Raw genomic sequence first — 57,671 nt, 5'->3', positions numbered from 1 at the left:
CGCCGATGCCCTGGCGGACCCCGGCTCGCTGCTGCACGCGCTGCGCGACCTGCTGGCGGTGCGCCGTCGGCACCCGGTGCTCGGCCGGGGCTCCTTCCTCATGCGCCTCTCCTCCCATGCCGCGGTCCTGGCCCACACGCGCCAGGACACGACCCCCGACGGCGGTACCGCCCTGCTGTGCCTGGCGAATGTCGGCGACGAGGAGTGCCGGGCCGTCATCGATCTGCCGGAGATGGCCGGGGCCCGCATCGACGTCGTGCTGGCCGGCCCCGAGGGGGCCCATGAGGACGTCGTGGTGGGCGAGGACGGGCGCCTTGGCATCACCCTGCCGCCGCGCGGCTACCGCTGGCTGAGCCTGTCGCTGCCCGTGAGGGAGTCCTGAGCCATGTCTCGACAACTCCTCTGGCCCGCCGACGACGAGCTGCTGAGCGCGGTCCTTCCGTGGGCCTGCGAGCGGCGCTGGTTCCCCCTCAAGGGGGCCGTCCCACAGGCTGAGCGCTGCGCCGTCGTCGCCGACGTCGCCCTGGCCCCCGGGGTGCGTGACCTCGTCCTGGCACTGCCCACGGACGACGTCACGGACACGGCCCGGGTGCTGCTGCACGTGCCGCTCGTGCTGGGTGAGGTCTCCGACCTCGAGCGCCTGACCGGCCCGAAGGAGGCGGCGGGAGCTGCGGGCCTGCTGCTTGAGGACGGCACGGCCCTCGTCGACGGACCGCACCACCCCACCTTCTGGCGGGCCTGGGCCACCGCCGTCCTCGAGGCCGGCACCACGCTGAGCCCCACGGCGGTGCGGGCGGTCATCCAGCGGGCCGAGCGCCTGCGCGTGAGCACGGGCGAGCAGTCGAACACGAGCGTCATCCTGCCCGCCCCCACAGACTCCTCCTCCGCCTCAGTCGGCCAGGGGGACGCGGCGACGCCCGACCTCATCGTCAAGCTCCTGCGTGTGCTCGAGCCGGGCCGCAACCCCGACGTCGAGGTCCCCGTGGCCCTGGCCCGCAGCGGCTGGGACCGGGTGCCCACGCCGGTGGCCTGGTCCTCACTGGATGTCCTCGTGCCCGGCTCCTCCGCCCCCGTAAGCGCGGACGCCGCCGTGGCCACCACCTTCGTACCCGGCGCCGAGGACGGCTTCACCCTGTTCTGTGCCCTGGCCGGCGACGACGACGGCGAGGGTGCACCCACGCGCCTGCGTGCGCTCGCCCTGGCCGACACGCTCGGTGAGACGACCGCCCAGATGCACGAGCACCTGGCCCAGGCCCTGGGCACGAGCGCCGCCGTCCCCGCCGCCGCCCTCGCCCGGGGCCTGCGTGCACGCGCCACCTGGGCCATGCGGGAGGTCCCCGCGCTGGCCAGGGAGGTTCCCGCCCTCGCCCAGCGGGTGGAGGAGGTGCTCGGCGCTCTGACCGCCCTGCCGGCCCTGCCCATCGCCTCACGGGTCCACGGCGACTACCACCTGGGCCAGACACTCCACGGCGCCGATGGGCACTGGTACGTGCTCGACTTCGAGGGTGAGCCGCTGCGGCCGCTGGCCGAACGCTGCGTGCACGACCAGCCGCTGCGCGACGTGGCCGGGATGCTGCGCTCCTTCGACTACGCGGCGGCCGTCGGCGGCGCCACGGATGACACGTGGTCCGCCCAGGTACGCCGGGCCTTCCTCGACGGCTATCATCGCGTCCTACCGTCCACGGGCCGTGATGCCGGGCGCGACGCCGTCGTCATCGCTGCTCTTGAGCTCGACAAGGCCTTCTACGAGGCTGTCTACGAGGCCCGCCACCGACCGGACTGGCTGCCCGTCCCATTGGCCGGGATCCATCGAGTCCTCGGCACAAAGTCCCCCTCAGTCCCCAACACCCATGGAAGAGTGGAACGCATGAGCGACGTCACTGCCCCCGACCCCACGCCCGCCGCGACTGGCCGTGAGCCCGCCGCTAGCACCCCCGTCGGCCCTGTGCCGGTCGAGCCCTGGGTGTTGGCCGACGTCGCCTACGCGCGTTACCACAACCCTCATGAGGTCCTCGGTGCTCACCCGGGTGAGCACGGGATCACGATCCGTACGGTGCGCCACCTGGCCGACGCCGTCGCCGTCGTCACGGCCGAAGGCACCTTCCCGGCCGAGCACGAACAGGACGGCGTGTGGGTGGCCCTGCTGCCCGGCGACGTCATCCCGGACTACCGCCTCGACGTCACCTACGGCAACGAGACGACCCGGGTCGACGACCCCTACCGCTTCATGCCCACCCTGGGTGAGATGGACACCTACCTCATCTCCGAGGGCCGCCACGAGGCCCTGTGGGAGGTCCTGGGTGCGCACGTCAAGACCTATGACGGCGCCATGGGCGAAGTGACCGGCACAGCCTTCGCCGTGTGGGCGCCCAACGCGCGCGCCGTGCGCGTCGTCGGCGACTTCAACTACTGGGACGGCACCGCCACCGCCATGCGCTCCCTGGGCGCCTCGGGCGTGTGGGAGTTGTTCGTGCCCGGTGTGGGCGTCGGCGCCCGTTACAAGTTCGAGATCTGCTTCGCGGACGGCTCCTGGCACCAGAAGGCCGACCCCATGGCGCGCGCCACCGAGGTGCCGCCCGCCACCGCCTCCGTCGTCACCGACCAGTTCCACGAGTGGGGCGACCAGGAGTGGATGGAGCGCCGCGCCACCACGGACCCGCACTCGGGCCCGATGAGCGTCTACGAGCTGCACGTGGGCTCCTGGCGCCAGGGCCTGGGCTACCGCGGCCTGGCCGACGAGCTCGTCCCCTACCTCAAGGAGACCGGCTTCACGCACGTGGAGTTCCTGCCGGTGGCCGAGCACCCCTTCGGAGGCTCCTGGGGCTACCAGCTGACCGGCTACTACGCCCCCACCGCGCGCTTCGGCACCCCGGACGACTTCCGCTACCTCGTTGACCGCCTCCACCAGGCCGGCATCGGCGTCATCCTCGACTGGGTGCCCGCCCACTTCCCCAAGGACGAGTGGGCGCTGGCCCGCTTCGACGGCACCGCCCTGTACGAGGACCCGGACCCGCAGCGCGGCGAGCACCCCGACTGGGGCACGTACATCTTCAACTACGGGCGCAACGAGGTGCGCAACTTCCTCGTCGCCAACGCCCTGTACTGGCTCGAGGAGTTCCACGCCGACGGCCTGCGCGTGGACGCGGTGGCCTCCATGCTCTACCTCGATTACTCGCGCGACGAGAACCAGTGGCACCCCAACCAGTTCGGCGGGCGTGAGAACCTCGAGGCCATCAGCTTCCTGCAGGAGGCCACGGCGACCGCTTACCGCAAGAACCCCGGCATCGTCATGGTGGCGGAGGAGTCGACGGCGTGGCCGGGCGTGACCACCCCCACCGAGTACGGCGGCCTCGGCTTCGGGCTCAAGTGGAACATGGGCTGGATGAACGACACCCTGCGCTACATGCAGGAGGAGCCGATCAACCGGCGCTACCACCACGGCGAACTCACCTTCTCGCTCGTCTACGCCTTCTCCGAGCAGTTCACCCTGCCGCTGAGCCACGACGAGGTCGTGCACGGCAAGGGCTCCCTGCTGTCCAGGATGCCGGGCGACCCCTGGCAGGAGCTGGCGAACCTGCGGGCCCTGTACGCCTACCAGTGGTCCCACCCGGGCAAGCAGCTGCTGTTCATGGGCCAGGAGTTCGGCCAGGGCTCGGAGTGGAACGCCGACACCTCCCTGGACTGGTGGATCCTGGACGACCCGGGCCACCAGGGCCTGCTGCGCCTGGTCAGCGACCTCAACGCTGTCTACACCTCCTCGCCCGCACTGTGGGCGGACGACTTCTCCCACCGCGGCTTCGAGTGGATCGAGGCGGGCGACGGCGACCACAACGTCCTGTCCTACCTGCGCAAGGGCGTCGGCCCTGACGGGCGCAACGACCTGGTCGTCATCATCGTCAACTTCGCCGGAACCCCGCACGAGGGCTACCGGGTGGGCCTGCCCTTCGCGGGCGGCTGGGACGAGGTCATCAACACCGACGCCCCCGAGTACGGCGGCTCCGGTGTGGGCAACCTCGGCCACGTCGAGGCCGAGGAACTGCCGTGGAACGGCCGTCCTGCCTCGGTGCGCCTGCGCGTGCCCCCGCTGGGCGCCGTGTTCCTGCGGCCGAGCAGGGACTGAGAGCGGCCGACGACGGCGGAGTGGACGTCAGGTGTGTCATGGAGAGTCCTTCATGTCACACCCGACGTCCCTCCGAACCTCATCGGAGGAATTCGGCGCCGGCGTCCACGTCCAGCAGCCGTACCGTGCGCACCGTGCGCTGACCCAGGCGTAGCGGCGTGACGCTGCTCCCGGGGCCAACCTGCACTCGCCACCCCGACGTATTCGGTACCCTGTCCGAGGACGCGTCGAGGTGGACGGGGGACGCCATCCACGCGTCACCACCCTTGCCCCGCGCGCGCTGCACGCCGCGCCCCACCAGGCAGCGGCGAACCGGTTGTCTGATAAGGGAAGAACAATGACGCAGAACCTGGCTAGCACTGTGCCCTCGCAGGTACGTGCGGTCTCCGGCCGTCCCGCCGAGGCCTCCACCCGCATGGAGGTCTGGCAGGGCCTGTCCGCCGCCGTCGTCGACGCCATCGCCAACGACTGGCACGCCACGGACGAGCGCTACCGCGCAGGCCGCATGGAGCACTACTTCTCCGCCGAGTTCCTCATGGGCCGCGCCCTGCTCAACAACCTCACCAACCTCGGCCTGGTCGATGAGGCGCAGAAGGCCGTGGGTGCCTTCGGGCACAACCTCTCCGATGTCCTCGAGCAGGAGCCCGACGCCGCTCTGGGTAACGGAGGCCTCGGACGCCTGGCCGCCTGCTTCCTCGACTCCTGCGCCACCCTCGACCTGCCGGTCAACGGCTACGGCATTCTCTACCGCTACGGCCTGTTCAAGCAGCTCTTCGACGACGGCTTCCAGACCGAGCACCCCGACGCCTGGATGGAGGAGGGCTACCCCTTCGTCATCCGCCGCGAAGAGGCCCAGCGCATCGTCCGCTACCAGGACCTGACCGTGCGCGCCGTCCCCCACGACATGCCCATCACCGGCTACGGCACGCGCAACGTCAACACGCTGCGCCTGTGGAAGGCCGAGCCGATGGAGGAGTTCGACTACGAGGCCTTCAACTCCCAGCGCTTCACCGACGCCATCGTCGAGCGCGAGCGCACCGCTGACATCTCCCGGGTCCTCTACCCCAACGACACGACCTACGAGGGCAAGGTCCTGCGCGTGCGCCAGCAGTACTTCTTCTGCTCGGCCTCCCTGCAGGAGATCATCGACACCTACATCGCCCACCACGGCGAGGACCTGCGCGGCTTCTCCACCTACAACGCCATCCAGCTCAACGACACCCACCCGGTCCTGGCCATCCCCGAGCTCATGCGCCTGCTCATGGACGAGCACGACCTGGGCTGGGAGGAGGCCTGGGCCGAGGTCGTCACGACCTTCGCCTACACCAACCACACGGTGCTCGCCGAGGCCCTGGAGACCTGGGAGGTCTCCATCTTCGAGCGGCTCTTCCCGCGCGTGCTCGAGATCGTCTACGAGATCGACCGCCGATTCCGTCAGGACATGCGCGAGCGCGGCCTCGACGAGGACACCATCGCCTACATGGCGCCCGTCCAGGACGGCGTTGTGCGCATGGCCTGGATCGCCTGTTACGCCGCCTACTCCATCAACGGTGTCGCCGCCATCCACACCGAGATCATCAAGCGCGACACCCTCAAGGAGTGGTACGCCCTCTGGCCCGAGCGCTTCAACAACAAGACCAACGGTGTGACCCCGCGCCGCTGGCTGCGCCAGTGCAACCCGCGCCTGTCCGCCGTCCTGGACGACGTCGTCGGCAACGACTCCTGGGTGCGCGACCTGTCCGTCCTGTCCCGCTTCACCGACGGCGTCGGCGACGAGGTCCTGGACCGCCTGGCTGAGGTCAAGCGTGCCAACAAGGCGGACTTCGCCGCCTGGGTCCTGGAGCGCGAGGGCGTCGAGATCGACCCCGAGGCCGTCTTCGACGTCCAGATCAAGCGTCTGCACGAGTACAAGCGCCAGCTGCTCAACGCCCTGTACATCCTGGACCTGTACTTCCGCATGAAGGAGGACCCGTCCCTGGAGGTGCCCAAGCGCGTCTTCGTCTTCGGTGCGAAGGCCGCCCCGGGCTACGTGCGCGCCAAGGCGATCATCAAGCTCATCAACACCATCGCCGAGCTGGTCAACAACGACCCGGTCGTCTCGCGCACCCTCAAGGTCGTCTTCATCCACAACTACAACGTCTCGCCCGCCGAGCACATCATCCCGGCCGCTGACGTCTCCGAGCAGATCTCGATGGCCGGCAAGGAGGCCTCGGGCACCTCGAACATGAAGTTCATGATGAACGGCGCCCTGACCCTGGGCACCCTCGACGGCGCCAACGTCGAGATCCTGGACCAGGTCGGTGAGGACAACGCCTACATCTTCGGCGCCACCGAGGACGAGCTGCCCGTGCTGCGAGAGACCTACGACCCGCGCCAGGCCTACGAGAATGTCCCCGGTCTCAAGCGCGTGCTCGACGCCCTCATCGACGGCACCCTCGACGACCGCGGCACGGGAGGCTTCGCCGACATCCGCCGCTCCCTGCTCGAGGCGAGCTACGAGAGCGCCGACGTCTACTACGTCCTGGGTGACTTCGCCGCCTACCGCGAGGCCAAGGACCGCATGGCCGCCGACTACGCCGACCAGCGCGCCTGGCAGCGCAAGGTGTGGGTCAACATCACCGGCTCCGGTCGCTTCTCCTCCGACCGCACGATCAGCGACTACGCCCACGAGGTGTGGAAGATCGAGCCCGAGTCCGTGTGACCCGCAGCCGCGCAAGCGGACAGCGGGGGCCCTGCCCGGCACGTGCCGGGCAGGGCCCCCGCCTCATTGGTCTGCCGGGTCAGAACAGGAGTGTCGCCAGCCGGCGGCGGGCGCGGACGACCTCGGGAGCCCCGGCGCCGATGACGTCGAAGAGCTCAAGCAGGCGCAGGCGCGCCTTCTCACGCTCCTCGCCCGTGTGGCTGCGCACAGCCTCCAGGGCACGTCCCAGGGCGCCATCGATGTCCCCCAGGGCCAGGGCGGCATCGGCGCCCACGAGCGCGGCCTCGACGTCCTCAGGCGCGGCGTCGGCGGCGGCCAGCAGCGCCCGCGGGTCCTGGCCGTCCATGCGGGCGAGCACACGGACCTGGCTGCGCGCCACCTGGAGCGCCGTGTCGCCCGGGTTCTGGGCCACGGCGTGGTCGTAGACCTCGATGGCGGCTGCGTAGTCGCCGCGCTCGATCGCCTCGCGGGCGGCGCGCTCGACCTCCGTCTCCTCGGGCTCGGCGGGGTCCTGGTCGCCGTCGACGGCGACGCGCCCGCGCACACCGTTGGCGGCGGCGAGCTCGAGGAGCTGGTCGAGGATCTGGCGCAGCTGCTCAGCCGAGGCCGCCCCCTGGAACATGGGCACCGGCTGGCCCGCGAGCAGTGCCAGGACCGTGGGCACGGCGGTGACCTGCAGGGCCCGGGCGACCTCCGGGGCGGTGTCGGCGTCGAGGCGGGCGAGCTCGAAGCGCCCACCCATGTCGACGGCGAGGTCGGCGAGCTGGGCGGCGACGTCGGCCGACACCTGGGAGCGGGGCGTGTAGGCGACGACGACGACCGGCACCTCGGTGGAGGCCTGGGCGACGTCACGCAGGTTCTCGGCGGTGAGGTCAACGATGAGCGGTGCCGGGTAGAGCGTGGCCGCACCGTCCGTCCCCTGCGCCTCGGGCCTGGTGGTGGCGGGCTTCTGACGCTGTGCGAGGGCGGACAGGTCGACGGCTCCGAACATGCTCATCTGTGGTGGGTCCTTCCCGGGCGCGGTGGCCCGATGTGGTCTGGTTGTGCCTCGCGTCCAGGCGGGTCTAGGCGGGGGCCTGGGAGTCGTCGCGCTCGACTGAGGTGAGCACGAGGTCCGTGCCCAGGACGGTGCTGTGACCGCCGGTGGCGGCCGAGGGGATGGCAAAGGAGACCATGGCGTCGTAGTGGGCGACGACGACGCCGACGATCTCCGTGTTGTCACCGAGCATGCGCCCGACGTTGCCCCCGAGCCTGAGGGTGGAGCCAGCGACCGTCTTGCGGTACTCGGCGGTGAGGGTCAGGGCGGCGGTGAAGATGGCGCCACCGTCGGCGGTACGCAGCCCGCGCAGGCCGTCCTCGTGGGCGGCGGCGGTGACGGTGACGGTGCCCATGCCGGACAGGTCGGTGGCCCGCTCGGAGGCGATGCGCTGGCGCAGGGCGTCGTCGGCGAAGACGGCGGCGTTGTCCCCGTCGGGGTTGTTGAGGGCATCGAGGTAGGCCTCGACGACGGCGCTGGGCTGGTCCAGGAGCGCGGAGGCCGGCTCCCCCGCCTCAGGGTTGCCATCCGCGGTGACCTCGAGCGCGCCGACGGAGGCGCTGGGGGTCGCGGGAACCTCGACGTCGCCGAGCCTGGTCCAGGACCACAGCGTGTAGTCCTCACGGGCCGCGTCCTGGGTGAGGGTGAGGTAGTAGGTGGGCTCGCCGACGGCGGGCTGGGTGATGACGACGGCGGTGCGCGGGAAGTCACTGGTGAGTCCGACGACGCCGGCCTGCACCTCGGTGGTGAAGCGGTGGATGTGGGTGTCGTCCCCGGCGAGGGTGGCCAGGGCGTATTCCTTGGCGCGCACGCGCTCGGCGGGGCCCGTGAGGTAGCCGGCCAGGAGGGTCGCGTCCTTGGCCTCGTCCGCGGACCCCAGGCCCTTCTCGATGCGCTCGAGGACGGTGACCAGGCGCGAGGCGTCCAGGACGGGGTGCGCGGGCGCCGCGGTGGGCGGGGTGACGGCCGGCAGGCCCCGCGAGCAGGCGGTCAGGGCTGCTGCTGCCGCGGCGGCAACGGCACCGGTGATGAAGGTACGGCGGGTGCTCGTCATCGGTTGTCCTCCTCGTCGTGGCGGTCCGTGGGCTCCTCGGTGGGCTCGCCGGTGTCCTCGGCGGAGTCCGCCTCGGTGACGGCGAAGGCGGTGTCCTCCTCGAGCTCTCGGGCGCTGCGGTGGGCCGCGGTGGCCTGCGCGTCCAGTCCCGGCAGCACGGCCGAGCCCCGGGGGGCGCCGGCGTCCTGGGCGGCGCTGTCCGCCGGGGGCGCGGGCGCAGCGGCGATGCCATTGAGGGAGACGGCCCCGGTCCGCGGGTCGATCCACTCCTCACCGGCGGCCTCGGCACGCTCCTTGTCGCGCATCTCGCGGCGGGTCAGCGGGCGGTCGGGGTCACCGATGCGCGGCATGGTGATGGTCTGCACGGAGTCGGCGGAGGCGAGGCGGGCAGCGCGCTCGGCGGCACGGCGGCGGCGCTCCGCGTCGGCACGACGCACCTGCAGGTCGAACAGGAGGCCCCCGACGCCCGCGAGAATGAGCAGCCCGCCCAGGATGAGCCCCGGCACGAAGAAGGGCGTGGACACCGGGCGCAGCCAGGACAGGGTGAGCGTCGGGGCGGGGGCGGAGCCGTCGGTGGCGACCAGGACAACGAGGTCAGGGTCCGTGGCGTCCAGGTCGAGGCTGGCGCTGCCCCTGCCGGTGACGGCGCTCTGCCACAGGATCGAACCGGCGGGGTTGGCACCTGAGGCCGTCAGGGGCGTGCAGCCCGTGGCGGACGCCGTCGACTCCGCAGTTGCCGTCGACTCCGCAGTTGCCCCCGCGGACGCCGTCGACTCTGCAGTTACCTCCGCGGACGCCGTCGACTCCGGACTCGGCGAGGCGGTGGCGGCCTCAGTGGCGGTGCCCTCGGCCGGGCAGCGCTCGGTCACGCTCCGGGAGGCCAGGACGGTCGCGTCCGTCAGACCGGTGACGGAGACGTAGGGATCGTCGGCGAGCCAAGCACGCGCGTCAGCGGAGTAGGCAACGGCGATGAGCACGTTGTGCCCCTCGGACGTTGCCGTCACCGTCACGTCAGAGCCGAGGAGCCTGAGCACACCGGGCTCGACGAGCGCGTAGGGCTGGTCCGGCTCCTGGGCGAGGGACGCCGTCGCAGTGGCGCTGGGCCGCCAGATGGTGGCAGAGCAGACGGCGAGCACGATGACGACGAGGCCGAGGACGGCGACGACCGCGCTCACGATGCGTCGGTTCACGACGTGGACTCCTTGCTGTCGATGACAGGACGGGCCGACCGCACGACCGGCTCAGGCAAGCCCGGCACGCGGATCTGGACCCCCAGAATCCCACGGTCGCGGCGCTGGCGCAGTGCTCCAGGGCAATCTCACAGCAGCCTGCGCCCTCAGCGGACGGGCGGGCAGACGGCCCATATGGACCCCTGACGGGACTATGGCCCCGGGGACCCAAGGCCTGGGCGAGCACCACCGCCGTCGATATGATGACGCAGCCGCCTGCTCCCTCGTCGTGACGCCGACCCGTCGCTACGCTGGGCACTGACGGCCCAGCGCCGTCCCGACGCTGCACCACTGAGCACCACCGAGCTTCACTGAACATTACTGAGCATTTACTGACTGGAGGCACCACTATGTCCGAGGGGACCGAGGAGTTCGCGATCAGCATGCGCGGCTACGACCGCGCGCAGGTCGACCAGCGCATCGAGTCCCTCACCCGCAGCCTGGCCGAGGCGCGCCGTGAGGTCGGCAGCCTCGACCAGCGCGCACTGACGCTTGCGGGCGAGCTCGCCGAAGCGCAGCGACGTCTGCGGGAGGCGGACAAGCCCACCTACTCGGGGCTCGGCTCGCGCATCGAACAGCTGCTGCGCAGCGCCGAGGAGCAGTCGGCCTCCATCCTGTCCAAGGCGACCTCTGAGGCCGACGCCCTGGCGGCACGCGCCGCCGCCAACGCCAGCCGTGTGAGCGAGCGGGCCACGAGCGAGGCGGCGACACTCCTGGCGGACGCCCGTCGCGAGGCGGCCGAGCTGCGCTCGAACGCCGAGGCCGAGGCCTCCACCGTCCTGTCCAACGCCCGCTCCCGCGCGGACGAGCTCATCGGCTCGGCCGAGCGCCAGGCCGCCCAGGTGGCCGCAGACGCCACCTCCCAGGCGACGACGACGACCGCCGGCGCTGAGCGTGAGGCCGAGCTCCTGCTCGCCCAGGCCCGCAAGAGCGCCGCGGAGATCCGGGTCTCCTCCGAGCGCGAGGCCGCTCGGACCCGGGAGGAGGCCACGGCGGAGGCGGAATCGCTGCGGTCCTCGAGCACCTCCGAGGCCACGGGCCTGCTCGAGCGTGCCCGCGCCGAGGCGAGCACGCTGTTGGACAATGCCCGCACCGAGTCCGAGACCCTGCGCCGCCAGGCCCAGGACATGGCCGACGCCGCCCGCGCGGAGGCCACCGAACTGCGCCACCAGGCTTCCCTCGAGATCGCCGCCGCCCACGAGGCGGCCGCCACGGAGGACTCGCGCGCCCACGACGAGACCGCCGCCCGCGTGCGCGAGATGAACGAGGAGGCCAGGTCGCAGGCCGCTGAGGCTGAGGCCCGCCTGCAGGAGGCCGTTGACCGTGCCGAGTCCGTGCGCATGCAGACGGACGCGGCTGCCCGGGCGCGTCAGGAGGAGGCCGAGCAGCAGGCGGAGGAGCTGCTGCGTCAGGCCCGCACCGAGGCCGAGGCCTTGGTAGAGGATGCGCGTGTCAACGCGGAGGCCCGTATCGTCGCGGCGACCCGCCAGGTCGAAGAGCTCGAGCGCCAGCGCGACTCGGTGGCCGGCTACCTGGAGGAGATGCGCGGGGTCCTGGGCGCCGCCGGGGCCCAGGTGCAGGTCTACTCCGACGCCATCACCGAGGTCGCCGACGGCACCGAGCAGACGCAGGAGGCCGAGCAGACGGACTCCGAGGCTCCGGCGCCCGCGCAGCCGAAGAAGTGAGCCGGCCTCTGTCCGCCCCTTCTCTCGCCGACGCTCGGACGTAGGCTGACCCCATGCCGACCAGCGCCGACGAGCATCCGGACCCCTCCCCCGCGGGCTCCCCCGCCCCTGAGTCGGACTGGGCGACACAGCGGCGCGAGGCCGCGGCCGAGCGGGCCCGGATGCTGCGGGCGCGTGCGGATGCCGAGCACGCCCGCGCCGCCAGGATCGTGTCCCTCTTCGTTCAGGTGGCGCGTGAGCAGGGCCTGGAGGCCCGACCGCTCGCGGTGCAGGGCTACGGCGGGGGCACGGCACGCACCCCGCTGAAGGGCTGGTACCTGCGTGGGGACCGGACGGTGGCCATCGACGTCGACGGCCACTTCTACGTCCTGACAACGTCACTGAGTATGAGGCAGCGACTCCTGGGGACCATGCCGGTGGCTGAGCCGGTGCCGATGACCATCGGGGAGGGCGGGCGCGACGGCGACATCGTGCCGCTGCGCTTCGCACTCGAGCGCCTGCTGCCGGGGTGGGAGACCCTGTCCCCCGAGCCGCTGGCCTGAGAGGCGGGTGTCACCAGAGGCGACGCTCCCAGCAGGAGGTGTGCCAGTGGCGGCGCTCCTCCAGGCCGCGCTCGGCCCCAAAGAGGTGGTCATTGCTCCAGGCGACGACGTGGGGCGTGCCCGGAGGGATCTGCCGGTGGCAGGCGGGACAGGTGTAGGGCTTGTCGCTGCCGCGCAGGTGGCGGACGGTGAAACTGGCACCGCCGGGGCCGGTCTGGGTGCGGGGCAGTGAGGCGAGGCGGTTCATGTCCAGGGGGACGTGTGCGGCCCCGTAGGGCCGCTTCGAGCTGCGCCGTGCCATGCCCAGAGCCTATCCGCCCAGCCCAGGGCCCCTCACCCAGCCCCCTCACCCAGCACTGAGCCCTGAGCGTTCACCCTGGCGCCTGACCTTTCCGGTCAGGTCCCTACATGAGGGCTCAGGGCTCAGCGGGCGAGCAGGCTCAGGGCTCAGATGAGGCCCATCGAGGCGACGGCGTTCTTCTCGTCCAGGAGCTCGGCGGCAGAGGCGTCGATCCTTGCGCGGGAGAAGTCGTCGATCTCCAGGCCCTCGACGACCTTCCACTCACCGTTCTCGCAGGTGCAGGGGAAGGAGGAGATGATGCCCTCGGGGACGCCGTACTGGCCCTCGCTCATGATGGAGGAGGAGGTCCAGGAGTAGTCCTTGACGCCCAGGCACCAGTCGCGCACGTGGTCGATGGCGGCCGAGGCGGCGGAGGCGGCGGAGGAGGCGCCACGGGCCTCAATGATGGCGGCGCCGCGCTTGGCGACGGTCGGGATGAAGTCGTCCTCGACCCAGGCGCGGTCGGCAAGGATCTCCGGGATGGCCTGGCCCTTGACGGTGGCGTGGGTGAGGTCCGGGTACTGAGTGGTGGAGTGGTTGCCCCAGACGGTGACCTTGTCGAGCTCGGAGACGTGCGCACCGGTCTTGGCGGCCAGCTGGGCCAGGGCGCGGTTGTGGTCCAGGCGGGTCATCGCGGTGAAGCGGGAGGCCGGGATGTCCTTGGCGTGGGAGGCGGCGATGAGGGCGTTGGTGTTGGCGGGGTTGCCGACGACGAGAACCTTGATGTCCTCGGCGGCGCCGGCGTTGAGGGCCTCGCCCTGGGGGCCGAAGATGCCGCCGTTGGCGGAGAGCAGGTCTGCGCGCTCCATGCCGGCCTTGCGGGGCATCGAACCGACGAGGAAAGCGATGTTGGCGCCCTCGAAGGCCTTCTTCGGGTCGTCGAAGATGTCGATGGAGCCCAGCGTCGGGAAGGCGGAGTCGAAGAGCTCCATGGCGGTGCCCTCGGCGGCCTTGACGGCCGGCGGGATCTCCAGCAGACGCAGGTTGACGCGCTGGTCGGGACCGAGGAGGGCACCGGAGGCGATGCGGAACAGCAGGGCGTAACCGATGTTGCCGGCGGCACCGGTGATGGTGACGTTGACGGGGGCGTTGGCCATGAAGAGCTCCTTCTAGGACGTTGGCTCGGGCCGCAGGTGCCTGCAGCCGCTAGGACGAGCCTACGGCCCCCGGGCGCCGCGGCCCGGGCCGTTGGGCTCCCGTCGTGTTCACCCCTGGCGTCATCCAGGTCACACCGGCTCTCACCGGGTGACGCCAGCGAGCTCAGCTCACGGCGTTCGGACCCGCCGCGGCAGCGGAGGCGGCCAGGTCCTCCGGGGAGACCACACCGTCGACGCTCACGCGGTCGAGGTACTTCATGCCGTCGAAGGACAGCTCGCGGGCGTTCTCGACGTCGCCGTCGTTGTGGAAGGAGCCTCCGGCCATCTTGTCGACGACGATGGCGATGGCGCCGTCACCCGTGACGTTCGTGGCGGTGCCGAAGGAGTCCAGGGCGATGTAGGTGGCGATCATGAGCGCCACCTGGGCGTCGCTGAAGCCGAGCATCGAGGACAGCAGACCGGTGGCGGCCACGATGGCACCGCCGGGCACGCCCGGGGCGGCAACCATCGTGATGCCGAGCATGAAGACGAAGCCGATCCACTGGGAGGCGGAGACCGTCAGGTCCTGGGTCAGGACGATCGCGAAGGCGAAGGCGAAGATCTTCGAGGTGGAGCCGGCCAGGTGGATGGTGGCGCACAGCGGCACGGTGAAGGAGGCGACCGCGTTGGACACGCCGTTCTTCCTCGTCTGGGCGAGCGTCACCGGGATGGTGGCCGCGGAGGAGGAGGTGCCCAGGGCCGTGAGGTAGGCCGGCAGCATCGTCACCAGGGCCTTGAGGGGGTTGCGGCGGCCGATGGCGCCGGCGATGAGGTACTGGGTGCCGAGGATGACGACCTCGAGCAGGAGGACGACGACCACCACCCGCACGAGCGTGCGCATGATCGACCAGGCCTCGCCCGTGTAGGTGAGGTTGAGGAAGATGCCGAAGATGTGCAGCGGCAGCAGCGGGATGATGATCCTCTCGATGAGCGAGGTGATGATCGCGCGGAACTCGATGAAGCCCTTGCGCAGGACGCCGCGCGGCACCATCGCCAGGCCGATGCCGACGACGAAGCTGAGCAGCAGAGCGGTCATGACGCCGACGGCGGCGGGCATCTCGACGGTGAAGAAGCTCGTCAGGGCGCTGCCGGGCTCGGCGACCTCGGACAGGGAGTTGCCGCCCAGCAGGCGGGGGAAGACGCTCGCGCACACCAGGTAGGTGAGGAAGCCGGAGAAGAGCGTCGAGCCGTAGGCGATGGCCGCGGTGATGCCGAGCCACTTGCCTGCGCCACGGCCGAGGTCCGCGATGGCGGGGGTTACCAGACCGATGATGATGAGCGGGATGGAGAAGCTGAGGAACTGGCTGAACAGGCCGGAGAAGGTCGCGAAGACGCGCCCCACGGCCACGGGAACGAGGTGGTTGCCGCCGATCGTGATGCTGCCCAGGAGCAGGGCGAGGATGATCGCGGTCAGGACCCACGGGAGGATCCCGCCCTTGGCGAGGAACCTGCGCGGGTCGGCGGGGCTTTTCGTGGTCGCAGTGGACATGGCCGGCCTTCCGAGGGATGGGAGGATCCCGGGCGCGGGGGTGCATACCCGGTGCATTGGCAGCATGCCACACGTTCAGTTCCCACGCGGAGAAGTGTCACCCGTCGGTCACAGCACCCTGGGCAGCTCGACGTAGGAGCTCAGCAGGAAGAGCCCGAGCGCGAGCAGGAGCCCGAAAACAGCATCGAACACCCGCCCCCGGGCCGCGATCCACGTGCCGTCGGGACGCAGCACCCGCACCGCTGACAGGCCCAGGACGAGGCAGGCGAGCCACAGCACTGCCAGCCGGTGGTGCTGCGTGAGCGCCAGCACCGGCACCCCCGCGAGCGCGAGGGTGGTGGCCACAACGCTCAGCGTCGAGTACGGCTCACGGCGGGACTCCCCCCACCGCGGGTGCCGCCCCACGCCCGTCGGGGCGGTGCGCGCCTCCGGCTCCTCCTGACTCACAGGCGCATCGTAGCCATGCTGGCGCGCACCGTCCCGAACCCCGCCGCTCAGTGCGCGAAGTGACGGCTGCCCGTGAGATACATCGTGACGCCGGCGGCCCGCGCGGCGGCGATGACCTCCTCATCACGGATGGAGCCGCCGGGCTGGACGACGGCGGTGACGCCCGCGTCGATGAGCACCTGGAGGCCGTCCGCGAAGGGGAAGAAGGCGTCGGAGGCGGCCACGGCGCCACGAGCCCGCTCGGGCGCGTCGGCGCTCAGGACCGTGGAGGCGTCAGCGCCGCCGACGGCGCCCGTCTCCGCCTGAGGACCGGCCTCGGCCGCCGCGTCACCGGTCGAGCGCAGGCCCAGGGTGTTGGCACGCTCGACGGCGAGGCGGCAGGAGTCGACCCGGTTGACCTGGCCCATGCCCACGCCGACGGTGGCGCCGTCATGAGCGAGGAGGATTGCGTTCGAGCGCACCGCGCGCACCGAGCGCCAGGCGAAGCGCAGGTCCGCCAGGGTGGCGTCGTCGGCGGCCTGGCCGCTGACGAGCTGCCAGGTCGAGGGGTCGTCGTCGTGGGCCTGGTAGGTGTCGCGCTGCTGGACCACCGCACCGCCGGAGACGGCCTTGATCTCGTAGCCCTCGCGGGCCGGGGGCTCGACGAGCAGCAGGCGCAGGTTCTTCTTGGCGGACAGAATCGCCACGGCCTCGTCCTCGAAGGCGGGGGCGGCGACGACCTCGGTGAAGATGGGGGCGACCTGGCGGGCCATCGCGGCGGTGACGGTCGCGTTGGTGGCGATGACGCCGCCGTAGGCGGAGACGGGGTCGCAGCCGTGGGCCTTGCGGTGGGCCTCGGCGACGTCGCCGTCGGCGGAGACGGCAATGCCGCAGGGGTTGGCGTGCTTGATGACGGCGACCGCGACGTCGTCGCCGTGGTCGTAGGCGGCCCGCAGGGCGGCGTCGGTGTCCGTGTAGTTGTTGAAGCTCATGGCCTTGCCGTGCAGCTGGGTGGCGCGGGCGACCCCGCCGGTGGTGCCGGGCCGGGTGTAGACGGCGGCCGCCTGGTGCGGGTTCTCGCCGTAGCGCAGGGTCTCCAGGCGCTCCAGGCCCAGGCCGACGTAGGCGGGCGGGACGGGAGCCGCCTGCGGCTCGCCGGTCTCGATCTGCTGGGCGAACCAGGTGGCGACGGCGGCGTCGTAGGCGGCGGTGTGGGCGTAGGCCCTGGCGGCGAGCCGACGGCGATCGGCGAGCTGGAAGCCCCCGGCGGCGACCGCGGCGGCAACGGCCGGGTAGTCGGCCGGGTCGGTGACGACGGCGACGGCGGGGTGGTTCTTGGCGGCGGCGCGCACCATCGAGGGCCCACCGATGTCGATCTGCTCGACGCAGGCGTTGAAGGGGGCGCCGGAGGCGACGGTGTCGGTGAAGGGGTAGAGGTTGACGACAACGAGGTCGATGGGGGTGACCCCAAGCTCGTCGAGCCGGGTCATGTGCTCGCTCTTGCGGCGGTCGGCGAGGATGCCGGCGTGGATGCGCGGGTGCAGGGTCTTGACCCTGCCCTCGAGGCACTCGGGGAAGCCGGTGACCTCCTCGACGGGGGTGGCGGGCAGCCCGGCGGCGGCGATGGTGGCGGCGGTGGAGCCGGTGGAGAGGATCTCGACGCCGGCGCCAACCAGTGCGGTGGCGAGCTCGACGAGGCCGGTCTTGTCATAGACGGAGATGAGGGCCCGGCGCACGGGCACCTGCTCGGGGTCGGTCAGGGCCTCGGTCGGGACGGGGGTGGTGGGGACGGGCGTGCTCATACGCGCTCCTCGTGCGATCGGTCGGCCGGGGCGCCCAGGCGGGCGACGCCCCTGCTCATCCATCGTGCGGCCGCTCCCCGGTGGTGGCCCACCCTCGCCAGTCGCGGTCGGGCCCAGCCTAGCGCCGCGGTCCCCGGGCGGCTAACGCTCCCCGGCGGCCATCTGGCGCGCGAGGCGGCCCACGTGCTCGATGAGCTGGGGGGTCTCCGCGGCCTTGACGCGGGCAGTGAGGCTGGCCTCGTCGTCGTCGGACAGCACGGGCACCTCCACCTGGGCCACGTGCGCGCCGGTGTCGACGCCCTCGTCCACCCAGAACAGGGTGGCCCCGGTGCGCCGAGCCCCGGCGGCCAGGGCGTCGCGCACGGCGTGGGCGCCGGGGAAGGCCGGCAGGAGCGAGGGGTGGGTGTTGAGCACGCGCCCCTCGAAGCGGTCCAGGAAACCGGGGCCGAGCAGGCGCATGAAGCCGGCGCAGACGACGAGGTCGGGCCGGTGGGTGCCGACGGCCTCGGCGACGTCGAGGTCCCAGGCGGCGCGCACAGCCCGGTCGCGCCCGTTCGTCAGGGGGACGACGGCGACGGGCAGGCGGGCGGATCGGGCCAGGTCGGCGGCGGGGCACTCCGTGTCGGTGACGACGCCGACGACACGGGCCCCGTAGGCGGCCTCCTCACAGGCGGTCAGGAGGGCGGCGAGGTTGGAGCCGGTCCCCGAGACGAGGACGACGAGACGTGCGGGGGTGCTCATGAGGTCTCCGTGCTGTCATCCGTGGGGGTGCCGGGGCCGTCGTCGCCGGCGCGGCGCCCCACGCGCTCGATGCGCTCGGTGAGCGCCCGGGCCCGGGGGTGAACGAGCACGCTGCCGACGATGAGGCCGACGCCCGTCTCCACGGCCACGAGCAGGACCGTCGTCGCCCTGGCGGGCCCCACCACGGCCAGGCGCCCAGGCCCAATGGGACCGGAGGCCGCCAGGCAGGCGAACCAGGTCCCGGCAGTCAGGAGGACAGTGGCGCCGATCCCGGCGAGCGCCGACTGCCCAGGCTCCAGCCCGGCGAGCTCGTGGCGATTGCGCCAGGCGACCAACAGGGTCGCCAGGGTCAGCAGGAGGGGCACGTAGAGGCCGACGCTCGAGTTCTCGCCGCCCAGCGGGGAGGTGGGCAGGAGCCCAAGCACCGGCAGCGCCGGCACGGGGCCGGCGATGACGGCGTCGGGGGAGAACAGGCTCCCCTCCCCCACCCGGAATCCGGACCCGGCGAGCCAGGACAGGGCCCAGATGAGAGCGTCGGGCAGCCAGGCCGCCTGGAGCAGCAGCTGGCCGATGAACGCGATGACCCCTCCGCCGCTGAGTGCGTCGTGGAGCCGCGACATGCGCGGCGCGCCGCCCACGGCGGCCGCCATCACCAGCACGGCGGCGGCCAGCACGACGGCCAGGAGGGCCGTCGCGCGCGCCAGGTGCAGGGCCGGATCCACCCAGGCGGGGCGGCGCGCCCACCAGTCGGCCAGAGCCGCAGACCCGGTGCCACGCCGCTGGAGGTCGGCGACGGCGAGGAGTGCGACGAGGGCGGGCAGAAGGATCGCCGTCGGCCAGGTCCGGGACCCCGCGGGGGTGGCCAGGACCAGCAGGAGCGCGGTGACCAGGGCGCTGGATGCCACGGTGCAGACGGCCGAGGCCGGCCCGGCCAGCCGCGAGCGGCGCACGGCCGAGCGTGCCAGGAGGACGACGACGAGACTCAGGCCCAACAGCGGCAGTCCGAGGACGCCGTCGGGACTGCCCGCCTGGCCGTAGGAGCCGCCCAGCGACAGGCTCCACAGGGCCGTTGCCGTGCGCGCGGCACTGCCCATGGACAGTGCCGCGGCGGCGTCGTGGGAGGAGGTGGCGACGAAGACGGCGAGGGTGGGCACAACGGTGATGGCCCACCCTCCGAGGGCCGCCTCACACCCGGTGCGTATGGCAACGGGCCAGTCGCGGGGCAGGAGGGTGCGCGGCAGGGGGTGGTCGGTCCTCACTCCTCGACGTCGCTCCCGCCGTCGAGCTCGCGCAGCAGGTCCCGGGCGATCGCGGCCGTGGCCGAGGGGGTGCGCCCCACGCGCACGCCGACGGCCTCCAGGGCGGTCTTCTTCGCCTCAGCGGTGCCGGAGGAGCCGGAGACGATGGCGCCGGCGTGGCCCATCGTCCTGCCCTCGGGGGCGGTGAAGCCGGCCACGTAGGCGACGACCGGCTTGGTCATCGAGGAGGCGATGTAGGCCGCCGCCCGTTCCTCGGCGTCGCCGCCGATCTCACCGATCATGACAACCAGGCGGGTGTCCTCGTCGGCCTCGAAGGCCGCAAGCGCGTCGATGTGGGTGGTGCCGACCACCGGGTCACCGCCGATGCCGATGCAGGTGGTGAAGCCGATGTCGCCCAGCTCGTGCATGAGCTGGTAGGTCAGGGTGCCGGACTTGGACACCAGGCCCACGGGACCGGGGCCGGTGATGTCCGGCGGCGTGATGCCGACGTTGGAGCGTCCCGGGGAGATGATGCCGGGGCAGTTGGGGCCGATGACCCGGGTGCCGTGGGCGGCCGCGTAGGCGATGGCCCAGGTGGCGTCCGCGACGGGCACGCCCTCGGTGATGACGACGACGAGGCGCATTCCGGCGTCGACGGCCTCGGTGACGGCGCCGCGCACGTGGGCGGGGGGCACGAAGATGACGGAGACCTCGGCGCCGGTGGCGGTGCGGGCCTCGGCGACTGTGCCGTAGACGGGAACCTCGACGGTGCCGGCGGTGACGTCCGCGGCGCCGGGGCCCAGGGGCTCAACGTCGAAGGCGACGGTGGTTCCGGCCTTGCGGGGGTTGACCCCGGCGACGACGCGGGTGCCGGCGCTGAGCATGCGGCGGGTGTGGCGACGGCCCTCGGAGCCGGTCATGCCCTGGACGATGACGAGGTCGTCCTCGGTGAGGAAGATGCTCATGGCTCAGGCCTCCTGGGGGGTGTCGGTGCGGGGGGAGGTGGCCTCGTGCGCGAGGCGGGCGACGACGTCGGCGGCCCCGTCCATCGTGTCGACGACGTTGACGCCGGGCAGGGCGGCCTCGGCGAGCATGCGGCGCCCGTCCTCGGCGCGGTTGCCGTCCAGGCGGACGACGACGGGCTTGTCGAGTCCGCCCAGGCGCTCGACCGCGGCGATGATGCCGCCGGCGACGGTGTCGCAGGAGGTGATGCCGCCGAAGACGTTGACGAGGACGGCGCGCACCTGGGGGTCGGAGGCGACGAGCTCGAGGCCGGTGGCCATCGCCTCAGTGGAGGAGCCGCCTCCCAGGTCGAGGAAGTTGGCGGGGCGCACGCCGCCGTGGCGGGTGCCGGCTCCGGCGACGACGTCGAGGGTGGACATCACCAGGCCGGCGCCGTTGCCCAGCACGCCGACCTCGCCCTCCAGGCGCACGTAGTTGAGGCCGAGCTCGTGGGCGCGGGCCTCGAGGGGGTCGGTGCCCTCGTTCTCGTGCGCGTCGGGGATCGGCTCGTGACGGAAGGCGGAGTTGTCGTCGAGGGTGATCTTGGCGTCCAGGGCGAGGACCGTGCCGTCGGGGGTGACGGCGAGGGGGTTGATCTCGACGAGGGTGGCGTCCTCGGCCACGAGCGTCTGCCACAGCAGGAGGAGGACCTCGGCGACGCTCCCGGCCAGGGGCTCGGCGATTCCGGCGGCGGCGGTGATGCGGGCGGCGACCTCGGGCGTGACGCCCTCGATCGGGTCGATGCCGACGCGGGCCAGGGCCTCGGGGCGCTCCTTGGCCAGGGTCTCGATGTCCATGCCGCCCTCAGCGGAGCACAGGGCGAGCCAACGGCGCTCGGCCCTATCCAGCAGGAAGGAGGCGTAGAGCTCCTGGGCGATGTCGGCGCCCTCGGTGACGAGGACCCGGCGGACGATGTGGCCCTTGATGTCCAGTCCGAGGATCGCCTCGGCGGCCTCTCGGGCCTCGGCGGGGGTTCGGGCCAGGCGCACGCCGCCGGCCTTGCCGCGCCCACCGGTGCGGACCTGGGCCTTGACGACGAGAAGCGGGCATTGGGGGGTGAGCAGCCGCTGGGCGATCTCCTCAGCGGTCTGGGGGTCTGAGGCAACCTCTCCGTGGAGCACGGGCACGCCGTGACGTTGGAGGAGGCCCTTGGCCTGGTACTCGTGCAGGTCCATCGAGCGTCGGGTCCTTCCCGGTCGAGCCCGTCGTCGGGCGGTACGGCTCGCCTCGTGGCGAGCCGGGCTGGCCTGTTGAGAGTAGCGCGAGCGGCGGGCGCGCACCTGGCGAAATGCGGATCAATCACCTCGAGTTCAGGACTTAGGTCCGTCTCTGCCTCCCGGCTCGCGCACCGACGCGCCCGCGATTGCAGCGCTTCGCCGGGCGCGGAGCGGTCCCCGGCCCGATCACGTGACGCCCCTGTACCGAACGACCACAATGGTGTCCGGACCTGTCCCCTCACAGAAGGACGCCCGTATGAGCCCCGTCGCCCTCGAGCAGAACCCCTCCCCCGTCCTGACGCCTGACGGCGAGAAGGTACGTATCGGCGTGCTCACCTCCGGTGGTGACGCGCAGGGTATGAACGCGGCGGTGCGTGCCGTCGTGCGGGCCTCCCTGCGTATGGGCGCCCAGCCTTACGCGGTCATGGAGGGGTGGGCCGGCGCCGTCGCCGGCGGTGACGGGATCCGGCCCCTGGAGTGGGACTCGGTCAGCGCGGTCCTCCACCGCGGCGGCACGGTCATCGGCACGGCCCGCTCGGACGAGTTCCGCACGTGGGAGGGGCAGATGGACGCCGCGGAGCACCTGCTCGCCCACGGCATCGACCGCCTCGTCGTCATCGGTGGTGACGGCTCCCTCACCGGCACGGACGAGTTCCGCACGAACTGGCCGCGCCTGCTGGCCGACCTCGTCGCCGCGGGCCGCCTGGGCCAGGAGGTGGCCGACGCCCACCCGACGCTCATGGTCACCGGCATCGTCGGCTCCATCGACAACGACCTCGTGGGTGCGGACATGACCATCGGCACGGACTCCGCCCTGCACCGCATCCTCGACGCCATCGACGACATCTCCTCGACGGCGGCCTCCCACCAGCGCACCTTCATCGTCGAGGTCATGGGCCGCCACTGCGGCTACCTGGCCCTCATGAGCGCCGTCGCCGGCGGCTGTGACTACGTCCTCATCCCGGAGATGCCGCCCGCCGAGGGCTGGGAGGACGACATGTGCCTCAAGCTCGCCAAGGGCCGTGAGGCGGGGCGCCGCGAGTCCATGGTCATCGTGGCCGAGGGAGCGACCGACCGTGACGGCAACCGCATCACCGCCGACGACGTCAGCCGGGCCATCGAGGAGCGCACCGGCGAGACGCCGCGGGTGACGATCCTCGGCCACGTCCAGCGCGGTGGCCAGCCCTCGGCCTACGACCGGTGGATGTCCACGCTGCTGGGCTGCGCGGCGGCCCGTGAGGCCGTCCTGGCGACCCCCGAGTCCGAGCCGGTCATCATCGCCGAGCACCACAACCGCATCCACCGTCTGCCGATGATGGAGCAGGTGGCGGCCACCCGCGCGATCAAGGACCTGGTGAACTCGCGTGATTACGAGGCGGCCGTCCGCTCGCGCGGCGGCTCCTTCGCCGAGATGATCTCGATTTTCGAGACGATGTCGACCCCGCCGGTGCTCTCCCCCGCCGCCCTGGGCGAGCTCCACCACGAGTCGGAGGCACCCGCGGGTGGTGGTCCGGCCACCACCAAGCGCGTCGCCGTCGTCCACGCGGGCGGGCTGGCGCCGGGGATGAACACGGCGGCGCGTGCGGCCGTGCGCCTGGGGCTCGACCACGGGATGACGATGCTCGGCGTGCACGGCGGGTTCCCCGGGCTGCTGGATGGCAACGTCACGGAGCTGAGCTGGGACGACGTCGAGGGCTGGGTCGGCGACGGCGGCGCCGAGCTCGGCACGCGCCGTGAGGTGCCGCGCATCGAGCAGCTTTACGCGCTCGGGCGCGCCATCGAGTCCGCCCAGATCGACGCGCTGCTCGTCATCGGCGGTTACAACGCCTACCTCGCCTCCCACCTGCTCGTCACCGAGCGCGACCGCTACCCCGCGTTCAACATCCCGATCGTGTGCGTGCCGGCCAGTGTGGACAACAACCTGCCGGGCTCGGAGCTGAGCATCGGGGCGGACACGGCGCTCAACGCCTCGGTGCAGGCCCTGGACGCGATCAAGCTGTCCGCCGCCGCCTCGCACCGTTGTTTCGTCACTGAGACCATGGGGCGTCGCTGCGGCTACCTCACGCTCATGAGCGGCATTGCCACGGGCGCCGAGCGTGTCTACCTCAACGAGGACGGCATCACGCTTCAGCAGCTGGCTGCGGACTCCGAGCGGATGGTGGAGTCCTTCCGTTCGGGGCGCAAGCTCTATCTCGTGGTGCGCAACGAGAAGGCGAGCGAGAACTACACGACGGACGTGCTGGCGAAGATCTTCGCCGAGGAGGGTCGCGGGCTCTACGACGTGCGAGAGGCGATCATCGGTCACATCCAGCAGGGCGGTAACCCGACGGCCTTCGACCGCATCATGGCCACCAAGTTCGTTCACCACGCGCTCGGCCTGCTGGCAGCTGAGCTCAAGGCGGGGACCTGCGCGGCCTCCTATGTGGGGCTCCTGCGGGGTCGGCTCGCCAGCCACCCGCTGGCGCGGATGCACGAGGAGCTGGACCTGGACAAGCGCCGTCCGCTGTCGCAGTGGTGGATGAGCATGCGCGACGCCATCAGCCTGGTCAACGACAACGACGGTCCGATCCCGCCCGACGCCCTGCCGGCCTTCATCCCCGAGGCCGACTGAGCGGGACGCCTCACTGGAAAGGGCCACTTCAACCTGCTTGGGCGTCGACGGAACTGCTCGAGGCGTACATCCAGGTCGGCGGCCACGCGCGAGACCTGTGACTCAGACAGTGAGTCAATGCCCAGAGTCTTGGCGACCTTGTCCATCCGGCGGGTCGAGACCCCGGCCAGGTAGCAGTCCGCCGCCACCGCGATCAGCGCCGTCGCCGCGCGCTTTCCCGCGCGCGTACTCATGGCGTCGGTCTGGTGGCCCTTGTTGTGGGAAGAGGGCGATCCCCGCGAAGGAGGCGTCCGGGTAGGGTGTCAGAACCGATCCCGTCGGTCCTCGTCAAGAATCTGGTCAGAGGTCATGCCGTCCGGCAGGCTGAGTGACGGCAGGCGCGCCCCTTTCTCCCATTGGTCGCTTGGGACTTCGATGCGACCCTGGGGGACGGCGTCGAGCGTGACGCCGGTGGAGGCAACCACGCGCCGCAGGACGACGGAGTCCCAGCCCTCCAGACGCTCCGGAGCACCGACACCCGAGGCCGGGGCCTCCTCCGCGGGCAGGGAGGCGAGGAGCAGGCGCTCGGCACCGGCCCACTCGGCCAGGTCCACGCCCTGACCGGCCAGCAGCGCGCGCAGCGCGGACCCCTCCCCCAGCGCGAGCCCCTCGCGGGTCAGGCTGGCCAGCAGCAGGACCTGCTCACGTGCCCCGTCGGCCCCGACGTGCTCGCGCAGGACGCACCAGGAGGCCGCCTGCCCGGCATCCAGCAGGCGGAAGGTGCCCAGGGCAACAGCGTCGTCGGCGTGCCGCAGGGCGATGAGGGCCCGGTAGTGCTCGAAGACGCTGCCGGGCACACCCACCTGGGCGGCGGCGTTGACCCGCGGGTAGTTGGGGGTGACGTCGATCCAGGGGGTGCCGGTGGTGAAGCCGGCCTGGGGGCCGTCGTCCCACTGGACGGGGGTGCGGGCGTTGTCGCGCGAGTTGGTCATCATGGAGGCGAGCACGCGCTCGGGGTCGTCGCCGCGGGCGACGCGCTCGTGGAAGTGGTTGACGGACTCCAGGTCCCGGTAGGAGTCCAGGCCCGTGAAGACCGTGTTGGTCTGCCCGATCTCCTCACCCTGGTAGACGTACGGGGTGCCGCGGTGCAGGTGCAGGACGCTGGCGAGCGTCTTGGCGCTGATCCCGCGCCAGGCCGGGTCGTCGTCGCCAAAGCGGGAGACGGCGCGCGGCTGATCGTGGTTGTCCCAGTAGCTCGACCCCCATCCGAGCTCGCCGGTCACGCGGCCGTCGTCGTCGACGGCGGGGGCCAGCGCCGACTGCCAGGCGGCGAGGTTGTCCTTCAGGGCGCTCATGTCCACGGGGCGGGGGTCGAACTTGCCGCCGGGCCCCTCGGCCAGGCCCACATGCTCGAACTGGAAGACCATGTCGAGCTCGCCTCGGGCGGGGTCGGTGTAGAGCGGCGCGTCCGCGAGGGTGACGCCCGGCGTCTCCCCGACGGTGAGGATGTGGCGCCGGCGCGGGGCGAAGACCGTCTCGTTCATCTCGTGCAGGAACTCGTGGATGCGCGGGCCGTTGGCGACGGCCGCGAAGCTCGAGCCATACAGGGCACCCTCCCACCGGGGAGCGTCGGCCAGCGGGTAGGTCTTGGAGATGAAGTTGATGACGTCCATACGGAAGCCGTCGACGCCGCGGTCGAGCCAGCGGCCCATCATGTCGTAGACGGCGGCGCGGACCTCGGGGTTCTCCCAGTTGAGGTCCGGCTGCTTGACGGAGAACAGGTGCAGGTAGAACTCGCCTGTGGCCTCGTCCCACTGCCAGGCGGAGCCGGAGAAGGCCGACCCCCAGTTGGTGGGCTCGGTGCCGGACTCGCCCGGGGCCAGGCCCGGGACCTCGCGCGCCGGACGCCAGATGTACCAGTCGCGCTTGGGGCTGAGCGTCGAGGAGCGGGACTCGGTGAACCAGGGGTGCTCGTCGCTCGTGTGGTTGACGACGAGGTCCATGACCAGGCGCATGCCGCGCGCGTGCAGGCCCGCGATGAGGGCGTCGAGGTCCTCGAGGGTGCCGAAGAGGGGGTCGATGTCCTCGTAGTCGCTGATGTCGTAGCCGTTGTCGTCCTGGGGCGAGCGGTAGACGGGGCTGAGCCACACGACGTCGACGCCGAGGGCGTCGAGGTGGTCGAGGCGGCGCGTGATGCCGGGGATGTCGCCGTAGCCGTCGCCGTCGGTGTCCTGGAAGGAGCGGGGGTAGACCTGGTAGACGACGGCGCGGCGCCACCACTCGGCGTCCTGGCCGACGTGGCGCGGGCTGGTGACAAGGGCGGGGTAGCTCATGGGTCCTCCTGGGGGCAGTGGTCGGGCTGTCGGGGCGGCCGACGGCGATGCACCGGCCGGGCGGGCGGGCCCGCTCATGTGGCGGCTCTTGCGCGGGCCGCGGCCGGGCCGGGCGGGCCCGCGAGGGCTGCGCCGGGGGCCCAGGTGACAGGCAGGACCGTCCCGCGCAGGACCGGGTCGTCTCCTCCAATGGCCTCGATGAGGTAGTCCACGGCTGTCGTGGCCTTGTCCCTCACCGACTGACGCACGGTCGTCAGCGGCGGATCGGTGTAGGTGGAGATGTCCAGGCCGTCGAAGCCGACGACGGACACGTCCCCGGGAACGTTGAGGCCGCACTGCCTGAGTCCGGCGACGATGCCCAGCGCCAGGAAGTCACCGGAGGCGAAGACAGCCGTGATCTCGCTGCGCCCCTGCGCCAAGCGGTGGGCGAAGGCCCGCCCCTGCTCAAAGTCGACCTCTGCGAGGAAGACGTCGCGACGCTCCAGGCTCACGCCGTACTCGGCGAGCCCCTGTCTCAGGCCGTCGAGCCTGGCACGCACGACTCCCGACCCCACGGTGGAGGGGCCGACGAAGGCGACGTGGCGGTGGCCGAGCGCGGCGATCTTCTCTCCGACAAGCCGCGCACCGCCCACGTCGTCGATATTGACGTAGGAGATGTCGTCCAGGTCCTCGTAGGCGTCGACGAACACCGTCGGCGCTGTCACCCGGTTCGCAAAGTCGCGGGGGGTGGTGATGGTGGTGGCCATGACAACGGCGCCGGCCACGTTCCAGGAACGCAGCTGGTCGATGGTCTCCGTCACCCGCGTGGCGCCGCACAGCATGAGGGCGAATCCGCCGTCGCGAGCCCTCTCCTCACAGGCGCCGACGAAGAGTGACTCGTAGGGCGAGCCCAGGGCGGCGCGGCCGGGGGCGGCGCCGTAGACCAGGGCGATGATCCGTGAGGCGGAGGACGCCAGGGAGCGGGCCGAGGCATTGGGCACGTATCCGACCTCCTCGACGGCGGCCATCACTCTCGCAGTGGTTGCCGCGGAGACCTTGCCCGCCCGTCCGTTGATGACGTTGGACACCGTCATCGCGCTGACCCCGGCGAGTCGGGCGACGTCCTGAAGCGTGGCCATGCCGTTCCTCCCGAGCGTTCCTGCAGCGCGCGACGAGGTGTTGACCACCTCATGGGCGCAACGTATCATCCAGTTTGGTTTAGCGCTACACCAACGCTCATCCGTGTTTCTCGCCTCGACATAGGAGTCCTCATGGCACCGCACCCCTCCCGTCGCTCATTCCTCCTCGGCGCCGCATCCATCACCGCGCTCGTCCCCCTGGCCTCCTGCTCGGGCGGCACCGACAAGCCCGCCGCCGTCCAGGACACACAGCCCGCCAAGGGCCTCGATATTCAGGGGGTCAACTTCACCTACGACCCGAACACCCTGGTGAACAACGGAGACCCGATCACGCTGGACTGGTGGCTGTGGGACAGCGACGAGAAGTTCAGCGCCTTCGCCGACGCCTACCAGAGGATCCACCCCAATGTTCAGATCAACGTCGTCAACCAGCCCTGGGACGACTACTGGACCAAGCTCCCGCTCGCCCTCCAGGGCCAGGACGGCCCCGCCATCTTCAACATCCACAACTCCCACCACGAGAACGTCCTGCCCTACTGCGAGGCCTACGACGTCGACCTTGAAGCACTCTCACAGGACTTCGTCGGTGTCGACGGCCACCTCGTGGACGGCAAGGTCTACTACATGGACTACGGCCTCATGACCGGCCTCATCTACTACAACAAGTCCATGTGGGAGGCGGCCGGCCTCACGGAGGCGGACGTGCCCGTCACCTGGGATGAGTTCCGCACAGTCGCCCGGAAGCTCACCATCCGCGACGGCGACTCCTTCCAGCAGGCCGGGTTCAACTTCAACACCTCCGCCTACGTCCTCCTGCTCGGCAAGCACTACCAGTCGGGCGACAACCTGTTCGACACCTCCGGTCAGCAGGTCCAGCTCGACACCGACACCGTCAAGGCCGACCTCGCCTTCCTCACCGACCTGTACGACGTCGACAAGGTCGGCTCGCCCGACTTCGGCAACAACTCCGACGAGGCCTTCGGCCAGGGGCTGTCCGCCATGACCTACAACTGGGGCCACTTCTACGGAACCCTGAAGAAGGACTACCCCTCCATCGACTTCGGCACCTTCCGCACGCCGGTGGCCACCAAGGGTGAGGAGCCCTACGCCTACGACCGCTACAACGGCGAGTCGACCTTCGGCATCAACAAGAACGCGCCGGAAGGGGCCCGGCAGGTCGCGCAGGACTTCCTCACGTTCTTCCTCACGAGCAACGACCTCCTGGTCCAGCTGTGCCTCAACTACAGCCTGTTCCCCTCCAGCCTCGCCCTGGCTGACAACAGCGAGGTCAAGGAGCACCCGGTGACCAGCGTCCTCGGCTCGATCGACCGCTACGTGTGGCCCGGCCCGATGCCCGCCACGGTCGAGGACAACACCAAGATCGCCGTCTCCGACGTCCTGTACAACGGCGTGGCCATCGACAAGGCCCTGGCCACCGCCACGAGCACGATCGACGCCGACATCGCCAAGACTGAGTTCGCCGCCGTCGAGAACCTGTACGTCCACGCCGACGAGGCCAAGGGCTGACCCCCGCCCTCACCCACAGGCCACACGTACCCACGAAGGAGGACCGGTGGGCGGGCGCACAGTACTACCCGCCCACAGCTCACCATGACCGCACCACTGACCACCACACCCGCGCGCCCCGCCGCGGCGCCCCGCGGCCGCCGACGCCGTGCCTACAAGGGCGAACGCACCCTGAGGAACAGCGTCGTCGCCCTCATCATCGCCTTCAACGCGGTGCTCCTGGTCTACCCGATCGCCTCCGCGTTCTCGGGCTCGTTCCACCAGTGGAACCCTCTTAACGGGACCTACCGCTGGATCGGAGGAGACAACTACGCCGAGCTCCTGCACGACCCCACCTTCTGGACCTCCCTGACGAACACGCTCTACTTCTCCGTCGTCGTCATCGCGGCAAGGGTCGTGCTGGGACTCGCCCTGGCCTACGCGATCTGGTCACAGGTGACGCGCCACAAGACCTTCTTCCGCGCGGTCTTCTACATGCCGACCGTCACCCCCATGGTCGCCATCGCCTACGTGTGGAAGATGATGTACAACCCGCAGATCGGCATCTTCCACACCTTCCTCGGCATCGATATCAACTGGCTGTACGACTCGACCTGGGCGCTGCCCGCGATCATGTTCATGACCATCTGGAAGGACTTCGGCTACGCCGTCATCCTCTTCCTGTCCGCGCTCCACTCGCTGCCCGAGGACACCCTTGAGGCGGCCGCGGTCGACGGCGCCGGGTCCTGGCAACGCCTGCGCCACATCATCCTGCCGCTGCTGCACCCCATGACGATCTTCGTCGTCATCACGTCACTCATCAGCTATGCGCAGGCCTACGTCCAGATCCTCATCATGACCCAGGGCGGACCCGGCAAGTCCACCTTCCTCATCTCCTACATCATCTTCGACGAGGCCTTCCAGCAGTACGACTTCGGCTACGCCTCGGCGATCGCCTTCGTCCTACTCATCATCACCGCCGCGCTGACCGCCGTGTCCTTCGGTGTCAGCGCCCGTCGCTCGGGAGGTCGGGCATGAGCAAGCGGCTCCAGACCATCGTGCTCGAGGGCGTCCTGCTCGTCCTCGGGGTGACCACCGTCTTCCCCTTCGTCTGGATGCTCTTCTCGGCGTTCAAACCGAACTCGGAGATCCGCTCCCTCGACCAGACCCTCCTGCCCCGCCAGTGGACCCTCGAGAACTTCCTCGGGCTGCAGGACACGTTCGACTTCGTGCGGTTCTTCGCCAACTCGCTCGGCGTCGCCCTGGCCATCACCGCGGTGACGATCTACACCAGCTGCCTGTGCGGCTACGTGCTGGCCAAGTACCGCTTCCGCGGCCGCAACGCGATCTTCGGCTTCATCCTGGGCACCATGATGATCCCGTGGGCCGTGACCATCATCCCGCGCTACACGATGTTCGAGGCCTGGGGGCTGCGCGACAGCTACCTCTCCCTCATCCTGCCCGCGGTGCTCAGCGGTTTCGGCATCTTCATGCTGCGCCAGTCGATGGCGGACGTGCCCGACGCGATTCTCGAGGCGGCGCGCATCGACGGGGCGAGCGAGATCTACATCTTCCACCGCATCGTCCTGCCCATGAGCCGCAACCCGATCTCGGCGCTGACCATCTTCCAGTTCCTGTGGGCGTGGGAGGACTACCTGTGGCCGTACCTCATGATCGACAGTGAGGACAAGCAGGTCCTCGCCGTCGGACTGACCACCTTCAGCGGCCGCTACGGTACTGATTACGGTGGGCTGTTCGCCGCCACGACCATCTCGGTCCTCCCCGTCCTCATCGTGTACCTCATTTTCCAGAAGCGCTTCATCGCGGGCGCTGCCGCCGCTGCAGTAAAGGGCTGACAGACACATGACTTCCCCCCTCTCCTCCGGCTCCGCCGACCTGCGCCTGGCACCGGCCCGACCCGAGGCCGTCGTCGCCGTCGGGCACGACGTCCGCTTCACCGTCCTGACCGACCGTCTCATCCGCATTGAGCGCTCGGCCTCAGGCACGTTCACTGACGCCGCCACCCAGCTCGTCGTCAGCCGCGACCTGGGGCCCGTGCCCACCTTCGAGGTGCGCCGGGGCGAGGACCGCGTCGAGATCCTCACTGAGCACCTGCACCTGACCTACCAGCCCTCACGCGGCTTCTCCCGCTCCGGGCTCAAGGTCTCCCTGCGCACCGGGGTCCTCAACGCCCACGGCGGCACCTGGTACTACGGGGACACCTGGGACCCGGACGAGACCTTCCCCACCAACCTCGGCGGCACCTGCCGCACCCTGGACAACGCCGACGGCCGTGTGCGCATCGAGCCCGGTCTGCTCGCCCTGCACGGCCTGAGTGTCATCGACGACTCGCGCTCCCTGCTCATGCAGCAGGACGAGTGGGTGCGCCCCCGGCCCTGCGCCAGTCCCGTGGACGGCTCCACCGACGACGAGGACCTCTACCTCTTCGGCTACGGCCAGGAGTACGCGCGCGCGCTGACCGACTTCTTCGCCCTGACCGGCCCCACCCCGCTCGTGCCGCGCGCCCTGCTGGGCAACTGGTGGAGCCGCTACCACACGTACACGCAGGAGTCCTACCTCGCGCTCATGGACCGCTTCGCGTCCGAGAAGCTGCCCTTCTCCGTGGCCGTCATCGACATGGACTGGCACTGGGTGAACATCGACCCCGCCATCGGCAATGGTTGGACCGGCTACACCTGGAACACGGACCTCTTCCCCGACCCGAGGGGCTTCCTCGACGCCCTGCACGAGCGGGGCATGCAGGTGACCCTCAACCTCCACCCGGCCGGCGGGGTGCGCCGCCACGAGAGCGCCTACGAGCCCATGATGCGCGCGCTCGGCAAGGACCCCGCCAGCGGCGAGGCGATCCCCTTCAACGTGGGCGACCCGGACTTCGTCGCCGCCTACCTCGACCACGCCCACCACCCCCTGGAGGACGAGGGCGTCGACTTCTGGTGGCTCGACTGGCAGCAGGGCGGCGTCACCGACATCCCGGGCCTGGACCCGCTGTGGATGCTCAACCACGTCCACTACCTCGACTCCGGCCGCGAACGCACCCGCACGCTCGGCGACGGCAGTACCGAGACTTTCCGACGCCGACCCGTCACCTTCTCGCGCTTCGCCGACGCCTCCAGCCACCGCACCCCCATCGGCTTCTCCGGGGACACCTACGCCACCTGGGACACCCTGCGCTACCAGCCCGAGTTCACCGCCACCGCCGCCAACATCGGCTACTACTGGTGGTCCAACGACATCGGCGGCCACATGTTCGGCGTCAAGGACTCCGAGATGGCCGCCCGCTGGGTCCAGCTCGGATGCTTCTCCCCCATCAACCGGCTGCACTCGACCAGCTCGGTGTTCAACTCCAAGGAGCCGTGGCGCTACTCGCGCGACGCCCGCGCCACCATGGACGCCTACCTGCGTCTGCGCCACCGCCTCGTGCCCTACCTGTACACGTGGGCACGGCGCGCCCACACCGAGGGCATCGGGCCCGTGCGCCCCCTCTTCCACGACCACCCCTGGCGCATGGGCGCCTACGAGAACCGCCGCGAGTACCTCTTCGGCGACCTGCTCGTCATCCCGGTCGCCACGCGCGCCACCCCGGTCACCGGTCTGGCGGCCGAGGCCGCCTGGGTGCCCGAGGGCGTCTGGTTCGACCTGCCCACGGGCCGGCGCTACGAGGTGTCCGGCACCGAGGGCCACAGCCTGTCCTTCCACCGAGACCTCGCCCAGGTCCCGGTCCTGGCCCGTGCCGGCAGCGTCGTGCCCCTGGCCGACGACGTCACCGAGGCGGCCGGTGCCAACCCGCGCGCCCTGGGGATCCTGCTCGTGCCCGGGGCCGACGGCGAGCTCGTCATGGAGGAGGACGACGGCTCGGCCGAGCCCGGCCTGGACGCCGTCGTGCGCACCCGCATCACCCTGACCTGGGACGGGGCCGCGGGCACCGCCCGCGTGGCGCTGAGCCAGGAGGGGCCCCAGGGCGTCGTGCCCGCCGAGCGCGAGGTCGTCCTGCACCTGCTGAGCACGGCGGTGGGCTGGGCCAGCGTTGACGGCCGCCCGGCCGAGGTGCGTGAGCGCGAGGCCGACGGCTTCACCCTGGGCGCCGGCGTGGACATCCCCCTGGGGACCGTGCGGCCGAGCGAGGGCGTGAGCGTGGAGCTGGGAGGCGTGTCCGAGCGCACCCCGGATGTCTCGCAGGAGATCTTCGGTCTGCTGGAGCCCGCCCAGATCGACTACGTCATCAAGGACCGGGCCTGGGGCGCCGTCATGAGCGGTGCCACCGGGACCACCCTGCTGTCCGCGATGCGGGCAGTGGGCGTGCCTCAGGACCTCGTGGACGCGGTGGCTGAGGTGGTCTGAGTCCGGCGCCCGGGCGCGTGTGATGATGGCAACAGACGGTGCGTGACGCCATCAACCGGGGCCGGAGCCCGGGGCGCGTGTGATGATGACCGAATGAGCGTCCTCACCACCACGCCCTTGGCCGGACGCCGTGTCGTCATCACCGGTGTCAGCCGCCGGGCCGGCATCGGCCACGCCATCGCCTGCCGCGCCGCCGGCATGGGCGCCAGCCTGCTGCTGCACCACTACGCGCCCCACGACGCCGAGCAGCCCTGGGGCGCCGACAGCATCGAGGCCACCCTCGACTCCGTGCGCGCCCACCTGCAACCGGGTGCCGTGCTCGCGGACGTGAGCGAGGACCTGCGCGATGCCGAGGCCCCCGCCCGCATCATCGCGCGGGCCCGCGCCGCCCTGGGCGGGGTGGATGCGCTCGTGTGCAATCACGCCTCCTCCGGTCACGACGGCCGCCTTGAGGAGATCACGGCCGCGGACCTGGACCACCACTGGCGGGTCAACGCCCGCGCCTCGCTCCTCCTGCTCCAGGCGATGGCGGCGCTGCCCGACGACGACGCGCTCACCGACGGGCGCGCCCGGCGCAGCACCGTCCTCATGAGCTCCGGCCAGATCCTGGGCCCGATGGCGGACGAGATCGCCTACATCACCTCCAAGGCGGCCCTGGCGGGCGCCACCGCCTCGCTCGCCGACGGCTTGGCCGACGTCGGGATCCGGGTCAACACCGTCAACCCGGGCCCGGTCAACACCGGCTACATGGACGAGGCGCTCGAGCGCTCCCTCGCCCCGGCCTTCCCCGGGGGCGTGCCCGCCCGGCCCGAGGACCCCGCTCGGCTCATCTGCTGGCTGCTGACCGACGACGCCGCCTGGGTCACCGGTCAGGTGATCTCCACCGAGGGCGGCTTTAGGCGCTGGGGCCTGTGAGGGCCGGGGCCCGGTGGGCCGGAACCGGCCTCAGTGGCCGGAGGGCGGGGGCGCCGTCGTCCCCCTCTCGTGCAGCCTGGGCGCGTGCAGCAGGTGCTCCTCGATGCCCGGGTGCGCGATGAGACGCAACAGCATGTCGCCCGCCTCGTAGCCCATGGCGTGAGCGTCGATGGCCGAGGCCGTCACCATGCGCTCACCCTCACCCAGCCAGGTGTCCACACCGACCGAGACGACCGAGAAGGCCTTGGGCACGCGCAGCCCCAGGGTCGCGGCACCCGCGAGCACGCCGGACAGCGCCCCCGGGTTGTTGCTCACGATCGCGGTGCAGCCCTGCACCAGACCGTCGCGGGTGACGAGCCGCGCCCCGTGCACGGGGTTGGACGGCAGGCAGCGCAGCACCCCGGTCACGCCCAGGTCCTGGGAGGCGCTCAGCAGCGCACCGCGCTGGAGCACGTAGGCGCGCGCCCGGTCGTCGTCATCCACACGGGTCAGGAGCAGGACCCGGCGGTGACCGAGGGCGGCCAGGTGGTTCAGGGCCAGGACAGCCATCTGCGTGAAGTCGGCGTCAATGCTCGGGGCTCCGTCCAGGCGTCCCGAGCTGCCGATGAGGACGGTGGGCACGCCCTCGTGCAGCAGGACCTCCTCGCGCTCGTCGTCGGCGGCGACGTCCATGAGGATGGCTGAGCCGATGGAATGGGAGCGGATGAGGGCCCGTACTCCCCCGACCGGGTCCTCGCGCAGACCCATGGGGATGACCACCTGGATGTCCTCAGGCTCGACGCGCGAGCGGATGCCGTCCACGTAGGGCAAGTCACCGGCTTCGACGGCGGTGCGCCTCAGGCGCAGTAGCACCCCGACGCTGCGCACCCGGCGCGAGGCCAGGGCAGCGGCTGAGGCGTTGGGGCGGTAGCCGAGCCGTTCGACGGCTTCCAGGACCCGGGCCTGGGTGTGCCGACTGACCGAGCGGTCGCCTGTGAGGGCGTAGGTCACGGTGGAGGGAGAGACTCCCGCCAGCCGCGCCACGTCCGCGCGTGTCACCGGGATCACGGGTCCTCCTCGGGGTCAGGGTGGGCAAGGTCCGCGGTCAAGCCGCGTGAGGGAAATGGGAAAGGTCCTCCGTCCAGGTCATGGGCAGGGGCCCGGACCCCGCCCGTCCGTCACCGACGCCTCGGCCCGAGCGGGAGGTGCCCGGGCCGAGGCCGTGCTCTCAGGACTTGAGCCCGCCGGCGGCGAGGCCGGCAACGATGCGGCGCTGGAAGAGCAGCACCATGACGACCAGCGGCAGGGTCATGACGACGCCGGCCGCCATCTGGGAGCCGAAGGGCGTGTTGAACTGGGCTGCGCCCGTGAACTTCGACAGCAGCACCGTTGCGGGCTGCATCATCGGGTCGTTGATCATCGTCACGGCGACGAGGAACTCGTTCCAGGCGCCGATGAAGATGATGATGGCGGTGGTGAAGATGCCGGGGGCTGCCAGCGGGAGGATGACCTTGCGGAAGGCCTGGCCCGGGGTGCAGCCGTCCACCATGGCGGACTGCTCGAGCTCGATGGGCATCTGCCGGAAGAAGCTCGTGAGGTTCCATACCGCCAGCGGCAGTGAGAAGGACAGGTCCGGGATGATCATCGCCTGATAGGTGTTGATCCACCCCCACGCGGCGAAGTTCTTCAGCAGCGGCACGAGGATCGCCACGAGCGGGAACATCGAGGTTGCCAGGACGACGAGGAGCAGGAGGCTCTTGCCGCGGAAGCTCAGACGCGCCAGCGCGTAGGAGGCGAAAGTCGCGACCGCGAGCGCCACCACGGTGACGATGACCGAGACGATGAGCGAGTTGACCAGGCCGGAGGCGAAGTTGTTCTTGGCGGAGAAGACCGCCTCGTAGTTCTCCAGCGAGGGGTTCCTCGGCCACCAGGAGTTCTCAAAGATCTCCGTGTCCGGCCGCAGCGAGGACACGAACATCCAGTAGAAGGGGGCCAGGCAGTAGATGACGATGAGGACGATGCCGAAGGAGGAGAAGATCCCCGCCCAGTCGGTCTTCTTCTTCCTCAGCTCGGGCCCGGCAGTGGTCGCGGTACTCATGAGCGTCCTCCTTCGGTGAGGGCGACGGGCTGGGGGGAGCGACGACGCCGGGGCAGGAACACGGAGGCGTTGAGCCTGCCTCCCGGGCCCCTCCTCTTCTTCTCGACGCTGGCCCCCAGGTCCGCGCCCGTGATCTTGACGAAGGCGAAGGCGAAGATGAAGACGTACAGGAAGAGGATGAGCGCGTAGGCCGCGGCGGAGCCGTAGCGGAGGTTGGAGGCCTCGTCCTGCACGAGCATGGAGATCGTCTCAACCGAGCTCTTGCGCGGGCCGATGAGGATGTAGGGCAGGTCGAACATGCGCAGGGCGTCGAGGGTGCGGAAGAGCACGGCGACAACGAGCGCGGGCTTGACCAGCGGCAGGGTGATGCGGGTGAAGCGCTGCCAGGCGTTGGCGCCGTCGATCTTGGCCGCCTCGTAGACCTCGTCGGGGATGACCTGCAGGCCGGCCAGGGTGAGCAGACCGATGTAGGGGGCGGTCTTCCACACGTCGGCGATGATGATGGTGAGCTTGGCGGCGGCGTCGCCGGAGGCCCACATGATGTGCTGGCCGATGATGGCGTTGGCCACGCCGTTCTGGTTGAAGATCCAGCCCCACAGGATGCCGGAGACGGCGGTGGGGATGGCCCAGGGCACGAGGATGGCGGCGCGCACGAAGCCGCGCCCGCGCATGGCCTTGTGCATGATGAGTGCCATCGCGACGCCCAGGATCGTCTCGAGGACGACGGTGACCACGCCGAAGAGGGTGGTGTTGTAGGCGGCGATCCAGAAGCGCTCACCGGCCTCGGTGAAGATGTCGGCGTAGTTGGCCAGCCCGATGAAGGGCTCGGTCTCGGAGACGAAGCCGGTCTCGGGGTCGAGCCCGGCCTTGCCGAAGAACGACTGGTAGAGGGACTGGAAGACCGGGATGATGATGACGATCATCAGGACGGCGATCGTCGGGATCATCAAGGTCCAGGCCAGGCGGGCCTGCGCCTTGGAGGCCTTGGACCGGTGGTTGACGACCTCGGCTGAGTACGTGCTCGTGTTCATGGGGCTCCTTTGCGCATCGAGCTCTGCCCGGTCCTCAGGGGCGGCGGGTGTGCCGCCCCCGAGGACCGGGTGTGAGCTGTGCGTCAGGCCAGCGCCTTGAGCGCGCTCTCGAGGCCGGCGATGGCCTCCTCGGCGGTCGTCTGCTGCTGGATCGCCGGGTAGATGGCGTCCTGGATGGCAGCGGTGACGTCACCGTAGGAGACGGCCTTCGGACGTCCGACGGCGGAGTCGAGGGAGGCGCGCAGGGTGGTGAGGTACGGGAACTTCTCCAGCATCTCGGGGTCCCCGTACAGGGCCGCGTTAATGGGAGCGTTCGCCTGGGTGTCGAGGGCGTACTTCTCGGACTCGGGGCTGGTCCACCACTTGATGAACTTCAGGGCCGTGGCCTTGTTCTTGGAGTAGGCGGAGATGCCGCAGTTGTGGCCACCGAGGGTGGGCACGAAGGTGTGGCCGCCGAGCGAGGGCAGGGGTGCGATGCCGAACTTATCGGTGCCCAGCGCCTCGACGTTGTTGGAGTACTGGTAGGGCCACTGGCGGTAGAAGAGAAGGTTGCCGGCCTCGAAGGCGTTGCGGCCGTCCTCCTCCTTCCACTCCAGAGCCTGCTGGGGGATGTAGCCCTCCTTGAAGCCGTCCATGAGGAACTGCAGGCCCTCGATGGCGGCGGGGCTGTTGATCGTGATGTTGTTCTCGTTGTCGTAGTAGGAGCCGCCGAAGGAGTTGATGAACTCGCTGGCGCAGCAGGTCAGGCCCTCGTACTTGGCGAACTGGCCGCCGAAGCCGCCGATGTTCTCGTGGCCGGGGACCTTGCGCACGGCGTCGATGGCGGCCTTGATGCCGTCCCAGTCAGTGGGGGGCTCGGTGATGCCGGCCTCGGCGAGGAAGTCCTTGCGGTAGAACATGATCGAGGAGTCGGTCGCGAAGGGCATGGCGAAGAGCCGGTCGACGTACAGGCCGGTGTTGTACACGCCCTCAATGACGTCGTCGTAGTGAAGCTCGTCCTTGGGCAGCTCGACGAGCCACTGGTTGGCGGCGAACTCGGCAACCCAGACGACGTCGACGCTGATGACGTCGTAGGCCTCGGACTTGGTCTGGGCGTTGTTGATGAAGGACTGGCGCTGCTGGTCCGCCTCAGCGGAGAGCTCGATGAGGGTGACCTCCTCGCCGGGGTTGGCGGCGTTCCACTCGTCGATGCGTGCCTGGACCTTGCCGCCGGAGAAGTCCTTGCCCTGGACCCAGGTGATGGGGCCGGTGCCCTCGAGGGCGGCGGAGCCACCGCCGGAGCCACCAGAGCCACCAGAGCCACCGGAGCCACTGCCTCCGGAGCAGGCGGCTGCCGCAGCGAGCGTGGCGGCGATGACCGAGCCCTGGATGAACCGGCGGCGGGGGAATGCGTTTGCCATGGGGGTTTCCTCCTTGAAACACGGGGGCCGCGACGGCGGGAGGGTGGGGGCCCTCCGCTGACATCGACGCGCGTCGACGGCGGGGCGCCCACCACGTTACGTCGACGCGCGTCGACAGGTGAAGACCCTCTGACGCCCGTTATCAAACCGTAACCTTCTTGCCGGGTCGCGGGCCGGTGTCCGACGGCAGTGGCGCGCCCACCGTCGGAGCCTGCGCCCGCCCCCACGGAACCTGCGTCAGTCGCTGGCCTGGCGGCCCCCGCGCCACCAAGGTCAGCAGGCTCCCACCAGCCGGCCAGGCCGGGCACACCATCACCGCCACCGTGCCGGCCCGGCTCACGCGCATCGTGCCCCTGGGATCGATGGCCCGCGCCCGCCAGCCCCGCCGTTGCACCGGTGCGCACGGGCCCAGCCACCGACAGCACGCATCGCCGGCTGTCCACCGGGCGGACATGGGCGGGCTGTCGTGCCGACGGTGTTGGGGGCGTCCGCGGAATCATGCGGATTCCTCGGCTGGGTGCGCGTGGCCGTCGGTCTCATGTCCGCGCGGTGGACACGACACCCCCGATAGGGGCCACCGACGGGGTATCCGGCCACCGCGGGACCTCAGTGCCCCGCGAGTTCGAGGAAGCGGGTGGAGCAGCGGCACCGTGCCCTCCGCCGGGTCACAGTGCCCCGCGAGTCCGAGGAAGCGGCTACGGCGCGGGCCGGGCTCACACCGTCGTCCGGGCTGCACCCCTCAAGCTCGAGGGGTCGGGGGCGAGTTCAAGCCCGTAACCCTCGAACTCGACACGTACCCCTCGAACTCGCCACCAGCATGGTCGACGGCGAGCCCCACCAGGACAGGCTTGCACGCTCATGTGACTGGTGTGACTTGGCCGATTCGAACTTTTCATTGGTATTCCGCCAATTGGGCCGTTTTGCCGAAAATGGCTTCCGCGGCTCCCATGTGCATGGGCCCTGCCCATGCACATGGGAGCCGAGGCACCCGAGAACACCAAACCAGAAAACCGCATGATTCCGCGGATTCCGCCCGAGGCCGAAAAGCGTGAGCGTGCAACCCCCACCACACAGGTCGCCATGGGAGTCGCTACCACGCTACGCGAGTCACTCCCGAGCGCCATCGCCTCAGGTGGGACCAAACGCTCAGGCCTCACGTAAGCCCACTGAGCCCCGTCAGCCCCGACCCGCCATGCTGAGCCCTGATGCTCGACTCAGGTCTCAGCGCGGAAGCTCAGGGCTCAGCGCAAGTAGGCGACACGCAGGCGCGGCGCCGTCGGCGCTGTACGGTCGGGGCATGGGCCCGGCCGAGCGCACCAGCCCTGGGGACCCCACGCTGCCGCTGGGCCACTGCTGGGCCACTGGAAGGCTGGCGGCAGGAGTCCGCGGCAACCGGGGCCGGCGCGGGATCGGGGAGCGCCGAGGTCCTGCCCGGCAACAACACCTCCGGGAAGGTGGTCAGGATCGGCGGGACGGTCTGCAAGCGGTGGGAGCCTGGGACGCAGGCGGCCCACGAGCACCTGGCCCGCCTGCGCGCCCGGGGCGTGACGGCCGAGCTCGGCGGCGCGGGCGTCGATCATGGCGGCCCGCCTGCGCGCCCGGGGCGTGGGTGTCGCCGCGCCACTGGGGCGCGATGAGTAGGGCCGGCAGATCCTGGAGCATATGCCTGGGCAGGCTCACGTCGATGCGGAGTGGGGCGCGAGCCCTGGGCGGCAATGCTCATCGCCGGTCACGGCGAGCACTGGCGCGAGGTCGCCCATGACACAACTGAGCACGAGAAGCTCTGGACCCCCTGCCTGGAGTCGCCGGCTGACCGCCCTCACCCTGGCCCGGTCTCTGTGCCGACTGTGGTTGGTAGTGGAGCGGCTGCGGGTGCCCTCCTCGGGTTTCTCCGGCCGGGCTGGCCCAGACACGGGCCCGCCCCGCAAATACCTACCGAACGGATGGAGCATGTGGATAGGCTGCGGCCAGGCCACACACCGGAGCCAACCCCGTCACAAGCGAGGGAGAGACAGCATGACGACGAGTGAGGTCGCACAGGGCTTCACGAGCGCCGACGCGCAGGCCGACCGCTGGGTCGACCCAGAGCTGGTGTCGCTCGCGCGCCGCGCCGCCGCAGAGGGCACCGTCCTGCTCACCAACAACGGAGTCCTGCCCCTGGCCCCCGGCGAGGGCGTCGCCGTCCTTGGCCGCGTCCAGATCGACTGGTTCGCCGTCGGCTACGGCTCCGGGGGCGACGTCAACCCGCCCTACACCACCACTCTCCTCGACAGCCTCACGGCAGCCGGCGTCGCCGTCGACACCGAGCTCGCCGCCACCTACCGCAGCTGGTGCGCCGACCAGCCCTCCCCAAACGCCGAGTGGGGCCAGTGGCCACGCCACTACGAGGAGATGCCCCTGGACGACGAGGCGATCACCGCCGCGGCCCAGCGTGCCCGCACCGCCGTCGTCGTCATCGGCAGGGCCGCCGGGGAGGACCGCGAGAACGTCCTCGAGCCCGGCTCCTACCTGCTCACCGAGGACGAGCGATCCCTCCTGGCGCGTGCCGCAGCCGCCTTCAAGCACACCGTCGTCGTCATCGACTCCGGCAATGTCATGGACCTGTCCTGGGCCGAGGAGATGGGTATCGACGCCCTGCTCCTCGCCTGGCCCGGCGGCATGGAGGGGGCCCGGGCCGTCGCCGACGTGCTCACCGGGGCCGTCGAGCCAGGCGGGCGCCTGCCCGACACCATCGCGTACCGCTACGAGCACTACCCCTCCTCCGCCTTCTTCGGCGGCAAGGAGCACAACACGTACACCGAGGACGTGTTCGTCGGCTACCGCGCCTTCGAGACCTTCACCCCCGAGCGGGTGCAGTTCCCCTTCGGCCACGGCCTGGGCTACACCACCTTCGCCCTGGCGGCCACAGCCCCCGAGCGCGACGGGGACACCGTGAGACTGAGAGTGAGCGCCACCAACACAGGACGGCGCCCCGGATCCACCGTCGTGCAGGTCTACGCAGCCCCCGCCACCCGCGCCGCCCTGGGCGTGCCCGCGCGCCAGCTCGTCGCCTTCGCCCGCACGGGGCAGGTCGTCCCCGGGGACAGCGAGGAGCTCGACCTCAGCTTCCCCGTCGAGCGGCTGACCTCCTTCGACGACTCCGGCGCCACCGGCCACGCTCACGCCTGGGTCCTCGAGGCCGGCGAGCACGCCCTACACGTGGGGCTCAACGTGCGCGAGGCCACCCGCGTCGGCGCCGTGAGCGTCGTCGACACCGAGGTCATCGAACAGCTCGAGGAGGCCCTGGCACCTGACCCCGCCCACCCCTTCGAGCGCTGGAGTGTCTCCTACGCCCCCGACGGCGCCGCCCGGCGCACCATCGAGCCCGTGCCGGTGCGCACCACAAACCTGCGCGAGCGCATCCTCGCGCGCCTGCCCGAGCCCATCACCGCCGCCCCCGCCGTCGGCTCCTCCCTGAAGGACGTGGCCGTCGGCACCATCAGCCTCGACGCCTTCATCGCCTCCCTGGAGCCCGAGGACCTGGCCGAGCTCGCCTACGGCGACGTCACCATGAACTCCCCGCTGGGTGCGCCCGGCAACGCCGGGGCCTTCGGCGGCGTGCGCGCCCGGCTGCGTGAGCGCGGCATCCCGGCGGTAACGACGACGGACGGCCCCTCCGGCATCCGCGTGTCCGCCTTCGCCTCCCTCCTGCCCTGCGGCACCGCGCTCGCCTCGACCTGGGACCCGGCACTCATCGAGCGCATGGAGGCGTTGCACGCCCAGGAGATGCTGCGCAAGGGCTCCGACGTCCTACTGGCGCCGGGCATGAACATCCACCGCGATCCCCTGTGCGGACGCAACTTCGAGTACTACTCGGAGGACCCCCTGCTCACCGGAGCCTGCGCAGCCGCCTACGTGCGCGGCATCCAGTCGGCGGGCGTGTCCGCCTGCCCCAAGCACTTCGTGGCCAACAACCAGGAGACCAACCGGTGGGTCAACGACTCGCGCGTCTCCGCCCGGGCCCTGCGCGAGATCTACCTGCGGGCCTTCCGCATGGTGGTGGCCGAGGCCGCCCCGCGCACGCTCATGACCTCCTACAACAAGGTCAACGGCGTGTGGTCCTACCACAACTACGACCTGGTCACCACGATCCTGCGCGGGGAGTGGGGCTACGAGGGCCTCGTCATCACCGACTGGTGGGCCCAGCACGCCACGGACCCGAACTTCGCTGCGCTGAGCGACTCCGCCTACCGTCTGCGTGCCCAGGCCGACGTCCTCATGCCCGGCGCCGAGTCCTGGGAGCACCAGAAGCGCGAGGACGGCCACGACCAGACCATCCTCACGGCCCTCGACCCGGCGGACCTCAGCGGTGAGCACCTCACGCTCGGCGAGCTCCAGCGCAGTGCCCGCAACGTCCTGCGCCTCGTCCTGTCCTCCCCCGCGATGGAGCGCCTGGAGGCGCAGATCGCCCTCCACCTGTCCTGACCCCTGACGAAGACCCACGACACCCCGAGGAGCCCCGATGACGCACGAGACCACCCCGACAGAGGGTGCCGACGCCGAGGCGTTCGGCGCCCTGGCCGCCTCACGCCACTCGGTGCGCAGCTTCCGGCCAGACCCGGTCCCCCAGGAGGTCCTCGACGCGATCCTCGACGACACCCGCCAGGCACCGAGCTGGTCCAACACCCGTCCCTTCATGCTCGCCCTGGCCACCGGGGCGCGGGCCGAGCGGCTCAGGGCCGCCTACGTCGCTGAGTTCGACAGGGCCCTGCCCGTCGTGCGCAAGCAGCGCGGAGCCCTGGCCCGGCTCGTCCTCACCGGCAACGCCCCCGACGGCGACTACCGGCCCTGGGCGCCCTACCCCAAGGACCTTCTCCCCCACTCCCAGAAGGTCGGCAAGGCCCTGTACACCCACCTGGGGATCGCCCGTGGGGACCGTGCCGCCCGTGAGGAGGCAGCCCGCGCCTCCTGCCGGGCCTTCAACGCCCCGGTCGTGGGCTTCGTCCTCATCCACAAGGGGCTCATGCCCTTCGCCGCCCTCGACGCCGGGCTCATGCTCCAGACCCTCTTCCTGTCCGCCAAGGCGCACGGCGTCGACTCCTGCCCGCTGGGGGTCCTCGCCACCTGGAGGCGCCCCCTCGACGCCGAGTTCGACGTCCCGAAGAACTACCACCTCGTCACCGGCTTCGCCCTGGGCTACGCCAGCGACGACCCGGTCAACGACTTCCGCGCTGAGCGGCGCCCCGTGCAACTGGTGGCGCCCAAGGACTGAGGCCACGCCGGGGCGGTGGCGCCGGGAGGGCGGTTCAGGCCCCCACCGGCGCCACCGGCTCAGTTCTTGAGCGCGCCTTCGGTGATCCCGGCGATGAACTGCCTGGCTCCCACGAAGAAGATGACGAGCAGCGGGACGATCGAGATGAGGGCGGAGGCCATGAGCATGCCGTAGTCGGTCCCGTGCGCCGTCTTGAGCTGGCTCAGGGCCACCTGGAGCGTCAAGCGCGAGGGGTCGTTGAGGACGATCAAGGGCCACAGGAAGTCGTTCCAGGACCCGATGAAGGTGAACATCCCCAGGAACCCCAGCGCCGGACGGATCATAGGCAGGCACACGTGGAGGTACTGGCGCCAGAACCCGCAGCCGTCGATCCTGGCCGCCTCGAGCAGCTCGCTGGGGATCGCGCTGGAGGCGTACTGGCGCAGCCAGAACACCCCGAAGGCGCTGGCCAGGGAGGGCACGATCAGCGCCTTGAGATCACCCACCCACCCGAGTCGGCTCATGAGGAGGAACTGCGGGATCGTGGCCAGCTGGGCCGGTAGCAGGAAGGTGGCCATGATGATGCCGAAGAACACCTTCTTGCCGGCGAACTCGTACTTGGCGAAGGCGAAGGCGGCCAGGGAGGCGATGAGCAGGACCAGGAAGGTCACGGTGGCTGCCACGAGGACCGTGTTGGCCATCGCCGCCCAGATGTTGATCCGCGAGAAGATCGACGCCAGGTTCTTCCCCAACAGGTCTCCGGGCGTGAGCACCGGGGGGAAGCGGTAGATGACCTCGGAGGAGTGGGTGGCCAGCACGATCATCCAGTAGAAGGGGAAGATGGACACCAGGGCGCCCATGATCAGGGCCCCATGGCGCACCACGGCCCATCTGCCGCGCCGGGACAGGCCCCGACGCCGTCGCTCGGGCGGGCGGGGGCCGGCCGATGGCCCCGCCAGTGAGGACGAGACAGTTCTGGAGGACAGGGTCATACCCTCTTGTCCTTCCGCTCCTTGGTGACGATCCAGTTGATGGCCGAGAAGAACATGACGACGACGAACACGCCCCAGGCGATGGCGGCGCCGTATCCGTACCTGTTCTCCTGGAAGGCGACGGCATAGAAGTACATGACCATGGTCAGGCCCGAGTTCCCCACACCACCGGCTGAGGCAGCCCCCGAGGAGGTGGAGGAGGTCAGGACCTGGGACTCGGTGAAGGACTGCAGCGAGCCGATGGTGGACATCAGCGTGATGAACAGGACGATGGGCCGCAGTTGAGGCAGGGTGATCCTGAAGAAGATCTTCCAGGAGTTGGCGCCGTCGATGGCAGCAGCCTCGTACTGCGTCTTGTCGATGGCCTGCAGCCCGGCGAGGATGAGCAGGGCGTTGTACCCCACGAAGCTCCAGGTAGTCAGGCAGGAGATCGCGATCTTGATCCCCCATTCGGTCTGGAGCCAGGCGATCTGACCCGCGCCCAGCGCGCTCGCGATCGCATTGGCCAGTCCGAACCGGCTGGAGAAGATCGAGGAGAACAGGATGCCCATAGCCACCATGGAGGTCACGTTGGGCACCAGGTAGATGACCCGGTAGGCGGTCGACCAGCGCAGGGTGGAGTTGAGCATGAGCGCCACGATGGTCGCCAGCGTCAGCGTCGGGACGGTGCCCATGACCCACAGAATGAGGGTGTTCGACAGCGCCTTGTAGAAGAGTCTGTCAGTGAGCAGGTACCGGAAGTTCTCCCATCCGATGAAGTGGATTTCCCCCAGGCCCGACCAGCTGGTGAAGGCGAGCAGCATGGTGAAGACCATCGGCATCGCCCCGAAGGCGAGAAAGAAGAAGAAATAGGGCGAGATCGCCGCGTACTGGGGCAGCGCCCGGCGAAAGCGCCGACCGCCTCCCCCCGCCGTGCGACGGCGGGAGGCCAGGACGCCCGCCCGACCGGATCGTGGGGGCACCATCGCGTCTCAGACCGTCAGGCCGACCTGCTCGGCGATGCGCGTGGACTGCTCCACGGCGTCCCGCCAGGCCTCGTCGCGGTCCTTGCCAGAGGACTCCACGAGGTCGATCTCGGCGATGAAGGGGGCCTGAACTGCTGACTGGTTCGGGTCCTCGTAGAGCACCGGGACCGTCTCCGCGGCCGCACCGAAGATCTCCGCCGCCTTCTGGCCGCCGAGGAACTCGACCTCGCCGGTGATCCTGGGGTCCTCGAAGGCCTCAGGGGCGGAGGGGAAGTTGCCCTTGTCCACGTACTCCAGGGCCTGGTTCTCGGGGTTGAGGATGAAGCTGATGAACTCCATGGAGGTCTTCGGGTCCTTCGCCCCGGCCGGAATGGACAGGAAAGAGCCCCCGATGTTGATGGCGTCGCCGGGGTGCTGGCACACGTGCCAGGTGCCCGCGGTCGAGGGCGCATCGACCATGAGATCGGCCAGGTGCCAGGAGGCGCCCAGGTCCGCTGGCATCCGGCCCTCATTGACCGCAGCCGCCGAGTCGGCGGTGTTGGACTGGACCTTGGCCACAATCCCCGCATCGAGGGGTTTGAGCGCGGTGTCCCAGGCGTGCCGGATGTGATCACCATCGCCGATGTAGGTCCCCTGCTCGTCGATGAAGCCCTGTCCGGACTGGGGCCAGACCATGTCGAAGATGCCGGAGCAGTTGCGCACCAGGTAGGTGTCGGGACGGGCGGCGAGCAGCTCCTTACCGAGCTCGAAGTACTCCTCCCAGGTCCGAATGGCGGCGGCAACATCCTCGGGGGTGGAGGGCAGCCCGGCCTCCTCGAAGACGTCGAAGCGGTAGAACAGCGCCGTCGGGCCGATGTCGATGGGGATGCCGAGCTGACGGCCGTCCGCGGTGGTGGCCTGGGCCCACTTCCAGTCCAGGAAGGCGCCCTTGAGGTCCTGGGCGCCGACGGTGTTGAGGTCGACGAAGTAGTCGGCGTGCTGGCGGAAGAAGGCGATGTCCTCGCCCTTGACACCGGTGATGTCGGGCAGGCCGGATCCTGCGGTGAAGGTCGTGGTCAGCTTCTGCTTGAAGTCCCCGCCGATGATGTCCTGACGCAGGGGACGGTCGGGGAACTGCGCGGCCACCGCTTTGAGGACCTCCTGCCCGAAGCCCTCGGGCCAGGTCCACAGCACGAGCTCGTCCCCCGCTGAGGAGCCGGAGCCGGGCGCGGCGGTCGAGCACCCCCCGATGGCTCCGGCCCCCAGTAAGCCGAGGCTCAGGGCCCCTCCTCGCATCAGAGTGCGCCGTGACACCTGCATCGCAGTCTCCTTATCTCCTCGGGCAGCTCCGCCGCACGGACCTGCCGACCCGCCTCGACCACCCGAGACGAAAATTGATCAAACTTTGTCATGTCGCCCGGGAACCTGCGCAGCAAAACTCGACGATCCGAGTGCCTCGCACCAGCACCGCAGCGGACGCCACGCCCCCCACAGCGTCGCCCCCTTCGGCGAACCGCCCAGTAAGTCTGAGAACAAGCCGATTGACAAGCGCCTTCCTCCGTTGGAATGGAACCGGCGCGTGAAGCCTATCACCTCGCGGCGACACATGACCTACCCTGACGGTATTGATCAACTTTGCACATTTCTGAACGAGGTCAGCTAGTCTCGGTCCATGCTGAAGTCGATCCGCAGGGAGTCCGTGCTCGCACTCCTCCAGGCCCGCGGAAGCGCCAGCATCACCGAGATCGCCGAGGCCCTGGCCGTCAGCCCGGCCACGGTGCGGCGCGACATCATCAGCCTGGAGAAATCCGGAGTGGTGACCAGGACCTGGGGAGGGGCGCAGGTCGCCGTCGGCGTCGACGACCCCTTCCAGGAGGCCGTCAGCCGCAACGGCGCCGCCAAGCAGCGCATCGGGACCGCCGCCGCGGCCCTGGTCAACGACGGGGACACCGTCATCCTCGACATCGGCACCACCGTGCTCTACACCGCGATGGCGCTGGCCTCCAAACGCCTGACGGCGATCACCGCCTCCATCCCCGTCTTCGAGCACCTGCGCAACCGGCCCAACATCAACCTGACCCTCCTCGGCGGACACTGGTCTGAGCCCTACCAGTGCTTGGACGGCATCCCCGTCATCGACGCCCTGGCCCACCAGCAGGCCGACGTGGCCTTCCTGGGCTGCTCCGGGGTGTCCGACAGCGGGCGGATTCGGGACACCTCCTACTCGCAGGCGGCGATCAAGAGGGCCATCCTCCAGGCGGCCAGCGCCGGATACCTCCTGTGCGACGCCCACAAACTCCCCGGACGCGGAGATTCCTCCCCCTTCGACGTCGGCGCGCTCGACGGGATCATCACCGACGCGACCGTCGCTGAGCAACTGGCCGCAGCCTGCAAGGACTCATCCACCCGCATCATCACGGCCTGACGGCGAACGACACCCCGCCCCACCCCAGACTCCAGGAGACACCGTGCACGACAACCGCAAGCTGATCGAGGAGCGCATCGACGAGCTCCGCGAGCGCCTGGCGCGATGCGTCTACCGGTCGGTGGCGCCCGTGCACGCCACCGCCTGGCGAGCACCCGGTGAGCCGGTCCCCTTCGAGGAGGCACACGCCCGCCACGAGCAAGGGGATTATCGTCAGCTGCCCGCCGGCACCTGGTGGGGGCCGGCCTGGAGCACGTGGTGGATCCACCTGAAGGCCACCGCACCCGACGACCTCAGCCCCTGTGAGCGCGACAGGCTCGAGCTGCGGGTCGACCTCGGCTTCCAGGGCGACTGGGCGGGCAACCAGTCCGAGGGGATGGTCTTCACCGGTGACGGGCACCCCGTCAAGGGCCTCAACCCCATGAACCGGACCGTCCGCCTGACCGCCACGCCCATCGCCGAGCGCCTGGCCGCCGCCGGCTCGCCCCTCATCGACGCCCAGGGGCACGTGGGTCTGTACGTCGAGGCCGCCGCCAACCCCAATATGGGCGAGTACATGAACCGTCCGACCCTCGACGGCGACGTCCTCACCTGCAGCGAGGAGATGCTCTGGCGCTTCGGCGGCGCCGATCTGGTGGTGCGCAACGACGACGTGTGGCACCTGGGCCTGGATCTGGACGTCCTCGACGGTCTCATGCGCACCCTTCCCGATCACTCCACCCACCGCGCACTCCTGCTGCGCGCCCTGGAGCGGGCCGCCGACCTGGTCGACGCGGGCGGCATCGTCGAGGCCGCCGGGGCCGCCCGGCAGGTCCTGGCCCCCCTGGTGGCCTCCGGAGCCAATTCCTCGGCCCAGCGCTTCAGCGCCGTCGGGCATGCCCACATCGACTCAGCCTGGCTGTGGCCGCTGCGCGAGACCCGCCGCAAGGTGGTGCGCACCTTCGCCAACGTCGTGGCCCTGGCCGAGGAGTACCCCGACTTCCACTTCGCCTGCACCTCCGCCCAGCACTATCAGTGGCTCAAGGAGGGCTCACCCGAGATCTTCGCCCGCGTGCGCGACCTCATTGAGGCCGGCCAATGGCATGCGGTCGGCGGCATGTGGGTCGAATCCGACACGAACCTGCCCAGCGGGGAATCCCTCGTGCGCCAGCTGACCTCCGGCCTGCGCTGGATGCAGCGTGAGCTCGGGGTGCGCCCACGGTGCCTGTGGCTGCCGGACTCCTTCGGATACACCGGCGCCCTGCCGCAGATCGCTCGGCTGGCCGGGATGACCTGGTTCTTCACTCAGAAGATGTCGTGGAACCAGTCCAACGTCATGCCGCACCACTCCTTCTGGTGGGAGGGGATCGACGGTACCCGCATCTGGACGCACTTCCCCCCGGTCGACTGCTACGACTCGATCGTCAGCCCCGAGGAGGTCGTGAGGGCCGAGCGCGGATTTAAGGACAAGGGACGCACACCCACGTCCCTGCTCCCCTTCGGCTACGGCGACGGCGGGGGTGGGCCGGTGCGCGAGATGGTCGAACGCATCCACCGCTTCGCCGACCTGGAGGACGCCCCCGTCATCCGGATGGAGTCCCCGGAGGACTTCCACCGCTCGGCGATCACCTACGAGGATGAGGCCCCCGTGTGGAGCGGGGAGATGTACCTGGAGTTCCACCGCGGCGTCTACACCTCCAACCACGCCCTCAAGCAGGGCAACCGACGCACCGAGGCGGCGCTGGGCGAGCTGGAATGGCTCGCACTGGAGGCGCAGCGGCAGGGCGCCACCTACCCGCACGAGGAGATCGAGGCCCTGTGGCAGCGCACGGAGCTCCTGCAGTTCCATGACATCCTCCCCGGCTCATTCACCTCCTGGGTCAACCGCGAGGCCCGTCAGGAGTACACACGCCTGGCCGCGGACATCGAGGACCTCGCCCAGCGCGCCTGGTCGGCCCTGGCCGGTGCCCAGGACGACGACGGCGGGGCGCAGGCTCGCGTCACGATCGTCAACTCCTCTCCGCATCCGCGCCGCGAGGTCATCGAGCTGCCCGCCGCTTGCGGCAGCGGACTGCGTATGGTGTCGCTTGAGGGCCGCAGCGCCGCACCGCTGGAGGGCGTGTGCGCCGCACCGGACCACCCGGTGAGCCTGACCCGCTGCCCGCAGGGCCTGGTCCTGGACAACGGACTTGTCAGGGTGCTCATCGGCGACGATGGGAACCTGCACCGTGTGCAGGACCTCGTCGAGGGCCGTGATCTCCTCCTGCCCGGGCAGAGCGCCAACCGCCTGGTCATGCACCCCGACCACCCCAGCTGCTTCGATGCCTGGGAGCTCCAGGAGCACTACCGTCACGACCGCCTGCCACTGGATGCGACCGAGTCCATCGACGTCGTCGTCAGCTCCCCCCTCAGGGCGAGGGTGCGGGTGCGGCGCTCCTTCGGCTCCTCACGTGCCGAGCAGACCATCACGCTCGACGCCGACTCGCGGGCCGTCGACCTGGCGCTCGACATCGACTGGCAGGAGCGGGCACGCGTGCTCAAGGTCGACTTCCCGCTCGCGGTGCGGGCGACCCGCTCGGTCGGCGAGATCCAGTTCGGCTCCATTGAACGCCCCCTGGCCCCCAACACCTCCTGGGACCAGGCGCGCTTCGAGACCAGCGCCCACCGCTGGCTGCTACTGGCCGAGCCCGGCTACGCGGTGGCGCTGATCAACGAGTCCTCCTACGGTCACGACGTGAGCCCTTACGGCGGCGGGCCGAGCGGGCCGACCGGCGGGGTCAACGCGCGCCTGACTCTCCTGCGCTCCCCCCAGGCTCCCGACCCCGAGGCCGACCGGGGCGCACACGTGCTTCGCTACAGCCTGCTGGTCGGCGCCGACCGCGCCCGCGCGCGGCACGCCGCCGAGCGCCTCAACGAGCCCGTGCGCCAGCTCAGGGGGGCGGTGGAGCTCCAGGCGCCGGCCCGTCTGGAAGGTGTGGCACCGTGCTCGGCGGCGGTGATCGACACGGTCAAGACGGCCTTCGATCGCAGCGGCGCCCTCATCGTGCGCCTCCACGAGGACGCCGGCGCCCGAAGCCTGGTCGACCTGTACCTGGGCTGCAAGGCCGAGTGCCTCCAGGAGGTCGACCTGCTGGAGGACCCAGTGGACGAGCCCACGCAGGACCTGCCGACCGGCCCCGTGGCGGCGCAGTGCCCCGTGCGACTGACATTGCACCCCTTCCAGATCCTGACCCTGAAGGTGACTCGCGCATGAAGCTCCTCCTCATCTGCCTCGACGGCGTGCGCGCGGACCTGGCCATGCCCGATCTGGTCGCGGCAGACCCGGCCTTCGCCCAGCCCGACCACCCTGGCGAGCGGCGCTTCGCCGCAGCCCCCGACGGGCCGGCCCCCGACCACACGGTGGCGCTGGCCTCAGCCCCCGAGAACCTGGCCCCCACCCTGTGCCGACTGGCGCGCGGCGATGACTCCAGTCAGGGGCGCGTCATCCCCATGTGGATGACGCCGCCGACGGACTCGGGTCCGGGATGGGCCTCCATCCTGACCGGCTCCACCCATGAGGAGTGCAACGTGTGGTGGAACGAGTTCGTCGGGCACGACCTGGCCCGGCGGCCCGACGTGCTCTCGCGCCTGTACTTCGCCAATCCAGCGGCGCGCACCATCGCGGCAGCGACCTGGGACGCCTTCACCTGTGCCAGCGGGCCGGGGCCGATCATCCACTCGCGGGTGGATCAGCAGCGTACGGGCCAGCACCAGCTCTTCCACCCCGGGCACGACGGCAGCCTCGAGTCGCTGCTCTCCTCCGACGACGCCGTCAGGACCTGGGCCTCATGGAAGCTCCTGCACGAGGGACCCGATGGCGCCGTCGTCTATTTCGAGGGGGCCGACGCCGTCGCCCACGCTCACGGCGCTGATTCTCCCGAGTACCACCGGCAGATCCGTCAGGTCGACGAGACCACGCGCTACCTGGTCAAGGCGGTGTGTGAGCGCCACGAGCAGCTCGGCGAGGACTGGCTCATCGCGGTGACCACCGATCACGGGCACAAGCCCGAGGGGGGTCACGGCGAGGATGAGGTCGAGGTGCGCAGGGCCTTCCTCGTCCTCCACCGCGTCGGTTCCCGGCTGCCTGAGGCCGCCACGCGCCCACAATCGGTGCGCTCCCACGAGGTGATGGGCCTGCTCCTGGAGTGCGTCGGTGCGACTCAGGGCTCCTGGCAAGCGCCCGGGCTCGGCGTTGTCCGTGACATCTCCCCTCAGGGGCCCACACGCGATCCTCGTTTCGAATGGTGAGGGTGTCCCAACACTCTGGGTCGTGGTCAGGGCGCGGACCGGTGCTCTGTGTCGGCTCGGCCCCACACGCGCAGGACCGTGATGCGCCCGCCGAAACGGTCGGTCGGGCGGCCCCCGTACTCGCCCGCCCCGATACGCCACCGCCACGGTCCCGGCAGGAGCGAGAGGATCTCCTGCCCGTCGGAACGGCCCACCCGGTCCCCGTCGACCCACAGCCCGCAGGAGGCGGCCTGACGGGCATCGCCTGTACCCCCGGACACGACGATCCGCACCTGGCTGCCGACCTCCAGCTCGTGGGAGGTCTGCCATGTCTCGGTCCAGCCGGGTTCGTCATCACTACCCGGTCTGCGGGCGAGGTAGGCCTGCCAGCCGACGAAGTTCTCCGTGGACAGGCTCAGCGCCGCCAGCGGCTCCGGGGAGCCGTCGGGGGCCGGTGCCCGGTGCGCGAGCCGGGACAGCAGGACCTGCCAGCCTTCGGGCATGGAGGCGGGCAGGGCCGCCCGGAGCTCGATGACGTACCGTCCGGCCAAGGGCAGGTTGATCTCCTGGGCCTCGTTCCCGCAGGCCCCGGCGGGGTTGCTGCGGCGGTCCAGGTCGAGCAGGAGGTCGAGTCCGCGCGCCTGCCAGGGCGTGCTCCCGCCTCCCAGCGCTGGGGGCAGGGCGAAGCGGAACTGGTCCTCGGGGCGGGCCAGGGCCAGGCGGCGGCGCGCGGCCACCGACCTGATGAGGTCCTCGTCGTGCCCGGTGGGTGCGAAGGAGATGACCTCGCACTCCCCCCGGTCGGTGTTCAGGCAGTACAGCCTTGCGGCCCCGGCCCCTCCGTAGGGCAGGTCCTGGTAGTTGACGGCGTGGAACTCGCGTCCGCCGTCGTCGACCACTCGTGTGGAGGGCCACTCGTGCCCGCCCAGGACCAGGAACACCTGGTCGTGGTCGGCCAGCATCCGGTTGATGCGCTGGCCGTGCTCGGTCAGCTCCCCCGGACCGCAGGGGGCGCCGCCTCGCGTCCTGCGGTGGATGGCGACGTCGTGGGTGATAAGGATCGTCGGCAGGTGGCGGTGCGTGCGCAGCAGGTCGTCCGCCCACTCCAGGGTCGCAGCGCTCGGCCGCCAGTCCAGCCCCAGAACCCCCAGCCGCTCGCCGTCCCACCGGGCGCGGGTCCCCGGCGCAGGGACCTCCAGGACCTGCCAGCTGGAGTACCCGCCGGGGCCGGGGACGATCGTCGCGCCGTCGTCAACCGCCTGGGCTCCCAGGGTATGGGCCAGCTCGCCCTGGGCACCGAAGGCACTGAGGAAAGGAGTGGGTCCCCTGGAGTCGTCACTGCGCTGATCGATGTCGTGGTTGCCGGACACCACGGTAGCTCCCACCCCCAGCAACTGGCAGCCCACCCCCATCACCTCAACGGCGGCCTCGCATTCGGCCCTGTCCCCATGCTCGGTGACATCGCCGACGTGAACCACGTGGAGGATCGGCCCCGCCTGGCACTGCTCGGCCAGGTCGCGGGCCCGGCTGAAGGTCTGTGCCAGCAGGTCCGGCCTCATGCGTTGGCCGTCGAAGAGGTACTGGGTGTCCCCGATGACCAGGATGGCTGCGCGCGCCATGTCGTCTCCTCCCGTGCCCGGATGCGCGCCGTGCCCGATCCCGCCCGCGCCTCGCCGATCTGCCGCGGATGCTCCGTTGCGCTGCCCCGCGGCGCCGCCCGCCATGGTAGCCGTGGCCAGGCACGCCCACATCCGCCCCTGGGGGCGTCAATCGCCCACCGCGCCCGGCCCCGCCTGAGGCTGGACCCGCACGCCCCAGTAAGGCCCTCTGGCCGTTCCACCGTCCTCGTCCCACCGATCCGACAGGAGCACGTCCCCCAATGACGCTCACGCCCGGGCCCTGCCCCGACACCGACCGCCCCTGCTCCCCGCCGCAGGACACAGGCCCTCGTCGCACTGCACCGCCGTCCTTGCCCAGCACCATTGAGGCCATCCTGTTCGACATGGACGACACGCTCGTCGACTCCGAGCGCGCCTGGATCGCCGCCGCCGACCGGCTGTGGGCTGAGGCCGGGAGCCGGAACCGGGCCCCGGTCATCCCGGGCGGCACGGTGGACGACCTGGTCGATGCCCACCTGGCGGAATTCGCCGACGCGGACCAAGCGGCGGCCACCGGCCGCCTGCGCGCCCTGCTCGACGAGGAGCTGGGACGGCTCATGCGCCCCATGCCCGGGGCTGTCGATCTCCTGGAGCGCCTCGACCCCGCACTGCCAATCGCCGTGGCCTCCAACTCCCCCTCCGCGGTGGTGCAGCGCACGGTGGCGGCCCTGGGGTGGAGCGACCGGCTCAGCGCCGCCCTGGGGGCCGAGGACGTCGCCCAGCCCAAGCCCGCACCCGACATCTACCTCGAGGCGGCCCGCCGCTGTGGGGCCGCCATCGATCGCTGTGTCGTGGTGGAGGACTCCCCCATGGGGGCGCGAGCCGCCCTAGACGCCGGGGCCTTCCTCATCACCATCGGTCTGCCCAGCACGGGGCACGTCAACGTGTCCTCGTTGTGCGATGAGCTGATCACCTCCTGGAACCCGAGGACTCCTCGTGAGCGGTGATCAGATCCTGGCGGGGACGGAACCCGGGCGCGCCCGCACCAACCCTGCGGGGGCCGCCCTCAGGGCAGCACTCGACGCGTGGGGCGCACGTATCGCCCGCGCCTGCGGCCCGGTGGCGGGGCAGCGCTTCGCGTCCCTCATGCTGGACACGTGGGAGACAACCATGCGCTGGCACGAGGAGCGGGTCTTCGTCATCACCGGCGACATCCCGGCCATGTGGCTGCGGGACTCCTCCGCGCAGGTCCTGCCGTTCATGCGTCTGCTCGACCTGGACGAGGTCGCCCAGACAATCCGCGGCGTGGTGAGGGAGCAGTGGCGCTGCATCGGCCTGGACCCGTACGCCAATGCCTTCAACATCGCCCCCAATGGCGCGCACTTCGACCCCGAAGACCTGGACCTCCACCCGGGGGTGTGGGAGCGCAAGTACGAGGTCGACTCCCTGGCCTTCCCTGTGCGCCTGGCCCACCAGCTGTGGCTGCGCACCGGTGACAGCTCCCACCTTGATGAGACGGTCCATGCCGGGGCCCGCTCCATCGTCGACCTGTGGGCCCTGGAGCAGGATCACTCGCGCTCGACCTACCGCCACGTGCGCCCCGGCGAGCCCGCCGATACCCTCCCCCGCGGGGGCGCGGGGGCCCCGGTGGCCGTCACGGGCATGACCTGGAGCGGATTCCGCCCCTCCGACGACGCCGCCGTCCACGGGTACAACATCCCCGCCCAGCTCATGGCGGTCTCGGCGTTGGGCGCCATCGCCGAGGTCGCCGTCAAGGTGTGGGACGACCCGGCCCTGGCGGCACGGGCGACCGGCCTGGCCGGGGAGATCTCCGGCGGCGTGGACCGCTTCGGGCGCGACGGGGAGCGCTACCTCTACGAGGTCGATGGCCTGGGCGCGACTCTGGCCATGGATGATGCGAACATGCCCTCACTGCTGTCCCTGCCCCTGGTCAGCGACGTCGCCGCCGACAGCCCGCAGTACCTGGCCACGCGCCGGTGGGTGCTGTCGCAGGACAATCCCTTCTTCAACACCGGCCGCTGGGCGCGCGGCGTCGGCTCTCCCCACACCCCGCCGGGGTACGTGTGGCACATCGCCCTGGCCGTTCAGGGCTTGACCGGCACCGTGGAGGAGGCGCGGGCCTGCCTGGAGACGATCCTCGCCACCGATGGGGGCACGGGCATGACCCACGAGAGCTTCAACCCGGACGATCCGAGCGAGTTCACCCGTCCGTGGTTCTCCTGGTCGAACTCCATGGCCTGCGAGCTCATGATGGATCTGACCGAGCGCTCATAAGCCCGCGCTCCCGGGCGGCGGGTGCCGACCTGGCGTACTTCTCCTGGGAGAAGCCTGCGCAGTCCGGTCGGTCCCCGTGCAGCGCGGCATCGATGACCAGTTCCTCGCAGACCTTGACAGTGGCGATCACGGTCATCAGGTCCAGGGCCACCTGCTGGTAGCCCCCGTCGGCGATGTCCTCGGCGCGGCGCCCTGCGCGCGACGGACTCCCGGTTGAGATAGTAGTAGAACATGTACTCGTTGGGCACCATCCCCAGCGCGCGCAGCCAGTCGGCGCCGATGGTGCGGGCCTGACATGGGTCCTGAGTCGGCGGCTGCCGCTGGGGGCCGTGCTGTCGGCGGCCCGCCCGACCACCTACTTCACTCTCAGCCGTCCCGGAGGAACGGCCAACGCCCCCACCGCGGCCCGTCTGGCCGAGTACGCGCGCGGTCCCAGCCCGCCCGAGGGCTACGACCTCAGCTTCCTCGATCTGCTTGATTCCACCATCGCGCCCTGAGCGGCTGCGGGCGCCCCTCAGATCCTCTCCAGGGGCGCCAGGCGCAGGACGAGGCGCTTGGTGACCCGGGCGCCGTCGATCGTGAAGGTCACGTGCGCCGTCGTCGAGCGGCCCGAGCCCCCGAGCCGCTCGACCGTGCCGACGCCGTAACTCTTGTGACGCACCTGGTCCCCGGTCCGCAGGCCCGCGACCGCCTCCGGCAGGGTCTCCTGGTCCGACGTCGACGAACCGTCCAGGCGAGTGGGCACCGCCGCCCCGCGCCGGGCCCGGGCGGCCTCGCGCTTGGCCTGCACCCGGTCCTGGGAGGTCTCCACACGCCCCAGCCGACCCGAGCGCCCGCCGGCGCGCCCCGATCCGA

At 70.7% G+C, this 57,671-nt stretch carries 42 protein-coding genes, 1 pseudogene and 1 riboswitch (2 of these 44 cut by a window edge); of the genes and pseudogenes, 19 read left to right on the top strand and 24 right to left on the bottom strand.

What is annotated here, in order from left to right; genetic code table 11:
• The 3 genes from treS to ID810_RS03275 all read left to right on the top strand — a co-directional run.
• On the top strand, nt 1–382 hold the final stretch of the coding sequence (gene treS / locus ID810_RS03285; protein WP_166855170.1) for a maltose alpha-D-glucosyltransferase. The gene continues 1,364 nt to the left of window position 1, outside the view; 382 of the gene's 1,746 nt are visible here — the last part of the coding sequence; its start codon lies off the left edge, out of view; the stop codon is at nt 380–382.
• A gap of 1,485 nt (nt 383–1,867) precedes the next feature.
• Nucleotides 1,868–4,120, top strand: coding sequence for a 1,4-alpha-glucan branching protein GlgB (gene glgB / locus ID810_RS03280; RefSeq protein WP_166855358.1), 2,253 nt, complete (start codon nt 1,868–1,870; stop codon nt 4,118–4,120).
• 337 nt (nt 4,121–4,457) lie between these two features.
• A complete protein-coding gene (locus ID810_RS03275) occupies nt 4,458–6,821 on the top strand; it encodes a glycogen/starch/alpha-glucan phosphorylase (protein WP_166855171.1) in 2,364 nt (787 codons plus the stop codon).
• 79 nt (nt 6,822–6,900) lie between these two features.
• Here the strand turns inward: ID810_RS03275 and ID810_RS03270 are convergent, their stop codons facing one another.
• From ID810_RS03270 to ID810_RS03260, 3 genes are all read right to left on the bottom strand, one after another.
• Complete coding sequence (locus tag ID810_RS03270) at nt 6,901–7,818, bottom strand: tetratricopeptide repeat protein (RefSeq protein WP_166855172.1); 918 nt, start codon at nt 7,816–7,818, stop codon at nt 6,901–6,903.
• Between the two features lie 67 nt (nt 7,819–7,885).
• Nucleotides 7,886–8,911, bottom strand: a complete 1,026-nt coding sequence (locus ID810_RS03265; protein WP_166855173.1) for a hypothetical protein — start codon at nt 8,909–8,911, stop codon at nt 7,886–7,888.
• A complete protein-coding gene (locus ID810_RS03260; RefSeq protein WP_166855174.1) occupies nt 8,908–10,101 on the bottom strand; it encodes a hypothetical protein in 1,194 nt (397 codons plus the stop codon). The genes ID810_RS03265 and ID810_RS03260 overlap by 4 nt, the downstream gene beginning before the upstream one ends.
• Before the next feature lie 389 nt (nt 10,102–10,490).
• Between ID810_RS03260 and ID810_RS03255 the strand changes: the two genes are divergently transcribed.
• Nucleotides 10,491–11,825, top strand: coding sequence for a hypothetical protein (locus tag ID810_RS03255; RefSeq protein ID WP_166855175.1), 1,335 nt, complete (start codon nt 10,491–10,493; stop codon nt 11,823–11,825).
• Nucleotides 11,826–11,878: 53 nt separating this feature from the next.
• Nucleotides 11,879–12,367: a hypothetical protein gene (locus ID810_RS03250; protein WP_166855176.1), complete on the top strand. Its 489-nt coding sequence runs from the start codon at nt 11,879–11,881 to the stop codon at nt 12,365–12,367.
• Nucleotides 12,368–12,377: 10 nt separating this feature from the next.
• On the opposite strand, the gene ID810_RS03245 is transcribed toward ID810_RS03250, so the two are convergent.
• The 9 genes from ID810_RS03245 to sucC form a co-directional block, all read right to left on the bottom strand.
• The gene (locus ID810_RS03245) at nt 12,378–12,668 is read right to left on the bottom strand and encodes a hypothetical protein (RefSeq protein WP_166855177.1); all 291 of its coding nucleotides are present in this window, start codon (nt 12,666–12,668) and stop codon (nt 12,378–12,380) included.
• Between the two features lie 146 nt (nt 12,669–12,814).
• A complete protein-coding gene (locus ID810_RS03240) occupies nt 12,815–13,804 on the bottom strand; it encodes a malate dehydrogenase (protein ID WP_166855178.1) in 990 nt (329 codons plus the stop codon).
• A 163-nt stretch (nt 13,805–13,967) separates the two neighbouring features.
• Nucleotides 13,968–15,332: a dicarboxylate/amino acid:cation symporter gene (locus tag ID810_RS03235; protein ID WP_166855179.1), complete on the bottom strand. Its 1,365-nt coding sequence runs from the start codon at nt 15,330–15,332 to the stop codon at nt 13,968–13,970.
• 108 nt (nt 15,333–15,440) lie between these two features.
• On the bottom strand, nt 15,441–15,779 hold the full coding sequence (locus ID810_RS03230; protein ID WP_235931573.1) for a DUF3017 domain-containing protein: 339 nt from the start codon (nt 15,777–15,779) through the stop codon (nt 15,441–15,443).
• 47 nt (nt 15,780–15,826) lie between these two features.
• Nucleotides 15,827–17,560 (bottom strand): bifunctional phosphoribosylaminoimidazolecarboxamide formyltransferase/IMP cyclohydrolase, encoded by a 1,734-nt coding sequence (purH, locus tag ID810_RS03225; protein WP_166855180.1) that lies wholly within the window; start codon nt 17,558–17,560, stop codon nt 15,827–15,829.
• Between the two features lie 25 nt (nt 17,561–17,585).
• Nucleotides 17,586–17,675, bottom strand: a riboswitch (ZMP/ZTP riboswitch).
• Nucleotides 17,676–17,701: 26 nt separating this feature from the next.
• Nucleotides 17,702–18,301: a phosphoribosylglycinamide formyltransferase gene (gene purN, locus ID810_RS03220; protein WP_166855181.1), complete on the bottom strand. Its 600-nt coding sequence runs from the start codon at nt 18,299–18,301 to the stop codon at nt 17,702–17,704.
• Nucleotides 18,298–19,560, bottom strand: a complete 1,263-nt coding sequence (locus ID810_RS03215; RefSeq protein ID WP_166855182.1) for a cell division protein PerM — start codon at nt 19,558–19,560, stop codon at nt 18,298–18,300. The genes purN and ID810_RS03215 overlap by 4 nt, the downstream gene beginning before the upstream one ends.
• Nucleotides 19,557–20,504, bottom strand: coding sequence for a succinate--CoA ligase subunit alpha (gene sucD / locus ID810_RS03210; RefSeq protein ID WP_166855183.1), 948 nt, complete (start codon nt 20,502–20,504; stop codon nt 19,557–19,559). Before sucD ends, ID810_RS03215 begins: the two co-directional genes overlap by 4 nt.
• A gap of 3 nt (nt 20,505–20,507) precedes the next feature.
• Complete coding sequence (sucC, locus tag ID810_RS03205) at nt 20,508–21,716, bottom strand: ADP-forming succinate--CoA ligase subunit beta (RefSeq protein WP_166855184.1); 1,209 nt, start codon at nt 21,714–21,716, stop codon at nt 20,508–20,510.
• 298 nt (nt 21,717–22,014) lie between these two features.
• On the opposite strand from sucC, the gene ID810_RS03200 reads away from it, so the two are divergent.
• On the top strand, nt 22,015–24,369 hold the full coding sequence (locus tag ID810_RS03200) for a 6-phosphofructokinase (protein ID WP_166855185.1): 2,355 nt from the start codon (nt 22,015–22,017) through the stop codon (nt 24,367–24,369).
• Nucleotides 24,370–24,406: 37 nt separating this feature from the next.
• Here ID810_RS03200 and ID810_RS03195 read toward each other — a convergent pair.
• The 3 genes and pseudogenes from ID810_RS03195 to ID810_RS03185 form a co-directional block, all read right to left on the bottom strand.
• A pseudogene (locus ID810_RS03195) lies at nt 24,407–24,584 on the bottom strand (transposase); the annotation flags it as partial.
• 87 nt (nt 24,585–24,671) lie between these two features.
• Complete coding sequence (locus tag ID810_RS03190) at nt 24,672–26,681, bottom strand: alpha-glucosidase (RefSeq protein WP_166855186.1); 2,010 nt, start codon at nt 26,679–26,681, stop codon at nt 24,672–24,674.
• 74 nt (nt 26,682–26,755) lie between these two features.
• Nucleotides 26,756–27,799, bottom strand: coding sequence for a LacI family DNA-binding transcriptional regulator (locus ID810_RS03185; RefSeq protein ID WP_166855187.1), 1,044 nt, complete (start codon nt 27,797–27,799; stop codon nt 26,756–26,758).
• A gap of 132 nt (nt 27,800–27,931) precedes the next feature.
• Between ID810_RS03185 and ID810_RS03180 the strand changes: the two genes are divergently transcribed.
• The 5 genes from ID810_RS03180 to ID810_RS03160 all read left to right on the top strand — a co-directional run bounded on the left by ID810_RS03180 (nt 27,932) and on the right by ID810_RS03160 (nt 34,579).
• Entirely contained in the window at nt 27,932–29,326 is a 1,395-nt protein-coding gene (locus ID810_RS03180; RefSeq protein ID WP_166855188.1) for an ABC transporter substrate-binding protein, read from the top strand.
• Nucleotides 29,327–29,410: 84 nt separating this feature from the next.
• Entirely contained in the window at nt 29,411–30,343 is a 933-nt protein-coding gene (locus ID810_RS03175) for a carbohydrate ABC transporter permease (RefSeq protein WP_166855189.1), read from the top strand.
• Entirely contained in the window at nt 30,340–31,161 is an 822-nt protein-coding gene (locus tag ID810_RS03170) for a carbohydrate ABC transporter permease (RefSeq protein ID WP_166855190.1), read from the top strand. Before ID810_RS03175 ends, ID810_RS03170 begins: the two co-directional genes overlap by 4 nt.
• A 7-nt stretch (nt 31,162–31,168) precedes the next feature.
• The gene (locus ID810_RS03165; protein ID WP_166855191.1) at nt 31,169–33,664 is read left to right on the top strand and encodes a TIM-barrel domain-containing protein; all 2,496 of its coding nucleotides are present in this window, start codon (nt 31,169–31,171) and stop codon (nt 33,662–33,664) included.
• Nucleotides 33,665–33,757: 93 nt separating this feature from the next.
• Nucleotides 33,758–34,579, top strand: a complete 822-nt coding sequence (locus ID810_RS03160; RefSeq protein ID WP_166855192.1) for an SDR family oxidoreductase — start codon at nt 33,758–33,760, stop codon at nt 34,577–34,579.
• A gap of 30 nt (nt 34,580–34,609) precedes the next feature.
• Here ID810_RS03160 and ID810_RS03155 read toward each other — a convergent pair whose 3' ends face one another.
• The 4 genes from ID810_RS03155 to ID810_RS03140 form a co-directional block, all read right to left on the bottom strand.
• Entirely contained in the window at nt 34,610–35,626 is a 1,017-nt protein-coding gene (locus tag ID810_RS03155; RefSeq protein WP_166855193.1) for a LacI family DNA-binding transcriptional regulator, read from the bottom strand.
• 160 nt (nt 35,627–35,786) lie between these two features.
• Complete coding sequence (locus ID810_RS03150) at nt 35,787–36,656, bottom strand: carbohydrate ABC transporter permease (RefSeq protein WP_166855194.1); 870 nt, start codon at nt 36,654–36,656, stop codon at nt 35,787–35,789.
• Nucleotides 36,653–37,687: a carbohydrate ABC transporter permease gene (locus ID810_RS03145; RefSeq protein WP_166855195.1), complete on the bottom strand. Its 1,035-nt coding sequence runs from the start codon at nt 37,685–37,687 to the stop codon at nt 36,653–36,655. Before ID810_RS03145 ends, ID810_RS03150 begins: the two co-directional genes overlap by 4 nt.
• A gap of 83 nt (nt 37,688–37,770) precedes the next feature.
• Complete coding sequence (locus ID810_RS03140; RefSeq protein WP_166855196.1) at nt 37,771–39,087, bottom strand: ABC transporter substrate-binding protein; 1,317 nt, start codon at nt 39,085–39,087, stop codon at nt 37,771–37,773.
• Between the two features lie 2,016 nt (nt 39,088–41,103).
• Here ID810_RS03140 and ID810_RS03135 point away from each other — a divergent pair.
• The gene (locus tag ID810_RS03135) at nt 41,104–43,551 is read left to right on the top strand and encodes a glycoside hydrolase family 3 protein (RefSeq protein WP_166855197.1); all 2,448 of its coding nucleotides are present in this window, start codon (nt 41,104–41,106) and stop codon (nt 43,549–43,551) included.
• Nucleotides 43,552–43,588: 37 nt separating this feature from the next.
• Nucleotides 43,589–44,338 carry a nitroreductase gene (locus ID810_RS03130; RefSeq protein WP_166855198.1) on the top strand — a complete coding sequence of 250 codons (750 nt, stop codon included), beginning with the start codon at nt 43,589–43,591 and terminating at the stop codon, nt 44,336–44,338.
• Nucleotides 44,339–44,397: 59 nt separating this feature from the next.
• On the opposite strand, the gene ID810_RS03125 is transcribed toward ID810_RS03130, so the two are convergent.
• From ID810_RS03125 to ID810_RS03115, 3 genes are read right to left on the bottom strand one after another with little or no spacing between them, the layout of a single operon-like run.
• Nucleotides 44,398–45,309, bottom strand: a complete 912-nt coding sequence (locus ID810_RS03125) for a carbohydrate ABC transporter permease (protein ID WP_166855199.1) — start codon at nt 45,307–45,309, stop codon at nt 44,398–44,400.
• Complete coding sequence (locus ID810_RS03120; RefSeq protein WP_196781518.1) at nt 45,306–46,271, bottom strand: carbohydrate ABC transporter permease; 966 nt, start codon at nt 46,269–46,271, stop codon at nt 45,306–45,308. Before ID810_RS03120 ends, ID810_RS03125 begins: the two co-directional genes overlap by 4 nt.
• A gap of 9 nt (nt 46,272–46,280) precedes the next feature.
• A complete protein-coding gene (locus ID810_RS03115; RefSeq protein ID WP_166855201.1) occupies nt 46,281–47,573 on the bottom strand; it encodes an ABC transporter substrate-binding protein in 1,293 nt (430 codons plus the stop codon).
• A gap of 352 nt (nt 47,574–47,925) precedes the next feature.
• Between ID810_RS03115 and ID810_RS03110 the strand changes: the two genes are divergently transcribed.
• The 3 genes from ID810_RS03110 to ID810_RS03100 are packed head-to-tail and all read left to right on the top strand — an operon-like array spanning nt 47,926 to nt 52,944.
• Nucleotides 47,926–48,678, top strand: coding sequence for a DeoR/GlpR family DNA-binding transcription regulator (locus tag ID810_RS03110; protein WP_166855202.1), 753 nt, complete (start codon nt 47,926–47,928; stop codon nt 48,676–48,678).
• 43 nt (nt 48,679–48,721) lie between these two features.
• A complete protein-coding gene (locus ID810_RS03105; RefSeq protein WP_166855203.1) occupies nt 48,722–51,910 on the top strand; it encodes an alpha-mannosidase in 3,189 nt (1,062 codons plus the stop codon).
• Nucleotides 51,907–52,944: an alkaline phosphatase family protein gene (locus tag ID810_RS03100; RefSeq protein ID WP_166855204.1), complete on the top strand. Its 1,038-nt coding sequence runs from the start codon at nt 51,907–51,909 to the stop codon at nt 52,942–52,944. The genes ID810_RS03105 and ID810_RS03100 overlap by 4 nt, the downstream gene beginning before the upstream one ends.
• 26 nt (nt 52,945–52,970) lie before the next feature.
• Here the strand turns inward: ID810_RS03100 and ID810_RS03095 are convergent, their stop codons facing one another.
• Nucleotides 52,971–54,542: a metallophosphoesterase gene (locus tag ID810_RS03095; protein WP_166855205.1), complete on the bottom strand. Its 1,572-nt coding sequence runs from the start codon at nt 54,540–54,542 to the stop codon at nt 52,971–52,973.
• A 260-nt stretch (nt 54,543–54,802) separates the two neighbouring features.
• Between ID810_RS03095 and ID810_RS03090 the strand changes: the two genes are divergently transcribed.
• The 3 genes from ID810_RS03090 (at nt 54,803) to ID810_RS03080 (ending at nt 57,313) form a co-directional block, all read left to right on the top strand.
• A complete protein-coding gene (locus tag ID810_RS03090) occupies nt 54,803–55,528 on the top strand; it encodes an HAD family hydrolase (RefSeq protein WP_279586923.1) in 726 nt (241 codons plus the stop codon).
• The gene (locus ID810_RS03085; protein ID WP_235931574.1) at nt 55,518–56,816 is read left to right on the top strand and encodes a glycoside hydrolase family 125 protein; all 1,299 of its coding nucleotides are present in this window, start codon (nt 55,518–55,520) and stop codon (nt 56,814–56,816) included. Before ID810_RS03090 ends, ID810_RS03085 begins: the two co-directional genes overlap by 11 nt.
• Nucleotides 56,817–57,145: 329 nt before the next feature.
• Entirely contained in the window at nt 57,146–57,313 is a 168-nt protein-coding gene (locus ID810_RS03080; RefSeq protein WP_166855207.1) for a hypothetical protein, read from the top strand.
• A gap of 17 nt (nt 57,314–57,330) precedes the next feature.
• Here the strand turns inward: ID810_RS03080 and ID810_RS03075 are convergent, their stop codons facing one another.
• Nucleotides 57,331–57,671, bottom strand: the 3' end of a protein-coding gene (locus tag ID810_RS03075; RefSeq protein ID WP_166855208.1) for an ATP-dependent helicase. Its footprint extends 2,590 nt past the window's final position; 341 of the gene's 2,931 nt are visible here — the last part of the coding sequence; the start codon falls outside the window, past its right edge; the stop codon is at nt 57,331–57,333.

Source organism: Actinomyces respiraculi (assembly GCF_014595995.2).
Taxonomy (GTDB): Bacteria; Actinomycetota; Actinomycetes; order Actinomycetales; family Actinomycetaceae; genus Actinomyces; species Actinomyces respiraculi.
This window is presented reverse-complemented; position numbering and strand designations above follow the sequence as displayed.

Bases quoted from the DNA above. Each gene is read 5' to 3' on its own strand.
- glgB (WP_166855358.1), top strand. From the start codon at position 1,868: ATGAGCGACGTCACTGCCCCCGACCCCACGCCCGCCGCGACTGGCCGT.
- ID810_RS03275 (WP_166855171.1), top strand. From the start codon at position 4,458: ATGACGCAGAACCTGGCTAGCACTGTGCCCTCGCAGGTACGTGCGGTC.
- ID810_RS03270 (WP_166855172.1), bottom strand. From the start codon at position 7,818: ATGAGCATGTTCGGAGCCGTCGACCTGTCCGCCCTCGCACAGCGTCAG.
- ID810_RS03265 (WP_166855173.1), bottom strand. From the start codon at position 8,911: ATGACGAGCACCCGCCGTACCTTCATCACCGGTGCCGTTGCCGCCGCG.
- ID810_RS03255 (WP_166855175.1), top strand. From the start codon at position 10,491: ATGTCCGAGGGGACCGAGGAGTTCGCGATCAGCATGCGCGGCTACGAC.
- ID810_RS03250 (WP_166855176.1), top strand. From the start codon at position 11,879: ATGCCGACCAGCGCCGACGAGCATCCGGACCCCTCCCCCGCGGGCTCC.
- ID810_RS03245 (WP_166855177.1), bottom strand. From the start codon at position 12,668: ATGGCACGGCGCAGCTCGAAGCGGCCCTACGGGGCCGCACACGTCCCC.
- ID810_RS03240 (WP_166855178.1), bottom strand. From the start codon at position 13,804: ATGGCCAACGCCCCCGTCAACGTCACCATCACCGGTGCCGCCGGCAAC.
- ID810_RS03235 (WP_166855179.1), bottom strand. From the start codon at position 15,332: ATGTCCACTGCGACCACGAAAAGCCCCGCCGACCCGCGCAGGTTCCTC.
- purH (WP_166855180.1), bottom strand. From the start codon at position 17,560: ATGAGCACGCCCGTCCCCACCACCCCCGTCCCGACCGAGGCCCTGACC.
- purN (WP_166855181.1), bottom strand. From the start codon at position 18,301: ATGAGCACCCCCGCACGTCTCGTCGTCCTCGTCTCGGGGACCGGCTCC.
- sucD (WP_166855183.1), bottom strand. From the start codon at position 20,504: ATGAGCATCTTCCTCACCGAGGACGACCTCGTCATCGTCCAGGGCATG.
- sucC (WP_166855184.1), bottom strand. From the start codon at position 21,716: ATGGACCTGCACGAGTACCAGGCCAAGGGCCTCCTCCAACGTCACGGC.
- ID810_RS03200 (WP_166855185.1), top strand. From the start codon at position 22,015: ATGAGCCCCGTCGCCCTCGAGCAGAACCCCTCCCCCGTCCTGACGCCT.
- ID810_RS03190 (WP_166855186.1), bottom strand. From the start codon at position 26,681: ATGAGCTACCCCGCCCTTGTCACCAGCCCGCGCCACGTCGGCCAGGAC.
- ID810_RS03185 (WP_166855187.1), bottom strand. From the start codon at position 27,799: ATGGCCACGCTTCAGGACGTCGCCCGACTCGCCGGGGTCAGCGCGATG.
- ID810_RS03180 (WP_166855188.1), top strand. From the start codon at position 27,932: ATGGCACCGCACCCCTCCCGTCGCTCATTCCTCCTCGGCGCCGCATCC.
- ID810_RS03175 (WP_166855189.1), top strand. From the start codon at position 29,411: ATGACCGCACCACTGACCACCACACCCGCGCGCCCCGCCGCGGCGCCC.
- ID810_RS03170 (WP_166855190.1), top strand. From the start codon at position 30,340: ATGAGCAAGCGGCTCCAGACCATCGTGCTCGAGGGCGTCCTGCTCGTC.
- ID810_RS03165 (WP_166855191.1), top strand. From the start codon at position 31,169: ATGACTTCCCCCCTCTCCTCCGGCTCCGCCGACCTGCGCCTGGCACCG.
- ID810_RS03160 (WP_166855192.1), top strand. From the start codon at position 33,758: ATGAGCGTCCTCACCACCACGCCCTTGGCCGGACGCCGTGTCGTCATC.
- ID810_RS03150 (WP_166855194.1), bottom strand. From the start codon at position 36,656: ATGAGTACCGCGACCACTGCCGGGCCCGAGCTGAGGAAGAAGAAGACC.
- ID810_RS03145 (WP_166855195.1), bottom strand. From the start codon at position 37,687: ATGAACACGAGCACGTACTCAGCCGAGGTCGTCAACCACCGGTCCAAG.
- ID810_RS03140 (WP_166855196.1), bottom strand. From the start codon at position 39,087: ATGGCAAACGCATTCCCCCGCCGCCGGTTCATCCAGGGCTCGGTCATC.
- ID810_RS03135 (WP_166855197.1), top strand. From the start codon at position 41,104: ATGACGACGAGTGAGGTCGCACAGGGCTTCACGAGCGCCGACGCGCAG.
- ID810_RS03130 (WP_166855198.1), top strand. From the start codon at position 43,589: ATGACGCACGAGACCACCCCGACAGAGGGTGCCGACGCCGAGGCGTTC.
- ID810_RS03125 (WP_166855199.1), bottom strand. From the start codon at position 45,309: ATGACCCTGTCCTCCAGAACTGTCTCGTCCTCACTGGCGGGGCCATCG.
- ID810_RS03115 (WP_166855201.1), bottom strand. From the start codon at position 47,573: ATGCAGGTGTCACGGCGCACTCTGATGCGAGGAGGGGCCCTGAGCCTC.
- ID810_RS03110 (WP_166855202.1), top strand. From the start codon at position 47,926: ATGCTGAAGTCGATCCGCAGGGAGTCCGTGCTCGCACTCCTCCAGGCC.
- ID810_RS03100 (WP_166855204.1), top strand. From the start codon at position 51,907: ATGAAGCTCCTCCTCATCTGCCTCGACGGCGTGCGCGCGGACCTGGCC.
- ID810_RS03095 (WP_166855205.1), bottom strand. From the start codon at position 54,542: ATGGCGCGCGCAGCCATCCTGGTCATCGGGGACACCCAGTACCTCTTC.
- ID810_RS03090 (WP_279586923.1), top strand. From the start codon at position 54,803: ATGACGCTCACGCCCGGGCCCTGCCCCGACACCGACCGCCCCTGCTCC.